This window comes from Neobacillus notoginsengisoli, assembly GCF_003515685.1.
Lineage (GTDB): Bacteria > Bacillota > Bacilli > Bacillales > Cytobacillaceae > Bacillus_D > Bacillus_D notoginsengisoli.
The window spans coordinates 284655-342325 of the sequence record NZ_QWEG01000001.1; the positions used below are offsets into that span (position 1 = coordinate 284655).

Sequence of the window (57671 nt, forward strand, 5' to 3'; positions counted from 1 at the left end):
ATTCTGATAATTATATATCAAGGTATTATAACTTTTTTAATCAACAAGATTGTACACCATCCCATTTATCTTTATTTGAACCTCCGACAAGGGATCTTGAGAGCTTTATTTTAGAGAAAGACATTGTTTATGTTGGTGGAGGAAACACAAAAAACCTTTTAGCTTTGTGGAAAGAATGGGGGGTAGACGGTATTTTAAGAAAAGCGTGGAATCAAGGCGTTATTTTAGCTGGGTTAAGTGCGGGTTCCATTTGTTGGTTTGAAGAAGGGGTTACTGATTCGTATGGGGATGGACTTGAACCAATAAAATGTTTGGGTTTTTTAAAGGGGAGCAATTGTCCGCATTACGATGGAGAAATAGAAAGAAGACCTGCATATCACAAACTTATTGACTCAAAAAAAATACAATCAGGGGTTGCGACAGATAATGGGGTTGCTATTCATTACAAGGAACAAGGAATTAGTAAAATAGTTAGCTCAAGGCCTAACGCTAAGGCGTATAGTGTTTCCTTCGAAAAGAAGGTTATAGAGACAGAACTTCAAACAGAGTTTTTAGGTTCTTATTAAACTAACGGTTGCGTTGATCCAAGCAGGATTTAACGCCTTTTTTATTGAATTCCTTATTGTACAAACGGAGCAGTTTAGTTGAATAAGATATCCCGATTTGTAGGTGCAAAACAACCTCTTTACTTTATATCGCAAAATACGATACAATCGTAATTAGCGATATAAAGGAGTGATATTTTTGAACCGTAAAGTTTCCCTATTAAATCAATATTGGACAGATATTTATTTCCATTTACATTATCTCCATAAAGAAAAAATCTCACATCAAGTGGTCCGTATTCTTCAACTTGTTGATAAACAGGATGAGATAGGAGTAAATGAAATTGCATCATACATACAGGTTTCTCATAATACCGCCTCAGAACACGTTAAAAGATTGATTGAAAAGAACTATTTAATAAAGAGGAGAGATCCTCTTGATGAAAGAAAAGTGATTCTTTGTCTAACGGGTTTTGGCAAAGAAGTTTTACATAGAAATACTAGTTTAGATGAAGAAAAATTAGAACAAGTGTTGAATCAACTTGATGACAATGAAAAGAATTTAGTAGAACAAGCCCTAAAAATTTTAAGTGATCGTGCAAAACAATGTATGTGATAACGAAAATTATTGCTTCAGCAATCGTTATCGGTGTGGTGACAGAGATTTCAAGAAGATTTCCTTCATACGGAGGAATAATAGCTGCACTTCCTTTAGTAAGTTTACTAAGCATTATATGGCTGTATGTCCAAGGGGAGCAAACAGCAACGTTAAGCAAGTTTGCATTAGGGGTACTTTGGGGATTTCCTGCAACTGCTGTTTTGTTAGTAATCGTTTATATAGCCTTACAAAACTCCATTCATTTATTTATATCTATTGGTTTAGGAGTATGTGGCTGGTTGATATTTTTATTGATTCAAGATCTTGCTTTAAAATACATTAGAGTTCTGTTCTTTAACTAAAGGGTGCGTTAATTCAAGAAGGAATGATGAAATTATTGTACTACCGGGGCAGTTTATTTCAAGAATTCCTCAAGTGCATTATTGACAAAATATTTCGGTTATTCTGGAAACTTATGGTATAATATATTTGCCAATTAAAATAAAAAACAATTTGCAATCTTTAGTTGTAGTAATATTTACAATAAATACTAATAATTATGGATTAGGAGATGCTTTTATAAGTTTTAAAAAACAGCGAATAACCAACCAATATAAGGAGGGGGAAGGATTGGCTGAAAAGGAAGATAAGAAACAACCAAATGTAATGAAAGATGCGGCTAAAGGATTCTTAGAAGGACTTAGGTTTGGTTCTGTTGCAGATCCAGATATGACCGAAGAAAAAGTAAAAGAAACAAAGCAATTTACTACAACAGAGGTCTTTAATCATTTATCAGGAAAAGAGAAACTTTCAGATGAGGAAGTTGAACACTTAAAGCGGATGGCTAAGCATAATAGAAACTTATGATTTTAACCTCTCTATATGGGAGGTTTTTTATTTAAAGTCTTAATTTTTTTGAAATCTATACTGGAACGGCTTTTCAATGCAAAATAAAAGGGGAGAGTTCTTTGAAAAACTTAATCCTATATTGGAGGATATTTGTGATAGTGGCGTTAGTTGTCCTTTTCTTGACGAAGGTTATTAGTCAATTTATCTTCTTATCATTTATATCTGGAATAATTATTTTTGTGGGTATTCCTTGGTTATATACCAGAGTGACGAAAAAACAGCATTTTAAATTGTGAGGATTGTACTTATCCGAACGGATGCTTTCTTCAATTAAGAAATAAACGGCCAGACTTTGGATTGTCTGACCGTTTTTCTGCACTGTAACTTATGTTATTTTGTGAATTCAGTCCCTAATTCCAATTCTTCACTTCAAAACCGAGCTTATCGAATAGCTTTCAACGCACCGCTCCATGATACAACTTCATCAAGCATGGAATTGACGTTTGTCAGGTGAAGTTCTTGAGGTTTGAACTCTGATCCGTTTTCGAAATCAGTGAACAGGGACAGGGTTGGATGTGTGCGGACGTCGGCAATTTTCAGCTCGCCGCAAATGCCGCGCAAATGCTCCGCTGCGCGTGCGCCGCCGGTTGATCCGTAGCTCACAATGCCGGCTGCCTTGTTGTACCATACTTCACGGGCAAAATCGAGGGCATTTTTTAATGCGCCTGTAATGCTGTGGTTGTATTCTTGGACGATGAATACGAATCCGTCCAAGTTTGCGAGCTTTTCATTCCATGCCGCAATCCCAGGCTCTGTTCCGTCAGTTGTTCCTAGGAACGGGAGGTTGAATTCAGCAATATCCACGATTTCATAGTTTGCATCCCCGCGCTTATCAGCGATTGACTTGACCCATTCACCGACTTGCGGGCTTAGCCGGCCTTGACGTGTACTTCCCAAAATAATTCCGATGTTTAATTTTTCAGCTGCCATTGTAGCTTCCTCCTTTGATGTACCAAACAATTTATTGAAAAAACCCATTTTCTGCACCGCCTTAAGATGTCTAGTTTGCAACTTTTTGTATACTTTCCTTGCTTGTTTCCCTGCGGACAATTGGAGCGACCTGTGTTGCTAACAGCTCGATGCCTTCCGCAACTTTTTTGAACGGCTGGCCGCCGATATCAATCTGCGCCATGAAGCGTGTGTGGCCAAACAATTCATGCTGATAAAGAATCTTTTCGACAATCTGCTGCGGACTGCCGACAAACAACGCAGTATCCGGTGCAGCCATCTGGTCGAAGTGAGCACGTGAGATCGTGCCGCCCATCCCGCGCTGGCGATTGACATATGACCAGTAATTTGAGTAATAAGGATAATATTCATCCTTTGCCTGCTGGGTCGTTTTTGCAATGTAGCCATGGCCAGTAATGCCGACCTTCAACTGCTCGGCAGGGTGGCCGGCTTCCATTCCCGCTCGGCGGTATAAATCGACGAGCGGTTTAAATCGTTCTGGTTGTCCGCCGAGCATCGCAATCGCCATACCGACTCCTAATCTGCCGGCGCGGGCAGCACTTTCAGACGAGCCACCGACGCCAACCCAGATTGGCAGTTCTTCCTGAAGGGGACGCGGCGCAATTTCGGCATTCCGCAATGGAGGCCGGAATTGACCGTTCCATGTCACACGTTTATGCTTATTCAATTTTAAAAACAACTCAATATGTTCAGTGAACAAAGCATCATAATCATTTGTGTCATATCCAAACAGAGGGAAAGACTCTATAAACGCTCCCCGGCCGGAAATGATTTCGGCACGGCCATCGGAAATAAGATCCAAAGTGGCGAAATCCTCGAACAGACGGACAGGGTCGACCGTGCTTAAAACGGTTGTGGCGCTTGTTAGCTTGATTCGGCTCGTCACCTGGGCAATCGCCGCAAGCACAACTGGAATCGAGGAAACCGCATAGTCCAGCCGGTGGTGCTCCCCAACCCCGAAGAGATCAAGTCCCGCTTCCTCCGCGAGTTTTGCTGCTTCGATAATTTCCCTTATTCTTTGATGAGCGCTTATGGTTTTACCGCTGAAGGGCTCAGGGCCAATGTCTCCCAATGTATAAAGTCCGATTTCCATCATTGCTTTTCCCTCCTTCCGCTTCCAATTTTACAAAATTAAACCTCTAGGACAATTCGGTTCCCGGAAGGATCCTCGGTGACAAATAATCCATTTTCTTCTGTGACGCTTGCACCGATCGACTTCAGATTCGCCATAACGGCAGTTCTTGATTCCTCATCAGGAAGGACAAGCGTGTAGGACTCAAGGCCGGGGCTATTTTTGCTTGGCCTTGGTGCTCCAACGCCATTCCACGTATTCAATCCAATATGGTGATGATATTTCGCTGTCGAAAGAAACAGCGCCTGGCTGCCGAAACGGTTCACAACCTCAAATCCGAGTCCTTTTGTATAAAATTCCTCAACTTTTTCCAGCTCGGAAACATGCAAATGGATATGGCCCATCACCGTATGAGCAGGGAGGCCTTCCCACTTTGGAATGCCACTTGAAAGCAGGTCATTGAAATCCAATGGGTCGACAGTCATGTGGACTTCAGGGCCGGACCAGGTCCACTCCGAAGGGGCGCGATCGATATAAATCTCAATGCCATTCCCATCCGGGTCGGATAAATAAAGAGCTTCACTGACAAAATGATCCGATGAAGCAATTCTCTGGCCAATGTTCATAAAATGTCCCACGATGCTGGCCAGGTCGGAGCGTTTCGGCAGTAACAGGGCGAAGTGATAAAGTCCTGTGGTCCCAGCCTGTCTCGGTCCGATATCTTCCGGCTGTTCGATTGTCAAAAGAACGGTCTTCCCATCCGCAGTCAAGTTTGCTTTTCGTTCCGTCTGGTTAAATACGGTAAAGCCGATCACATCTTTATAAAAAGAAATCGACCGATTTAAATCTTGCACTTTTACATTTACCTGCCCAACAAATGTTGCAGGCTCACGATGGAAGTTCATGTATGTCACCTCTCTGATTTGTTTTATTAGTAAGTTACTTTATGTAAGTAATTATATTTTAGTAAATAAATTACGTCAAGTAGGTAAAATAATAAAAAGTAATTTAATATTTTTTTTAAATGGTTATAATGGAGTTAAAAGGAGCTGATCAAGTTGGATAAATCAATATGCCCTAGATTCGAAAAAGCCATGGGCTTGCTGAGCCAGAGATGGACTGGACTGATTATTTACCAGCTCCTATCGGGTCCACAGCGTTTCTGTACCATCGAATCTTCCATTGGCGTTAGCGGAAGGGTGCTCTCCGAGAGGCTAAAGGATTTGGAGAGTGAAGGAATCATCACACGCAAAGTCTATCCCGAAACCCCCGTCCGAATCGAGTACTCACTCACCGACAAAGGCAAAGCATTAGAACCGTTAATGAAAGACATAGAAAAATGGTCCCAAACCTGGCTGGAAGCAGAATCACAATAAATGGATTACTTAAAGAAATAAGTTGATTGAAACGAAGGGCACCGACTCCTGTGGGATGTAGCGGCAAGGTGGAGACCCCACAGGCGCTTTAGCGCCGAGGAGGCTCCACTGACGCCCCGCGCGGCGCTGAGTGCCCGGAGCGGAAATCAACAACCAATAAAAAAGGATACAATGGGTCGTTATTTGTCCCAGTTTGTATCCTTTTTTTATTCAAGTTTTTTACAATAAATTTTAAAAATTCAAAGGAATATCTTTATAAAGAACAGAATATAATAATAAAGCGAATTTTTGAAAAAATATAAAAAAGCTTGGTTGGGGGAAGAGGATTGAAGTTTACAAGAGGGGTTTCAGTATTGTTAATTTGCAGTTTCATAGGCTTGGCGGGTTGTTCAGGACAGGTGGACGATGGCAAAAAAGCAGACCAGAAAACAGTAAAAGCGGCAGATAGGCCAGCTGAATCGAAGCCGGAAAAGCCTGCAGAGGAAACCGTTGAAAAACCTTCCGTCGCAGTCGTCTATATAAAAGATCCGGCTAAAAGCAATGCCATCCATGCCTTCATTCCGAAAGACATGGAATATGGAACGAACAATGAGCAATATCAAAAGGAAATCGAAAAATGGGCGAGTGAATTGGCTAGAGGAAATGACGGCCAGCCTGGATACGACCAACGCGGCTCGCTCGACCGGATTGATGCGAAGGGCAACATCATCAAAGGGAAACCGCGGATCATCCTTGAAGAAGCCGAATTGGTGGCCAGTGTGATGAACGCTTCAGCAGAAGGCGGCGATGTGGTTTTGCCGGTTTATACAACAGAGAGTAATTATGAGGCTGAGGATGCAGCACATTTAGGTGAAGTGCTGGTTGCTTCTTATACGACCCATTTTGACGGCGGAGTTGCCGGCAGGTCGAAAAACATTGAGCTGTCAGCGAATGCAATCAACAATGTAATTGTCGGAGTCGGAGATATTTTCTCATTTAATACGACGGTCGGCCCGAGTGACGAGGCCCATGGCTATCAGCCTGCCAAGGAAATCGTCAACAAACAACTCGTCATGGGAATCGGCGGCGGCATCTGCCAGACATCTTCCACTCTGTTTAACGCAGTCGACCAGCTTGGAGTGGAGTATGTCGAGTGGCACCATCACTCCTTAAATATTGGCTACGTGCCGAAAGGAAGAGATGCAACCGTTTCTTACGGAGGAAAGGACTTTCAGTTTAAAAACACAAGCGGGGCGCCGGTTCTCGTCAAAACTGTTTACAAAAGGGGTTCATTGACCGTAGAAATCAGGACTGCGAGCAAGTATAAAGGTTCTATTAAGAAACGGGTGTAGGCCAATTCAGGATCCGCTCTCCTAAAGAGGAAAGCGGATCGTTGTTCTTTTTGACCAAAAACAAAACAACCGCAAGCCCCTGTATTCATGCATGGGGTTAGGTTGTTATTTTCTTTTTTCGAACAAACGTTCTCAAAATAATTGTATTCGATTTATCCATTTGTTATTATAGAAGTATGAAAAGTCTAATAATTATAAACGCAATTATAACGTAGTATACTCTTGAAAATCAAAAAGGAGTGTAAGGCCATGGCTTCACCAAAAGATCGGACTCCCTCTTTTATTGCCACGATCCGGCTAAAAACGGATACGAAAGCAGAAAAACAGCTTTTTGTGTTGTCAGAATGCGCCCGGCAACTTTACAATGCCTGTCTCGGGGAAAGTTTGAAGAGGCTGAAAGCGATCCAATATACTGAATTGTATAAAGAGACGGTTCAATTATTCAAAACCGTGGAGGAAGAGATTGAAAAACGCCGGGCAAACTTTAAACATCTTAATGAAACATTTGGTTTTACGGATTATTCGATTCAGTCCTTCGGTACAAAAACGAAAAATGATTCAAAGTTTATTGCCGCACATTTAGGGCCGCACATTTGCCAAAAAATCTCGACTAGAGCCTTCAAAGCGGTACAAAAATTGGCCTTTAAGAAAGCGAAAAAGGTACGGTTTAAACGAAAAGGAGAGTTTGTCTCTTTAGAGGGCAAAAACAACAAAACCTTCCTTACGTACTCCAATGGTTATCTCTTCGTCGGTAAGAACCTTTCATTCAAGTGCTTAATCGACCCCAAAGACCAATGGATGCAGCACGCCTTAAAGCAAAGGGTAAAATATTGTCGACTGATTAAAAAGGAAGTAAAGGGGAAAAATCGGTTTTATGTCCAAATAATCCTTGAAGGCCATCCTTACAAGAAATATTCATTAGGACAAGAAAAAGTCGGGCTGGATATCGGTCCATCCACAATCGCGATTGTCGGGGAATCCAAAGCCGAATTAAAAGAATTTTGCGAGGAAGTGGTTTACCTTGATAAAGAAAAAAGAAAACTACACCGTAAGTTGGATCGCCAACGTCGGGCAAACAACCCAAAAAATTACCAAAGCAATGGCGTTGTGAAAAAAGGAAAAAAGAAATGGACCAACTCCCATCGTTACATCAGGACCCGTTCAGCATACAGGGAATTGGAACGCAAGATAAAAGAAGTGAGAAAACAGCTCCATGGACGGGATACGAATCAAATCCTTCAACTAGCCTCCTCCATCCACACAGAAAGACTCTCTTATAAAGCATTTCAGAAGATGTTCGGCAAAAGTATTGGCAAGAAAGCACCAAGTATGTTTTTGAAAATATTAAAGAGAAAAGTGGATTCGCAAGGTGGGATATTCAGGGAATTCCCTACCTACTCCACAAAGTTGTCTCAGTCCTGCCATTGCGGTGCGGTTAAGAAAAGAGGACTAAAAGAGCGTTGGCATATTTGTGAATGCGGTGTTGAAGCACAACGCGATTTGTACAGTGCGTTTCTAGCCAGGTATGTTACCACAACCAATCGTCTAGGAACCAAACAGGCGAAAAGGGAATGGGTTCGATTCTCCATCGTTTTGAATGAATGTATAACAAAAATGAAAATAATGAAGCCAGAAAAGAAGTTCGTTTCTACATTTGGATTATAACCTTTGAGAACAGGTTCATTCTCTCGGTGCAGACGTACCCCGAAACAGTCAATAAGTTGTGAGCGGCAAGGGAATCCGAGCCCATGTAAATAGTCCTGTTTCGATTATTTGCATTAGAACGATTTTGGCTGTCGAAGCCTTTTAGACCAAAGCGAAGTCTTTCTACTAGGAGTTTCAAGGAGAGGGAAGAGCTGAGGTTGTTTAAAGGTGGAACCCCCTCCATTTATGGGTGGGAGAGCGTCAGAGAATTAATGGGCACGTATGAGAAATATTTATCCATCGATTATGATTTGCGAAGGGACGGCGTTTCCTACCGTGTCGCCAGAATGCATCTGACTGACGAAGAGTTCATGGAATTAGCCCGAAAAATGGGCAGCCTGATTGGCGAGGCGATGAAGAATGAATCATCCAGTGAACGGAAGCCACGGAATCTTGCAACAATCATCATTCCGGAAAATCAATAATAGAACAGGTAAATGGGGGGATTGGGATGGAAAAAGAAGTGAAGTTTGGGGAGAAGGATCCGATTTATGGAAGATTGGCATTGCCGGCGGGTGAAGGGGGACACCCAGCCATTCTACTGATTGCCGGCTCAGGGCCGCTGGACCGGGATGGGAACACTCCGAAAGGGAAAATTGAAACAAATCTCTATAAGGAGATGGCCGGTTTCTTTACAAGTATCGGATTTGTGACACTTCGCTATGATAAGCGGGGAACCGGAAAGCGGGACGGTGACTGGCTGGCAGCCGGTATGTGGGACCTCGTGGAAGACGCCCGCTCGGCGGTGGAATATCTTCAATCCCATCCTAGTGTGGATAGGGAAAGAGTCATTGTGGCAGCACATAGTGAAGGAACGATCATTGCAACTGCTTTGGGCGCGTCGACCAAGCTTGGCGGAGTGATTTTCCTATCAGGCGGAGTCGATAACTTGTCCGAAGCGTTAGGGAAGCAACGGAAGCTTGGGAGTAAAGAATTACTTGAAAAGCCTGTCCTCGGGAAGCTCCTTAAATTACTGAATGTAGAAGAAAAAAGCGAGAAGTCGGCAGCCAAGATGATGGAGAAATTCAAACAGTCAAAGGAAGACATCGTGAAAATTCAACTGTTCTTTAAACAAAATGCAAAATGGTACAGGGAACATGACGCATTCAATACACGAGAAGCATTAAAATCAATGAACTGTCCCGTCCTCGCCTTGATCGGAGACAAAGATGTTCTAGCTGATAAGGAAGTCCTATCAGAACTGCCATCCCTTGTCCAAGGAAAAGCCGAGATTGCCATCATCAACGACATGGAACACGGCTTACGGATTCAGTTAGAGGAACTCAGCCTTTTAAAGTCAGGCAAGAGATTTAAAGAAATCTTGAAACGCCCGCTTCATCCAGAGGCGTTGGCTACACTTGAAGCCTGGCTGAGCGAAAATTTTCTCGGTCAAACGACCAAGGAGAAGTCACAGATTGAGCCGATTATAAGTTGACTTTATAAATACAAGGAGCGGAAAATTGCGGAAGAATTTATTCTCTCGCTTTTTTTTGCGTTCAAATCTCTGAACGAATGGGTCAAAATCACTTAAGCCTCTTTTATTAAAAAACAGGCGGAATTATCTGTAAAATTTTATTGACTTTATGTATAGTTTATTTTACATTTAGTATACAAAACTTTACTCTATGTAAACTAAATCATACAGGCGGTGGTAGCATGACGTATCAAGAAAAGAAAAGTATTGTATCGTTGCTTAGTACCATTCTCATTTTCACCGTTTATTGCTTGTACATGTACCCGCGGCATCCGGGAGGCAGGCTTGAGTCGGTGGAAACCTTTCACTATTGGGGTTCCTTCGTCCTCATCCTCACTTTGTTTTCGATCGCCGCACAAATCATCATCGGCATTCTGTTTAACATCGTTTTTAGGATGACGACCAGAGAAAAGGAACCAACGTTTGAAGACGAACTGGATAAGTTAATCGGCTTGAAAGCATTTCGAAATTCATTTTTTGTGTTTGTCATCGGTTTTCTTTTTGCAATGGGATCGCTCGTCTTTTTTCAGCCGTCACAGATGATGTTCATGATTCTAATCGCTTCAGGATTCCTTGCCGATGTCACCGGTTCGATGACAAAGCTTCATCACTATCGGAGAGGGGTGTAACCGTGAGTAAAAATCTTGTCGGCAATCATATCCGCAAATTACGATTCAACCATGATGAAATGACTCAGCAGCAGCTCGCTGACAAGGTCGGCGTTACCCGTCAGACGATCGTCGCACTCGAAAAGGGAAATTACTCCCCATCCTTGGAACTCGCTTTCCGCATCGCTCGCGCCTTTCACTTGCCGCTGGAAGAAGTATTTTTTTATGGGGACAATCCAAAGCAATAAAAACGCCAATGCTATTCAATCTATTGAAAGAAGGGGATCAATATGAATGCAAACAAGAAGGCGGCAAAAATTGTCGGGGTCCTGTTTATAGTTGCAGCCGTTACTGCGGTAATCGGCCTGAAACTATACGACCCAATCCTGATCGGGCCCGATTATCTTACAAAAGGTTCTGAACAAGCCAACCAGGTGGTGCTCGGTGCTGTCATGGAGTTAATGCTTGTCGTTTCAGTGGTTGGTACGGCTACTGCGCTGTTTCCGATTTTACGAAAGTATAACGAGACAATCGCGCTTTGGCATGTTTGCTTCAGGTTCCTTGAAGCAGTTGTTATCACGGTCGGTATAATCAGTGTGCTTTCCCTATTGACCTTAAGCCAAGAATTCGCAGCAACAGGAGCCTCCTCCAATCACGCTACTTTTCAAGCCTCAGCTACAGTATTAAAAGCTATCCATGACTGGACGTTTATGATGGGTCCACTTTTTATGCTCGGCCTCAACACAATCATGTACAGTTATATCTTCTATAAAACACGGCTCGTACCAAGGTTTATTTCAACCCTGGGCATCATAGGCGCAATATCAGTTTTCATTTGTGCCTTGTTGGTCATGTTCGGCGTCATAGAACAAATATCTGTTTGGGGTGGCATTATGGCGGTGCCCATAGCAGCGAATGAAATGATTTTAGCCGTGTGGCTCATTGCAAAAGGGTTCAATGAAACAGCGCTATCTTCGCTTTCGGCACTTAAACAAAGCTCGGAGAATGCAGCACACGCTTAGTAGGTGTCTGGTACTTCTCGAAATCCGCTTTCCGCTCAAGGAGAGTGGATTTTTTTGTGAAGATCATCAAACAAAATATGTGAAACATATATGCTCTTAATTCTTATAATGTTAAAATTAGGTAAAATAAAAGCTTTTTAGATAGGTTCTCTTTTAGCATGGTAGCCTTGTCCATTAACCTCTTCATCTCTTAATGGGTTCAGAAGTTTATCTCCCTGGCGTGGACATCCATAACCAAGGGCAGAAGGAAGGGAGAAACTAAATAGTTTTATTCGATCTACGGAGGTGCAAAGGTGAATTTCGTTATTTTTTTATTATCTTTATTCGTTTCAACACTTGGGTCTGCTATGGTCTTAAAAAAGAGAAAGAGTAAATTGCTTAGCAGGTTTATAGCATTTTTGCTAAATACAGTGATTATAATAACAGCTGCGGGAGTTTTATTTAGTATGGATGAGGAGCAAAGGATATTTGGGGTTAGTCAGATTAATTATTTAGCTTATCTATTTATGATACCTGTTCTGACTTATATAAATTTTTTCGTTCTGCATTTTGCAAAAAAGGAGCGAGGAGACGTTTAGTAACGGGATTGGGTATTGAGGGGAAAAAAATGAGTCGTGATGCTCTTAAATTTACAGGGTAATTAAATACGATTATGAGAGGAGGAATTTGATGATTAGAAGTAAAGTGGCACTCATTAGTTCAGTTGTTATTTTAGGGATATGTATGTATTTATATTTCCCGTTTCCTAATAATGTAATGTTAGAAGCCCGTTCTACATTCATGTCGTTTCCAATCAGAGATCAAGATGGGTTTGTTTTGCTCGGTATCATCGGATCCGTCCTGTTTATTATCGCAATGATTTTGCTTGTCAAAGGAATAAAAAAGTATCGCTTTCGAACAGTGGTAATAGTATTAATCGTATATGCAGTCCTACCAAACCTTCTCATCAAAGTGTACCAAGAAACGTTAGCGAGCGGTATTATGGCCATTTCATACGATAACAATGGCGAGTGTAATTTTGAATCTGTGGAAGAGGACTTATTGGATGGGGAATGCAAATTCGAGTTATACAATCGAAGCAATGAAGCAGTCTCATTTGAATTGGTATTTTTAGATTCGTTTTTCATGGAAGATGAAGTACGAATGGAAACGCTTATGAATTTAGCTGGCCCTCACACGATTACAATCGAGGCAAATCGCAAAAAAACGATTCATTTGAAGGAATTACTTAAAGTAAAAGGTGTTCCAAACCATATCACAGGAGGGACATTAAATGGGGGTCTTCACTTCAAATTGATTGACGGGAAAACCACACGCATTTTTTAGAAGAAGTTTTATTTGACGTAGTCATTTCCTCGAAAAATAGTATAACAATTAAATTAATCTATGAAAAAGCCTCGATTTTCCCAAAAAAATGAGGCTTTTTTACGTTTAACCGCTTCGGTCGTTCGAGGCCGGGGTCTTTCTTGGGAATCTGCATGGGCATTCGTCCGATTGGAGGGGGATTCGACCGGATTGGGAGAGTATTCGTCGCAATCGAGGAATGATTCGTCCGGATAAGGAGGGCATTCGTCCGAATTAGAGGCACATTCGTCCTGAGCAGGGGGCCCTCGGAAACTTTTTCGCAAAACGAAATTTTGCTATTCAGAACATTCTTATAAAATGGTATAGTTCTATAATAAGGGAGTGATTACTTTGGAATTTAACTATGTTATAAACGGACACAGATCAATACGGGAATATGAGGACAGGGAGGTAAGCCAGGAACTGCTCGACTATATTTTAGATGCGGGCATCCGCGCCTCTTCAAGCGGCAATATGCAATCCTATTCGATTGTCGTCACAAAAGATAAAGAACTTAGGCAAAAATTATACTCCGCCCATATGGAGCAATCGATGGTTGTCGATGCACCTGTTTTATTAACCTTTTGCGCCGATTTTAATCGAATGAGAAAATGGCTTGCGCTTAATGATGCGCCTGTCCATTTTGATAATTATATGAGCTTTATGATCGGTGCCATTGATGCGACTTTGGCCGCGCAAAACTGTGCGTTAGCTGCGGAGAATGCGGGGCTCGGCATTTGCTATATGGGCTCAACGCTTGCCAATTGCGACCAAATTGGCGAACTGCTAAACCTGCCACCAAACGTCGTGCCGGTTGTAGGGTATTCATTAGGGTATCCGGCGGAAAACCCTGCACCACGCGACCGATTGCCAAGACATGGGCTCGTTCACTATGAAACTTATAAAGATTATTCTAATGAAGACATTCAAGAAATCTATAAAGACAGAAATGAAAAGGGATGGAACCGCTACATGAGCGTCCCGAGGCTGAAGGAAATGACCGAACGGCTGGGATTGAAGAATCTCGCTCAAGTCTATACCATCGCCAAGTATACAAAGGAATCCCACCTTGAGTTTTCACAGACTGTGCTGGACTACTTAGAGAAGCAGAATTTTATGGAGAATGAGTGAGGGGTGCTGGACTAGGACAATGGAAAGAGTGTGATTAAGTAAACTAAATCCCTATACATATGCATGGTGAACCGGATCATTAGGAGATGGACTTTTGAATGAGGTTTACTTCATAACAAAACAAAGAAATAGACTACCTGTCTTTTGGGACAGGTAGTCTATTTAATTCAAAAGCAAATCAACCTATTTATTAACAACAGTAACTGTAACTTCCGAAGTATTACCTGCTTTATCAGTAGCGGTTACAAATAAGTCAGTATTATTACTAATTACTTCCCTAAGATCAAAACTGAAACTGCCTTTTTCATCGACTGTATTGTTTCCAACTTCCTTGCCCTTTGAACCATTGTTATTTTTTAAGAATACTTTAATGGCTGCACCTGGCTCAGCAAATCCACCAGAAACGGTCGTTGTTTTGTCCTTTTGAATGGTTACAGCTGTCACATTTGTTAGCTTAGGTGCTGTTTTATCAATTGTAAAAGTAACTGTTGTTTCGTTTCCGGCTACATCTCTAACAACAAGTGTATACGTCCCTGCGGCAGAGATCGGGGTGCCAGAAAGGAATGTGTTGCCATTCAATGTCCCTGTTCCTTCGTTGAAAGTAGGAGTAACGTCTACCTTGTAAGTTTGATTGTTTGCTACGCCGCTTATGACTGGAGCTGTTTTATCAATTGTAAAGGTAACGGTTGTCTGGTTTCCTGCTGCATCAGTAACCACTAATGTATAGTTGCCTTCAGCAGAAACAGTTGTACCGGAAGTGAAGTCACCTCCATTTAATGTAGCCGTTCCTTCATCAAAAGCAGGTGCAACATTGGTATTATAAGCAAATCCATTGATTACATTGCTTACGGCTGGCGGTGTCTTATCAATATTAGTAATCTTTACAGTTACTGTTGTAACGTTACCTGCATCATCAGTTGCAACAAAGTCAAATTTGCCATTCTGTTCGAAAGTATGAGAAGCCGCGTTTAGAGTACCTTCATTCGTTTTAACCGTTACTACAACATCTTTATTTGTTGGATCTGTGTTGTAAGGATCGATAGTAATGACTGGCACTGTTTTGTCAATATTGGTGATGATAACCCGCTCAACGGTTTCATTACCTGCCGCATCGGTCGCAATGAAATCAAAATATCCATTTTCCGTAAATGTATGGCTTGTCGCATTTAGAGTACCTTCATTTGTTTCAGCTGTTACAACGACATCCTGGTTTGTAGGGGAAGTGTTGTAGCTAAATACTGTAATGACTGGTGCAACCTTATCGATGTTTGTTATAACAATTTTCTTCTTTGTTTCATTGCCTGCCCGATCAGTTGCAATAAATTCAAATTCTCCATTTTCCTTAAAAGTATAGCTTTCCTGATTAAGTGTACCATCTTCGTTCATGCTTACTTTCACGGTTATGTCTTTATTAGTTGGAGAAGTAATATAATCTTCAACGATAATCTCTGGAGCTACTTTATCAATATTGGAAATCGTAACTGGAAGTTCGGTTACATTCCCAGCACGGTCCTTTGCAACAAAAATAAATGTGCCGTTTTCGGTAAAGGTATGGCTTGTTGCATTTAATGTGCCTTCTTCATTCATGCTGACTTCCACAGTAATGTCCTGATTTGTCCAGTCTGTGTTATAAGGCTTGACTGTAATTTCAGGAGCGATCTTGTCAATGTTGGTAATTACGACGGTAAGTCTAGTAACATTCCCGGCAAGGTCTGTCGCCACAAACTCGAAGCTGCCATTTTCCTTAAATGTATAGCTCTCTTCATTTAGTGTTCCTTCTTCATCCATGCTGGCAGTTACTGTAATATCCTGATTTGTCCAATCCGTTGTATACTCGCTTATCGTGATGACAGGAGGGACCTTGTCGATGTTTTCTACCTTAACTTGGGCACTGCCGGTATTTCCAGCCCTATCAACAAAGAGGAACTCAAACTCGCCGTTTTCAGTAAAGGTGATACTAGGAGATCCCTCGTTGTTCAGAATCGTTACCTCTTCACTTGGTTCAATAGTAACAACGACATCTTGATTGGTCGGATCGGTCATTGAATAAGACACTTCAGCCGTAGGAGCAACTTTATCAATGTTCGATACATTTACTTCTACCTCGCCGGTATTGCCAGCCTCATCTTTAAATTTTAAAGTTATATTTTCATTTTTTGAGAAAGTAAGATTGTATGTTACATCATCTACTTTTTCGAATTTAACAGTTTTAGGAAGGGCTTCATCATTTGTAAACTCAACGGGTTCAGTCATTTCCACTGTTACGGTTACATTTTTATTCGTCCAATCAGTAGTCGAATAAGTAAGTGAACCGACTGGGGCATCTTTATCAATATTGTCAACCACTACAAGTACGGATCCGGGATTTCCAGCTCTGTCCACAAATTTCAATTCAAAACTGCCATTCTTAGCAAAGGTAAGCGTTTTGACTCTCGCATCAAAAAGAATTGTTTCTGGTAAATCATCAACATTTGTATACGTTACCTCTTCACTTGCCACAATTGTTGCTACAACGTCAGTATTGATAGGAGAAGTGGTCGAATACTCGACTTCCGCTTCTGGAGCAACTTTGTCAATATTATCTATCGTCACTGTTTCCTGGGACGTATTACCGGCTAAATCAGTAGCAACAAAGGTAAAGCTGCCATTCTCATCGAAGGTATGACTCTTAGCATTAAGTTTCCCTTCTTCATTGATACTGGCATGCACAGTAATGCTTTGGTTTGTCCAATCTCTCGTGTAATCATTAAAGGAAATAGCTGGTGGAGTTAAATCGACCGTTTTGCTAATTACTGGTGCACCTGTATGAAAAGCACCTGCATTTTTCCCATTCTCGTAAACCGTATAGGCCTCAACAGTGAGTTGCTCATCCTTCTTTTCCAAAAGATTTGTTGCGTTTAATTGGTGCTGATATTCAAACGTCCAAAGCTTATCGGAGACCTTTTTCGTTTTTGCTTGCACAACATCCCCATTTACTTTTAACTCCAGCTTTGGTCCATCAATTACAACAGTGCCGCTTAGTAGGATGGTATTATCAACGCGGGCAGGAAGCGGGTTTAAAGTTGTAACACCAGTAACTTTGTTCAATTCTGTCCTTCCAGTTCCAGTACTAGTCGTAGGTTCTTTTGCAGGGCTGGGTGCTGCTTGGATGGATGGGGCAATCGGACTAAAGACAATCGAGCTGGCTAGAGCCACAATACCTAATTTACTGATCTGTTTTTTGCTCATTTCTACTACTCCCCTTTAGTAAATTTACTAATATACTAAGGGGGGCCGGTTACACTACTAGCTCCATATAGCCCAAGTGTCCATATTAAGGCTATATTTCAATGCTTCCCCACTAAAAACCAAAGATTGTGTCAATATTCCAGAGAAAAAAGCAGTTAATTTCAACACTTTTTTGTCGATGTTAGATACATGTTGTGGCCACTTCAATATATCGAACACTGCCCACCAAGAATTATAAATTAAACAAACGTTAAGTTATACATTTTCTGGTCGACAATCAGCAATTAATTTACGACAAAAACTTACTCTTTTTACCAAAAACATCTCGATTCTACTTCGATTTTTAACAGAAGGTGTTAAAAAATTCATAGAATAAAAGTAGAAGAGTTCGCTGCTTTTTAAGCTACCATTGGTGTAGTGTACTTGTAATTATTTGTTGTGAAAAATGGACTAGAGTAAAAAAAAAGAAAAAATTTGCGGTTAAAAAGGACTATGTTATTGAGGTTTAGTAGGGTTTACAAGTCTAAAATTATCCTTCATTTTTTATCGATTTGTTGTTTAGTAAAATCACTTACTCTCTACTTTTAACGGCCTTTTTTTAGCAAAAGTTTGTAATCCGGGCGGGGCATGGTATAACCATAAAGAGTGCTAAATTAAAGGAGATTACAAAATGCTGAAAACGAATATGGAGAAACTTTTGAAAAGAAACGAACCTTTATTTGCGGAAGAGATTGAATATGCCGAAAAGCAGGGACTGATTGAAGAGGGAGCCATGACCAAAAGGAACTCTGCGGAACGCTTTAAGGATGCCTATATCGAACTGAGTGACAAGGAAACCGAGCAAACAGTTTCAAAAGGTGGAGCGGATCTAGTCCAGCAGCCGGTTTCTTATTTGAAGAAAAATCTGAACGAATTTCTTTATGTGGAATCGCAATGGTTCGAGCTGGTTGATGCGGATGCGGTGGTCCTTGAAGTCGACGATGTTTTCCGGAACTACCAGGCCTTGCTCGGAATAAAAATCCAGAAGAAATACGGAGAAAGACTGAATCAACTTTTGCAGGAGAAGTTTGGTTTTGCAAAAAAAGACTACAGCCTCATGTTTGACGGGGGAGAAGGCATCTGGAACTTCAACTTTTCACTCGAAGCGTTGAAAGATTTCAATGAAGAACGCACAATAAGCGAAACGCTGAATCTTGTGTACAGATTTTTATTTGACCTGGCACAAGAAGTGGAACGCTGAGTGCAATACAGTTGTTTCGGAGGCCAAATAACGAGGCTGTTAACGCATTAGTTGCCCAGTCAAAAGAATTAATTTATTGTAAATAACAAAAAGAGCTTGTGACCCAAGCTCTTTACTCTTTCCATTTGCTTTCGTTGCTATATGTCTCATAATCAAATTTTGGTACACACTCATATTCTTCGTCATTTTTCATTTCGAATGCTTCACTAGCAATATAAAGGAGTGCTTCAAATTCCATGTCCTCTGGCATGGATTTAGGATCATTTAAAACTTCATCGTAAAATTCTCTACCATTCGCCACCACTACACATCTCGAATATAAAAATTCATCCGGAGAAAAATAAGTATTCTCGTTTACATATGCACCTTCACCTATATGTTTTGCATATTCTTTCCCATCTAAATCATATAGCAATTTTGATAAAATATCCTCGAACCTAAAGATATCTTCATCAGCCTTTTTTGATAAATATTTTAAAGCCTTCTTTATTACCTTTTCATCATCACCTGCATGATTCCAATTAAACATATCTATTATTCTCCAGAACTCTTTTTCATCCATCCCAATGTTTTTAGATTTATTGAACATAAACTCACTCCTCGCTTATGAATATCTATAGACTTCTGAGCATCTGCTTTATATATATTATATTTTATTATTCTCATTTAGGATATAATCTAGTAAAATTAGGAAAACCAACACTCAGAACAAAGAAAGGGCAACAGCGATCTATGTGAATACGAAAGACGCGATAGGAGCCATAAGCGCAACGACTACGGTTAAGGTTTATTAGCGGCTTTATGTCAAATGAGTTTTTTGCAAAATTAGGACAGCACCTTAGTGGATAGGTGCTGTTCTTTTTATTAAGGATGGATAAAAAATGGGGGTGTCGTCATGAGTAATGAAAATGAAACACCTGAAAGAAGAAGAGAAAGATTAAGGCAGGAAGAATTAAAAAGAAATCCAACTGGAGCTCTGAACGATGCGTTTCATAGGGCCGATACCGGAGGCCTTGCTGATTTAGTAGGCAGTTTAGGTTGGAAAGGGACTGGGGTACTGATTCTTGTTATCATTATAGGTTTTATCATTGCATCAATAGTCTTAAGGTAAGCGGGCCTCTTTTTTAACGGATTCAATTACTTATCGCAAACAGTATAAATTTAAATCAAAATGAGTGCCATCATTGGGCAAATTAGTTTAATAAATAGTCACAAATAATCTAAGATTGTATGTTAAAGTATGGCTATTATTTACAATAGGACAGTAAAGTGATTATTTTTAGAAGGGGGAGTGAGAACGAAAAATGGAGTTAGTTTTACTGTCGATATTTATGATATTAGCAGGTATTTTCCCTATATGGATGTCTATTTTCGGTAAAAAAGAGGATGTTAAACAATTCGGTCCTAGCATACCAACGGATTGTGGAGAATTCTTTATGATGATTATTTATAAGATTTTCCCCTCTATTATAAGAAGGATTTTCTTATTTTTATTAGGAATAGGTCTAATTGTTGGTGCTATTTTTATAATGTTAAATAAATGATTTTTCTGCTAAGTGCTATTGGTTAAGTTTGAGAAGAAATCGTACTTAAAATAAAGGGCGTTGAACCAAGAAGTATTAGCCGCCCTTTTGACACCTACTAGATAAGCATGGAATAGATATTGAGAGGTGTTAATGATGGGGACGCTATACTTGGTTGCAGGTGTTATTTGTATCGTGATCTCAATAGTATCTTTTATACCAAATTTTAAAAAAGCCAAATCTGTTAAGGAAAAATGGGCAATATTTTTTGATTTTGTTATAGACCCTTTCGTTGGATTGGCATCTTTGTTTTATTTAGGTCTTTTACTGATATTAGTTGGCTTATTGAAAGTATCAAATTTACTTTGAGTTTTTCCCAATTGGCTGTTTAGGTTAACCATTCAATTATTAACAAGTAGGAATCTGTCTTTACTAAGCAACAGTTGGCCTCAGGTGGATTCACCGACACGTTCCTAACTGGGAAATTGTTGTTTTTCGCCGTGAAATTGGAGACCTGTCCGCATTGTTGGATAGGTCTTTTTTGCAAAAAAATCTCTTGGGAAAATAAATGGAAAATTTATGCTAGAATTGTAATATAGAGGAGGCTTGAAATTGCAAAAGAAACAAAAATTTTTAATGCTATTGTTCACTGTAACCTTATTCGTATTGGCTGCTTGCGGAAACTCGACTGACAAGTCAAGTGCGAAACCCAACAAACAATCGTCGATTCAAACTGCAGACGACTCCAAAGGTGATTCATTGGAAAAAAGCGCTTCTGTAGGTGTTGACACCACCAACCAAAATGACCAGGAAAATGCTTCTAATAATCCGTCTACAAATTCAAATGATCGAGGTTCACAGAAGGCCACTAATCTTGGGGGGAAAACCTCTGAAAGTATGAAGGATGACTACCTCAAGAAATTGAATGAAATGGAGGAGTCGGACAAAAATGTAGAAGCGAAAACAATCATGGCAGAAATGGAAGAACAAGAGGCAGAAAGATATAAAGCTTGGGATGAAGAATTGAACAAAATCTACAGTGTATTAAGAGAGCAGCTTAGCACAGAACAGATGGAACAGGTAAGAATAGAACAACAGAACTGGATCGAATACAGGGATGAAAGTGCGAAAAAAGCATCGTTAAAATATAAAGGCGGTTCTACGGAATCACTGGAATATGTAGCGACGCAGGCAAGTCTGACAAGAGAAAGATGCTATGAATTAGTTGCAAAATATATGAAATGATTCTTTTGAAAAAATTAATCAACTTTACATAGGGCATAAGCTTGGCGGGGTACCGGGGCTCATGCCTTTTAATTTTGCCTATCTCATCCTTTGCCGATAATATACCAGCCTATCCTCCATCTCTCCATATTCGTAGCGGGGAGTTTAGTTAAAGAAAAGATATTTTATACCTGTTTATTTCCATAAATGATACAATGTTATTGTAATAAAAAGTAAATTTATTGTATTAAGAAAGGGGATAAAGTGATGGTAAAAAGGATTGTGTTAGTCCTTCTATTTTTAATGAATCTCTTAGTTTTACTGTCCCCATTTGCAACTAAAAGCCCTGCAAACAATAATGAAGACCTTAAAAATACAGTATTTGGTTTGCCGTTCCCTTTTCTTATTCAGGACCAATCGAGCTATGTCCCTCCATTCCCTTATGAAATGTCTATGTCTTCTCCCTGGGAAAATCCCACAACAATAAAGCCGGTATCTTTAATTATTTCTTTGTTTGTAGTTAACGTACCAATTTATTTACTTTATTATTTAATTGGTTTACGCAGGAAATAAAAACTCATTAATTTAACGAGTTTTGAACTAGTGCCTTACAGTATCCTAGATGAGAATGGGGAGTTTATAAGTGGATAAATTACTTTTATTATTGATTGTCTCTTTAGGAATAGTAATAACAGGGTGTAGTGATGATAACAAAGTGTGGGAACCGCATAGTCCTTTAAACACCTCTTCCTTAATGCTCCAATACGCAGAACAAAACAATTACAAACAGTTTAATACGTTACTACTAGAAGGATCCGATGAAGCGAGTATAAAAAAGATGTTCGAAACTGTGAAGCAAGTGGGAACCAATAGTAAAGAAATAAAAACTTTTACTTTAGTTACCTTTGATAATGGTAAAACATTGCTTGTCCATTTAACGTCTGAAACAGAAGATGGAAAAGTATTAATTCAAGATGTTATTGAAATTCCAACTGAAATAGCATCGGATATTGAGAAAGAGCTAAATAAAAGATTTGAAAAGTAAATTTTTATATTCTTATTCAACTAGCGGGGGCAGGTTAGTGAAAGAAGAAATATCTATTACGTATCTCATTTTGCATGTTAAAATATGGATAAAAATGCAGGGGGTTGTAATGATTTGGAAAGTATCAGAGCTTACTTGAAAAAAGAAAATAATTGGTTTTTTATTCCTTTAGCCCTCATTTCCATCTTAGTTTTAACTTTGAATAGAACGGGTCCTTTAGAAGGTCACTTAAGACCCGTAGGCTTTATTTTGTTCATAATTTTATGTATTAGCTTAATTGTAATCTGTCGACATTCTAAATGGAAAATAGCGGTAATATTGCTCTATTTCATTTTTTTCGGGCTGATTCCTTTCTTGGATTAAACTTAAGTTAACAGTGAACGGTTGACTCGCTTTTTTGAAGTCCTTTTTGAACTAACGGGCAGAGTTAGTAGAAGGTGGAATTTCTAGAAACAAAAAGAATATATATACTGCCAACGCTATTATTTTTGGGGAACTGAAATGGAAACCTGGGAATGGATACTTGTTAGTTTAGTTATGGTTGGACTTTTAGACTAATACCTATCCAATAAAGTACACAAAGGGAAAATGATAAAATTTGGAGTATGGGGATATGCAACGACAGCAATTATATACCTTTGGTTTGTTAATAGTTAGGTATAGGGGAAAGGTGAGTTAATCCAATGAAGGTTAAGGCACTTTTTGTTGAACAAAATGCACTTAAAATTTGGAATCCTATATATTCACTTATAGATTAAGTCTAATAGTAGTTGGTGGAGGTGATAGTTTGTTCTCAGGTGTAGGAGCTTCATTTTTATTTCTAATTATCTTTTGGATTGCGGGTTTATTTATTTTGTACATGATCATTTCAACAGCAGTAAAGGTTGGCATTAACAAGTCTGTAATTGGTCGATTTATTGAAAGTAAGTATGGAGAGATTCAGACAAAAAAAACATTTCTTGATAGTGATTTAGATAATGAAAAGTAACGTAGTGCGTTATTCCAAAGAGGATTAACGCTTTTTTAGAAGTCCTTCTTGAACAAACGGGGCAGAAGAGTTCAAGAAGCAATGTGGTCTTTATTATAAATTATAAGGGGAAATGTTATGGTTGGTAAAACTATATCAAATAGTAATTCTGTAATTTCTTTAACTATGGGAATTCTATCAATTCTTATACCTCTTATTGGTCTAGTTCTAGGTATTATCGGAGTCCGGCATCAAGAAAATCTGTAAAAGAGATAGAAAAAACAAGTGAGAATGGTAGAAGATTAGCAACTTCAGGTTTAATTTGTAGCTCAGTTGGGATTGTTATTCAACTATTCTGAGTGTTAGGGCTTATTGCTTATTACTCTGTATCGAATGTTACCGTAGGATAAAGAAATTTTATTAGGGTGCGTTGATCCATGAAGGATTAACCATTAACCGCCTTTTTTGTTGAATATCTTATTGAACAAACGGAGCAGGTTAGTTGAACAAGAAAAAGCTATTCAAAGGCAAAACCAGAGTTTTAGAAAATGATATTTAGCACGGAAACATAACGGGGGTATGTTAAATGGGAAGATATTTAAAAAATACCCAAAAACTTATTTCTTATGGATTCATTCTGTTATTGTTTTTTGTTGCCATTGGCATAATGGATAGAAATGAGGATACTCAGGACCAGTTAAGCAACAGAATTGAAACTTCCAAAGAAAGACTGTTTCTAAAACCAATATTTAGACCTGTAAACACCGCATACAACGAAGTGGTGACAAACCCTACTAAAGAAAATAAAGAAGCCTTTGTTGCATCCTTGGAATATTGTGACACTATCATTCAAACCTACATTCTCTTGAATGTTGATGAAGAGACACTCAAAAAGACATATAACCTTAGTAATTTGGCTGAAGTAGAGTTTGCTGATAAGAAGTTAATTAATCTTGATTTCAGTCAAACTCAAGATAGGTTAGTTGGTAAAAGTGTATTAGATATTGCAGCTCAATTCCAAACGGAAATTTATGCAGATTTAGATAAGCCAGAATCATTAGTTCGAAGGTATATTGACTCTGCCAATGAGATAAAAAGGTTAATCGAAAAGACCAAATAGATGAGAAGGTTTGAAATTGTGACAGTATGTACTAAAACATACGGGTGCGGAGATCCAGAAAAGATTAGCCACCTTTTTTGTTGAATTCCTTATTGAACAAACGGGGCAGGTTAGTGGAATAAGGAAGATAAAATAATAAAATACTTTTATTTGAAAATTTGGTTATTTCAGGTTATAATATATAGAAATATTCTGAAATTAATTAATACAAAAGTAATGACAGGAATCAGTAGTGACTTATCTCCCTGTTTTAGAGAGCTGATGTATGGTGGAAATCAGCACAAAGATAAGAGCGAATTACCTCCTTGAACTTTCTTTATGAACTTTTAGTAGTAAAGAACGGACCGAACCGTTATTCGTATGAGTGGAAGAGCAATCTTCAATAAGGGTGGTACCACGTTAACCACGTCCCTTTTTAGGGGCGTGGTTTTTTATTTTTATGGAAACTGGAGGAGAGACTTAATGGGAAATTATTTAGACCAGCTAACAAGAGAAAAACTAATTGAACTAAACAGGCAGTTCGACATTTACAGTAATGGAGCAGCGGAGATCATTCCTGAGAGTGAACTAAAGAACAAAATTGCCAAGTCATTGTTAAAAAACCAGCCATTAAAGGTTAAGTTAGGTTTAGACCCATCTGCTCCAGACGTTCATTTAGGACATACAGTTGTCTTAAACAAACTTAAGCAATTTCAGGAGAATGGACATATAATCCAATTAATTATTGGAGATTTTACTGGCAAAATAGGTGATCCGACTGGCAAATCAGTAGTGAGAAAACAACTTACAGATAAAGAGGTAAAGGAAAATGCGAGAACTTACTTTGAACAATTCAGTAAAGTGTTAGATATGGAACGAGTCGAGCTATTTTATAACTCAAAGTGGCTAAGCACCCTTAATCTGGAGAATGTTATTAAGTTATCTTCCAGTATCACGGTAGCACGATTATTAGAGAGGAATGACTTTTCAGAAAGATATTCCACAGGAAAACCAATATCTTTACACGAGTTTTTCTACCCCTTAATGCAAGGTTATGATTCCGTTGAACTAGAAAGTGATGTAGAACTAGGTGGTACAGACCAACACTTTAATGTATTAATGGGCAGACATTTACAAGAGCATTATGGTAAAGAGAAACAAATAGTCGTTTTACTGCCATTAATTGAAGGTCTTGATGGTGTAGAGAAAATGTCAAAATCGAAAAATAATTATATCGGTGTGGATGACAAACCAAGTGATATGTACGGAAAAACGATGTCTATACCAGATGAATTGATTTTGAAGTATTTTGACCTCTTAACAGACTTACCTTTGGTGCAAAGGAATGAAATTAAAGAAGAGTTAATAACAGGAAAGCTGCATCCTAAAGATGCAAAGATGCATTTAGCTAAAACGATTGTAAGGATGTACCATAGTGCTGAAGTTGCTGAGAAGGCCGAGGAAACCTTTAAGGCAGTTTTTCAAAGAGGGACATTACCTGACGATATTCCTGTTGTTGAATGGGAAGGTGAAAAAGAAATTCCACTGATAGATCTATTAGTGGAATTGAAATTACAAAGTTCCAAAACTGAAGCTCGGAAAATGATTCAAAATGGCGGGATTAAAATAAACGAGGTTAAAGTAAATGATATTCACTTACAAATAAACACCTCATTGGAGCCGATTATCCAAGTAGGTAAACGTAAATTTATACAATTGAAATCTTAGTAACCCCAACAATTGTCATTTTATTCACTTAAGGAGAGCTAGTATAGAGCTCTCCCTTTATATGCTTTTAATGATATACAGTATGTGAAGGATATAGGAGCGTTGATCCAGGAAAGATTGAGGTACCTTCTTGTTGAATCCTTTATTGATCTAAAGGGGTAGTTTAGTCAAAATGTAATATAGGAGATGATCTAAATTGTTAAGTTCAAAAAGACTTCAGTTTCGAAAAATGGTAGTAAGTGACATCGAAAAGTATCATTCTTGGAGAAATGATTTAGATGTTATGAAAACAACAAGCCCATCATTAGATTTATATTCACTTGATGAAACGAGACATTTTGTTGAGAATATTATTCTTAATTCAACGTCTTCTAAGAGCTATATCATTGAGGATAGGGAAGGGAATACGGCAATTGGTGTAACGTCTCTAATAAATATCGATACAAAAAATAGAAATGCTGAATGTATTATCGATATTGGTGAAAAAGAATTTTGGGGTAAGGGATATGGTACAGAAGCTCTAAAATTGTTACTTGAATATGCTTTTTTGGAATTAAATTTACATCGTGTTTCACTTCGTGTATTCTCTCTCAACGAGAGGGCTATACATATTTATAATAAACTTGGTTTTACTAAAGAGGGAGTAATGCGAGAAAATTTATATAGAAATGGAAAATGGCATGACATAATTATCATGGGGGTTTTAAAGAAAGAGTTTATGAGTAAGCAGTAAAAGATGTGACATTTTTCATTTATACTAACAGGTCTTTACTTATTGATTGTTGAGCTACTCGAGGGTTCATTTCTTATTGAATTAAAGGGGCAGGTTAGAGGAAAAAGGGAAAAGGAATACTGTGAGGAATATTTGATTAGAAAAACAGAAACGGGGAGATTAGTAATGGAAATTGACTTGACTATAAACTCTAAAAGACGATATGAAAACTTTCTTAAAAGGGTGTCAGAAAGTAAGATGGTTTGGGGATTAAAGAGCGAAGATGGATGGTGTGTATGTGAATCAAATGAATATGAAGATGCGGTTGTTATGCTTTTTTGGTCGGATGAAGCATATGCACGGCAATGTGCCGTGGAAGAATGGTCGAACTATAAACCAACCTCCATACCACTAGATGAATTTATGAATAGTTGGCTTTACGGAATGAATCAAGATGGTTTGTTAGTTGGTGTTAACTGGAATGCGAAGCTAATTGGGTTAGAGGTTGAACCTTATGATTTGATTAAAGAATTAGAAGATACATTAGAAAGATAGGTGTATGCTCTCTCGACTAATGGCTGCGTTTCTGAAATAACCAGGACGCTATTGGACTAACGGAGCAGTTTAGTAGAAGAAGGATCTTCGAAAAAAAATATATGTATCTTGAATACCTTATAAAACTGGGTTTATCATCTGTTTTAAAAAAGTGGAAATTTCTTGATGCTCGCTTAGGTATAGTGTAAAATTACACAAAAGATAACAATAAGGTCAACATAAAAGGGGGAGATTTTATCAGAACGTTATGGTTGGTACTTTCGGTAATTCCAATGCCATTTTTGTTTCACTACTTTGAAACTCAGCCATTTCCGAATGTATCAGTTTTAGCGTTTGGAAGTTCTTTCTTATTTGTCCTTTTCGTCAGTCTATTATCGACCAAAACGGAAGTTCGTTTTATTCTTTTTACAAACATCTTTTCTATCATAGTATCGGTTTTGTTGGGGACAACGTTTATTACCCCTCCAAATGAGTCCTGGTTTAATCCTTTTGGAATGAATTTCGCCATTATATTTACTGGTATTGCCATTTTAATTGGGCAATTAATAATACGATTTATTTCAAAATCCTTATTATTGGGATTAAAAAACGAATAAAATCTCAGTGCATTAACGGGGCTCAGTTTATACTGGGCTTTTTTATTTTTAATGGACAAAATGTACTGCATAGAGCAGTGCATTTTTGATTACATTTTAAAGTTTTGCGATAGGAAACGGAACCCGTTATAAATATCCCTAATCCTCTTGGGGTGGTTGGTGACATAGCAATTGAAAATATATTAAAAGATATTGCAAGCAATCAATTGTAACTGAACAAATTTGAAGTATTGGGCTTTAACTATAGGGTGCGTTGATTCAAGCAGGATTAGCCGCCTTGTTTGTTGAATTCCTTATTAAACAAACGGGGCAGTAGAGTTTAATACGCAATGATATACTTTTTAAAAGGGGGAGATTAGTTGATCTTAGAAGCAGTTATGCTACAAGTTAAACAAGGTATGGAAGAGGAATATGAGGAAGTATTTCAAGAAGCATCAAAAATCATATCATCAATGCCAGGTTATATAACTCTCGAATTACAACGATGTATGGAAGTTAAGGGGAAATATTTATTGTTGGTGAAGTGGGAAACATTAGATGACCATACAATTGGATTTCGGCAATCGAAAGAGTATCAAGAATGGAAAAAACAACTACATTATTTCTATGATCCATTTCCAACTGTGGAACACTTTGAAAATGTTCCACTTTAATACATTATTCAACTTTAGGTGCGGGTTCAGGAAGGATTCACCGCCTTTTTTGTTGAATGCCTTATTGAACAAACGGGGCAGTTTACTAAAAGAAGGTATTTCTAAAATTTATAGAAGTACATATATCATTGGAAAGGGTGATTAGTATGAATATAGATTTTTTATCAAACCAACCAGAAAAAATAAATGAAGTTTCTGAAATGATTTTTAAGGAATTTATAATAAAAACGGGGAGTGGTATGAAGTTTGAAGATGTTGTTAAGCACTTTTCAAATACAAAGGATAATAGATTTCCAATAACTCTCGTTGCTTTAGAGAACGGAGAATGTTTAGGAACCGTATCAATCTTTGAGAACGATTTAAAGATAAGGGATATGTATAAACCTTGGCTTGCATCATTATATACTAAACCAGAGTATCGTGGTAGAGGCGTGGGGGAAAAGCTAATAGCCAAAACCATAGATGTGGTCAAGGAATTAGGATTTAATGAACTTTATTTAAGAACGGAAGATGCATCTGACTATTATAGAACAAGAGGTTGGACTTATCTTGAAACTGTTTCTGATGAAAAACACGAAAAAATTGATGTGTTTAAAGTAAAGTGTATTTGAGTTAATGAATCAAATTCTTTGTGAAGAATTGTACTTAAACTAACGGGTGCATTAGTTGAATAAGAAATTTGAAGGGCCTGTATCAATGATTACTTGGTAATCTACGATACAGGCCTTATTTATCGGTAACTAAATGTCCCCATATATACTTAACAAAAATCCTAAGCCCTTTATACGATGCTCTGCATTTGACCCGTCCGATCCTCCAGCATCCCCATATAAAACTCAATCTTACGCTCCAGGATTCATAAAGTACATCGACCATGTTTCCCGCTTTCACTCCGAATGAATTTCCACTATCAGCGCCAGGCACATCACAGGCAAATTGAAATAGACCATATTCCGCCCCTTCACCAACACGCTAAACAATTTCCGGAAAAACGAAATTACCATCAAAATATAAGAGACAAAGGTAAAAAACCTTGATTTGCAAGATAACGCAAAAGCGTCACTATGAACAGTGAGGCACTGGAACCGTCCCCTGCCTCACGTTTATGTCCACTCGCAGGTGGAATAGTCCAAGGAGGACTGAAAATTTTGATTTTTATAGGGGTGGTTGTGTGAATGCTGCGCAGTTGTTGATTCGGTGTTTGGAGCATGAGGGGGTTGAGTATATTTTTGGGGTTCCTGGTGAGGAGAACCTGGATATTATGGATGCTCTTCTCGATTCGAGTATTGAGTTTATTGTGACGAGGCATGAGACGAATGCGGCGTTTATGGCCGGGACGTACGGGAGGCTGACCGGAAAGCCGGGTGTGTGCCTGTCGACGCTTGGGCCTGGGGCGACGAATTTATTGACGGGCGTCGCCACTGCGAATATGGACCATTGCCCAATTATCGCGATCACCGGCCAGGCAGGTTTGGACCGGCAGCACAAAATCTCCCATCAATACTATGACCTCGTGTCCGTCTACCAGCCCGTGACGAAATTTAGCACACAAGTGAAAAAGGCCGAAATCATCCCGGAAGTGATCCGGAAGGCGGTTGAGGTGGCGACGAGCGAAAAGCCGGGCGCCGTGCATATCGATTTTCCGGAAGACATAGCGGCCGAGAAGGTCGAGGGGCGTCCGCTTGAAATCATGGCGCCTACCACTATGGAGGCGGGCGAACGGACCATTTCGAAGGCTGCGAAGCTGATTGAAGAGGCGAACCGGCCGCTCATTCTCGCTGGGATGGGCATCACCCGCCAATATGCAACAGAAAGCCTGCGCAATTTTGCAGAAAAGGCGGATATTCCGGTTGTTCATACCTTTATGGGAAAAGGCGCTTTTTCTTTCAAAAATAAGCTGAGCCTGCTGACGGCAGGAATGAGCGGCAACGATTATATTTCCTGCGGGTTCAAGGAATCGGACCTGATTATTGCGATTGGCTTCGATATCTCTGAATACCCTCCAAAAAATTGGAACAAGGGCGGAAAAACGCCGATTCTGCACATTGATACGGAGGCAGCCGAAACGGACGCCGACTATCCTGTTTTGCACAGCGTCATTGGAAATCTGGATGAGAATCTGAAGCAGCTCGAAAAAGCCGTTTCTCCTGCGAAACGGGATAACAAGTGGGCGGCACATGTCAGGGAAGAGAATATCAATGAATTGAATTCTTTTGCCGAGGATGGCGGCTTCCCAGTCAAGCCGCAAAAAATTATCGCGGATCTCCGGTCTGTTTTGGAAGAAAAAGATATTGTGATTTCCGATGTTGGCGCCCACAAAATGTGGATGGCGAGAATGTATCACACGTTTGAACCGAATACGTGCCTCATTTCAAACGGCCTTGCTTCCATGGGCGTTTCCGTGCCGGGTGCGATTGCCGCCAAAATGGTTCATCCGGAACGGAATGTCGTAGCTGTCTGCGGTGACGGCGCGTTTCAAATGGTGAGCGCCGAAATGGAAACGGCCATCAGGCTCAATTTGCCAATCATCATTTTGTTATGGAGGGACGGCGGCTACGGGCTGATTGAATGGAAGCAACTGAATGAATTTCACCGAACGTCACACATAAAGTTCGGCAACCCTGATTTCATCCAGTTGGCAAAATCATATGGATTCGAAGCGTTTGGAATCGAAAAGGCCGGTGAATTGAAGGAAACACTCCAAAAAGCGATTGAACTGAAAAAACCTGTCCTGATTGATTGTCCGGTTGATTATCGGGAGAATGTGAAGCTTACCGAAAAGCTTGGCAACATATTTTGCTAAACAAGGAGGCACTTAGATGATGAGAATCGGGTCGATAATCGGTGGAGAGGAACGGAATGACCGCAATCGGGAAACGCTTGCTGTGAAAAATCCTTATAACGGTGAGGTTGTCGCAGAGATTGTCCTCGCGGGCGAAGAAGAGTTAGACGACGCTGTCAAGAGCAGCCTGTCTGTTTTCAAAAATACGATGAAAATGATGCCAGCCTATGAACGGGCGCGCATTTTGGCCAAGGCGGCGGAATTGCTTGAAGAACAGAAAGAGGATTTTGCAGAGATCATTGTCCAAGAAGCCGGCAAGCCAATTAAGCATAGCTGGGCTGAGATTATGCGCTCCATCCAGATTCTCCGTTATGCTAGCGAGCTTTCCAAGCATTTGACTGGTGAAGTTTTGCAAATGGAGGCCGACGTGCGCGGTTCGGACCGGCTTGGCTTTGTGAAGCGGGTCCCTGTCGGCGTCGTCGCTGCGATTACTCCATTCAATTTTCCTTTAAACCTGTCCCTTCATAAAATTGCTCCGGCTATCGCGGCGGGGAATACAGTTGTTTTCAAACCTGCTGAAAAAACGCCGGTTTCTGCCTATAAGCTTGTGAACCTTTTTGAGGAAGCGGGGCTCCCTGATGGGGTGATCAACCTTGTGCTCGGTACAGGAGAAACGGTGGGGCGGGCGCTCGTCACCCATAAAGACGTTCATAAAATCACATTTACCGGCAGCCTCGCTGTCGGCAAAATGATTCGGGAAACGGCTGGCTTCAAAAAAGTCACGATGGAACTCGGATCGAACTCACCGAATCTTATCTTTGAGGATGCAGACCTCGACCAAGCTGTAGAAAGCCTGCTCACCGCCGCTTTCGCGTTTTCGGGACAAGTCTGTGTGTCCGCCCAGCGGATTTATGTGCATGAAGATGTGTATGACAAATTCCTTGGGAAGTTTGTGGAAGCTGCGAGAAAGCTAAAGATCGGTGACCCGCGGGATGAGGAAACGGATATTGGCCCGATGATTGAGGCCGCCGCTGCTAAACGGGCGAAGGAATGGATTGAGGAAGCGAGGAGTCAAGGGGCAGTCATCGAAACTGGCGGTGAGCTTGATGGAAACACACTTTCTCCGACGATAATCACTGAAGTGGAAAAGGGTATGAAAGTGGTGACCGATGAGGCATTTGCCCCGCTTGTTTCCGTTATGCCGTTCAAGACGGAAGAAGAGGCAGTGAATAGGACGAATGACTCGATCTACGGTCTCCAGGCGGGCGTTTTTACAAAGGACATCGACCGGGCGTTTCGGGTCGCGGAAAGCCTGGAAATGGGCGGCGTTTGGATCAATGAATCGTCCGCCTACCGACAGGACAACTATCCTTATGGTGGGGTCAAGCAAAGCGGCCTCGGCCGGGAAGGCGTTAAATACGCCATGGACGAAATGACGGAGATTAAATTTATTGGGGTGAAGCTGGCAAAATAATGGCCTTGTTCATTTGTACAGGAAGCTTGGATATGCGACAGAGATTTAAGAAACCTGGGTTTTGTTGTCACGCAAAGTATGGATGCGTGACAACAATCAAGGGAAATCCGTTTTAGTTGTCACTCAAAGTATGGATGCGTGACAACAAACAGTGAAAATCCGTTTTGGTTGTCACTCAAAGGATGTATGAGTGACAACAATCAAGGAAAATCCGCTTTTGTTGTCACTCAAATCCCGGATGCGTGACAACAATCAGTGGAAATCCGTTTTGGTTGTCACGCAAAGTATGGATGAGTGACAACAATCAAGGAAAAACCGCTTTTGTTGTCACTCAAAGTATGGATGCGTGACAACAATCAAGGAAAATCCGTTTTAGTTGTCACGCAAAGCACGGATGCGTGACAACAATCAAGGAAAATCCGGTTTAGTTGTCACTCAAAGTTTGGATGCGTGACAACAATCAAGGAAAATCCAGTTTGGTTGTCACGCAAAGTATGGATGTGTGACAACAATCAAGGAAAATCCGGTTTAGTTGTCACTCAAAGTTTGGATGCGTGACAACTATCAAGGAAAATCCAGTTTGGTTGTCACGCAAAGCAGGTATGAGTGACAACATTCAGTGAAAACCCAATTTGGTTGTCACGCAAAGCCCGAATGTGGACAACAATTAAGAAAAATCCGGTCTGGTTGTCACGCAAAGCCCGGATGCGTGATAACAATCAGGAAAAAATCCGGTTTGATTGTCACTACGCCCGAAAAAGTCGAGGCCATTCGGAATAAGGAAAGAGGGGCGAATGAATAAAGAAGAACATCAGAAAAGGCAGCGGAATCGTCTGCCTATTATTGATTTCTTTATTATCCTAATATAGTTAAAAAGTGGTAATCATATACTTGAGTGGGACTTAAGTAGGAACTAGGCAAAAACAGAATGCTTACAATCTGAATAATAAAAGAGCAAAAATAGGGAACGATATTACTATAAGAAAAATCATTTTTCTTTAGTGAATGCTTGTTAATTAAAGGTTTTGCAGGAATTGCCCTTTTTACTAATTATCAGTTTTGATTAGATACTGACTGTATTGGAACATTTTTTATAAATTTCCAATATATAAACTTTATTTATGTTTAAAAAAAGGTTAAAAAAAGTGTGAAATCCATGATATAATTATTTTGCGATAATAAAAATGATGAAAGCGTTAACTCGATGGCCATCGATATATAGGTTAGCAGCTTTACTAGATGGGAGTTCAAACTAATGTCTATCTTAATCGGAATTCTTGGGATTCTTGCACTCATAGGTATAGCTTGGCTTATGTCAAACGATAAGAAAAATATTAATTTCCGTGCAGTCGGGATCATGCTGGCTGTTCAGCTGTTTATAGCCTGGTTCATGCTTAATACGTCAGTAGGGCAAAAAGTCCTGCATCACATTGTAAATGTCTTTAATAAAGTTCTCTCTTTCGGAAACGAAGGAATCGCCTTCGTATTCGGTGACCTAGCCGGAAAGAACTTTTTCTTTGTTAACGTATTAATGATGATTATTTTCGTCTCTGCTTTGCTGTCAATTTTAACTTATTTAAGAATTTTGCCGTTGGCCATTAAATACATTGGCGGTGCAGTGGCCAAAATAACAGGCCTACCGAAAATTGAATCGTTTGTTGCCGTTAACTCAATGATTTTCGGTGATACAACTGCAATTCTGTCAGTGAAATCGCAGCTTCACAAGCTTACACCAAACCGTCTCTTTATCGTCGTCACCTCCTCTCTTGTAGCTGTATCGTGTTCTATCTTAGGGGCTTACATGCAGATGATTCCTGCGGAGTATGTTTTGGTCGCATTACCGATTAACGTCTTTTCCGGATTGATTCTTTCTTCAATGGTTTGCCCGGTATCGAAAGAAGAAGATGAAGAAATCGATATTAAAGAAATGATTCCTGAGAAATCACTGTTTGAGGCAATCGGGAACGGTGCACTAATCGGAGGAAAAACTGCTTTAATCGTCGGCGCATTGCTCATTACGTACATTGGCTTGCTGGCGATGATCAACTTTGGTTTAGAAAACTTAGTGGGCATGACATTCCAGGAAATTATCGGTTACATTTTTGCTCCAATCGCCTATATCATGGGGATTCCGGCGTCTGAGATTCTCAGGTCAGGCTCCATCATGGGAACAAAGGTAGCAGCTAATGAATTCGTGGCCATGCTTGATTTCATGAAAATCATCCCTGATATGTCTCCGAAAACGGTCGGGATTGTCTCAGCATTCTTAGTTTCTTTCGCCAACTTCTCTTCAGTCGGAATTGTCCTTGGAACAGTCCAAGCAATCAATGAAGAACAGGCAGGCCGACTAGCCAAGGTATTTCTAAAGGTATTGTTAGTCGCAACACTGGGGTCTGTCCTAACTGGTACAATTGTAGGATTGTTCCTGTAATAGTGATAAGAAGTAAAGCCCTCTTCAGCAAGTGTTTATTGCACATGCTGAAGGGGGCTTTTAGTTATGAATGGTTTCGGAATCTCCAATGATTGTCAAAATGACTTTATTAGCTTCAGTTGATTTCACACTGTCAGAGTTCTTGTATTCCTCATAGGTAATTAAAGCCTTCCATAAAGCCCATCCTCTTGCCCGGTTCCATGTTTCTTCATCCATTTTTAAAACATTCTTGAAAACTCTTCTACTCTCATGGTCAAAGAGGTCCATGCCATTGCCGCGTCACAGGAAGGATCTCCGACTCCAAGTATTCCGAAGTCAATGACGGCACTAAGCTTCCCATTCTGCACTAATATATTTCCTGGCGCGACATCTCCGTGAATCCAAACAGGTTCATATTCCCATTTGGATTCTAAAGCTAAATCCCACAACCTTGTCAAAATCGTTTCATCAAAAACATCACGGTTACTTCTGATGGCATCTCTAGTTTCCTGGTCATACACAGAAAGATGGGCGCCTCGGTAAAAATTATGAGCGCCAGCCAATGGTCCTTCACTCGCATCAATGGACTGCAATTCAAGCAAAAATCCAGCTAAATCGGATGCGAATTGATTTAGATTTAGTACGTTTTCTCTAGTTGCAGTTTCTCCTTCAAGCCACTTGTAAATAGACCATGGGAATGGGAAATCTTGACTCGGTGCTCCTTTTGCAACTGGTGTCGGAATAGGCAAGGAAAGCTTTTTTGCTAAAAAGGGCAACCATTTTTGTTCTTTTTCTACTTGTGGTACATACCCGGGGGCACTTGGCAGACGTACACTCATGCCATTTCCCAAGTGAAAAGTCCGGTTATCATTCCCGCTCATTTTAACCGATTTAATTTCTAAATGAGCCCACTCAGGAAATTGCTCTTTTATCAGCTTTGTTACTAAAGCGGAATCAATTTTTATCTGAACTCATCCCTTTCCCGGTATATTTCCAATTTAATTATAAGCTTTTCTTTCAATGGGGTGCGTGCAACATTACGCATTTTATCAATTCACATTTGAAAAATATAATGGGCCTAAGGGGGATGACTATGGTAGGAGTATGATGCTGAGGAGTTTTAGTAATAAAAAGAGGCTAATCCAAAAGAGACATCATTAAGATGTTCTTTTGGGGCAGCCTCCATAAGAGTGAGATTATTTTAGTCCAATCACAACTTTATGCGTTGTTCCGTCATCAAGTGTGATTGTAATTTGATAAGTACCACCAGTTAAACCCTTTGTACTGAAGTTGAAGATATATTGTTTTGAAGAAGCGTCATATCTAAAGAGGTTTCCGGATGTAGCGGCGCTAGTTGAAACGGCTTCAACACTATCTCCGAAAACTTGGTTACTACTTTTTGCGTAGCGAAGTGTTGCATTGGCAGTTGAAATAAACGCGCCTTTGGAGTCAGTTAATTGGAATTTAACCGGTACGGTGCTTCCGGCTTTAAAGACACTTGAACCGTCCTTGTTAATAGGCTGAAGAACTTCGCCAAAATTGTATTCGACATTATAACTAATTGTTACATCTCTTGTATTTCCGGCATTATCAGTAGCAGTTATTGTTTGCGTTTGCGGCCCAACCTTGGTCGTATCAATAGTTCCAGTTGCAGCCGTTGCAAGTCCTGACAATTCATCTGACGCAGACCAAGTGACAGTTTGATTCAGTTTGTAAGTTCCGCCATCTTCAACATTAATTACCGGCTTTGTTTTATCAATATTAATGCCCAAAACTTCTGTTGAACTTGAGTTCCCAGCGTTATCGACCGCAGTACCGCGTGCCGATTGATCTTTACCTTCTTCAGTCAGGGGAACTGACCGAGTATAATCCGCTACGCCTGATAAGTTATCTTCTGCCTCAAAGGTAACAGTGACATCCTTGTTGTACCAGCCATGTTCATTTGCCTCACGGTCAGCAGATCCAGAAATAGTTGGAGCGGTTTTATCAAGTTTAATCGTAATGCTTCCAGAACCTTCATTACCAGCCTTATCTTTAGCTGTACCAGTAACAGTATGAATTCCGTCTTCAGAAACTGGCGCAGGTGCACTAACCGATTCTGGCACCAGACCGGAACCACCTTCCTCATCAACAGCAGAGAAACTGACGGTGACATCCTGGTTATACCAGCCATTCGCGTTCGGGGCTCGATCAGGAGTAGCGGTGACAACTGGAGCTGTCGTATCTGATACTAGTTTTTTAGTAACAACAAAGGTAATGCTGTCAGGTTTCTTATTTTCTAGCTTGGCTTCCTTTTGGTTATTATTTGTGAAGGTTACATTTTGATCAGTAATGAAGTTAAACGTATATTTCCCAGCCTGTAAGTTAGGATCTACCTTAATTACTGCACTTACCTTCTTCTCCATATCTTTATCATTAAGTTTTACCGTAGTAGAGTCGCTGGAGGTAAATGTTCCGTTTGCACTAATAGCAAACTTTGTAGGGACAGTGACATCCGCATCCGTTACATTCCCATCTGATTTTACGTTGAAATTAAAACTTTTTGTTTCTCCTTGTTCAACATATACATCCATAGATGATGCAACTAATTCTGCATTAATTTCAAGTTCCCCAGCAATGGCAAAGCCTGCTGGTACTAGCCCGGAAATAGCCAACGCAGTTACGGCACTGAGAGCTTTTCTGTGTAACATTTTTCTTAACCCGGTTTTTTTCATCAATCTTCTCTCCCCTTAAAATATTTTAAGAGGGCCGGTTACACTAGTAGCTCCATACAGCCCAAGTGTCCAAATAAAGGCTATACTTCAAAGCTTCCCAAAATAAGGTCGGTTGAGTGGTTTACCAATTAGGCTAAATCGGACATTTTCACTCTCACAAACCTTGGTTGTAATGATGGGATAATACTTTGATACTACTTCAATATAGGTATATCGCATCATTAAGTTATATTATAAATTAAACGATTGTTTATCGGTTCATTTTCCCTTCGACAAACTTCAAATAAATTCCAACAAAAATCGCCAATTTTACCCAAAAGAATATGGTGTGTTAAGAAAAAAAAGTACCAACTAGTGTTAGTACCTACAATAAAACAAAGTAATTTTACGGTACCCCATTAGACTACTTTGCAGCCTTAATTACAGAGGAAGAAACAAGGCTGCTTTCCAACGTGGAAATCATGCTTTGGCAGGCAATCAATGAAAAAGTGCGCAATGAAATCTATTATAAAAATGGCAAAACCTTAAAAAGTATCTTTTCAAAACTATTCCAGTAGATTAAGTTGGATACATTACTAAAGTAGAGGACCTTACTAATGATTAGCCTTTCTATCAAGGGTGTTCAGGAAGGGGAGGTTTGTTGGTTACAGCGATAGTGGTTTTGGGGTGAATGAACACCCCAATATTTCATTATCTTCATATTTTTTATTAGGAGTTAATAAAACTCCATATGCCCCTTATCCTCACGATAATATGCCAGCCGATCCTTGAGCGTCCCCGTATGAAACTCAAATTTATGCCCATCCGGATCCACGAAGTACACCGACCGCCGGTCCCGCTCATCCCGCTCCCGTCCAGGCAGAATTTCTACATCCAGCCGTTTAAGCCGCTCAACCATCCCATCAAACTCCGCCTCATCCACCGAAAACGCCACATGCGTATACGACTTCCGAATCTCATTCCGCGGAATATCCTGTTCCACATTCAGCGCCAGCCACATACCAGCCAAATCGAAATACGCCGTACTCCGCCCCTTCACCAACAGCCTCGCACCAAACACATCCCGATAAAATGCAACCGACCGCTCCAAATCACTCACCGAAAACAGAAAATGATTCAACCCCTTAACAGCCAAACCCTTCAACCCCCTCTTTTGGCAAAAGCCAGCCGGCAGGGCGGCTGGCGTCCACGCTCAAAGTCTGCATATATTAATTAGACGGACAACGCACACAGCTCGTTACCTTCCAGAAAAACCTGCGAATAACTCAAAACTTATGTAAGAATAAATAGCAGGCCACAACCCATGGTGACGGCTCAATAGGCATTCAAGTCAGCAAACCGATTGGAAACCTGACGGTCGAAGAAAATGTAACAACTTATGGCTCGGTGGGGAATTCCTTAGTGAAGGGCGTCATTACCGAAATGGCAGCCAATGCAATCAGTATTAAAACAGGTGGCAAAATTGAAAGTCTGGCCATTCATGGTGATATTGTTACTCACGGTGACAACGTTACGAATTATGCATTGGAAGGCGGCGAATTGCTGAATTTTACCCTTGGCGGTGAAATGATTGTGAATGGGCAGGATCGGCATACGTAAAATTACATTTGGGGAGAAGCTTAGCTAAAAATGGTAAAATATAAACAAAGGGGGAGCACAAAAATGGTTATACAAGCGAATATGTCACCTGATGGAATAGTCAATGTTTGGGAAGGTACGGCAGACATTTTTAATAAATATAACTTACCTATAACAAAACAGAGTTTAGAGGCATTAGTTAAAGGGGAAGACCTTCATTCACTTCTTAAAGAATTAAATGATGCTGTTGGGAGTTCTACATTAACCTGTGTAGAAGGCGGCTGACAAATGCCAACACCAAGGAGTAGTTTACTCCTAATATGAAATTAGCCTGGCTGCCAGCTAGGCTTCTTTTTTTGCAAAAATAAGACAATTGTTAAATTTTTGTATCACTTCCATTTCGTGGTGCAAAAGTCATAGGCACAAGGTATAATTTTCCCATGCTGGAAGAAAAATAAATTGGGGGATGTTTATGACATGGTTCACAAAATGGGCATTGCGGAATAGGGCTGCGGTTGTTTTTTCCGTCATTGTCTCGATACTTTTCGGTGTTTTCAGCTACACCACGATTCCGATGGAGCTTATGCCGTCAGCAGATCAGCCTTACATAACGGTATCGGCAGTAGGTAACGGCATGGATGCCGTCACGATGGATGAACAGGTAACAAAGCCTATTGAAAAAGCACTGACAGGCATCAAAGGGAAACGCAATGTAATCGCAGAAACGGGTAATAACTTCACCCAGATGATGATCACGTTTGAATCCGACACGGATTTAAGAGAAGCGAAGCAACAAATTCAAGAGAACCTCTCAATGGTCAACTTGCCAAACGGAGTCATGAAGCCATATGTGGTGCTGCTGAATACATCCCAAATCCCGGTTGTTTATCTTGGGCTAACCTTTGATAAGGAAATCGGGAACAAAGAAGTAAATCTCGTAGAAAACGAGATTCTTCCTCAGTTCAAGAGCATCAAGGGCGTAGGGAATGTCATGAGTTACGGAGGAAAAAACCAGCAGGTCATGATTAAGGTCGATCCTGCAAAACTTGCCGATGCCCAAATCCCTCTGGAAAAGATGTATATGCTCCTTCAAGGGAAAAACGCTACCGTCGCTGTAGGGGAGCAAACCTTAAACAACGAGGCTACAAGCATCATTGTAACAGGAAAAATAGAGAAGCTTGAAGATGTGAAAAACCTCAAGCTGAACGCGGCCACCCAATTGAAAGATGTGGCTGAAGTAACGATGGAGAAGGATACGAAAAGCATTACGCATATGAATGGAAAGAATTTCATTCAACTCATTGTGCAGAAAGATTCAACGAGTAATGCGGTCACGATGGGCAAGCAGGTAGAAGAAGTAGCAAAGAAGATCGATGAGGACTATAAAGGAACGTTGGAGGCTAGCGTATTCATTAATTTGGCAGATACCGTCCTTAATTCGATCAATGCGATGACAAGGGAAGTACTGACAGGTGCCTTATTTGCTGCCTTGATTATCTGGCTGTTCCTGAAAAGCTTTCGCATGACTCTTATCACAATTGTCAGCATTCCCCTTTCGCTATGCATAACGATGATTTTACTTTCCTTCTTTGGAGTAACGCTAAACATTCTCACTTTAGGCGGCATTGCGGTATCTGTCGGACGGCTTGTCGATGACAGCATCGTCGTTGTTGAAAACATTTACCGAAGAAAAAAGGAAAAGACACTTACTCCCGCCTCTATTGTGGCCTCAGTAAAAGAAGTTTCGGCTGCGATTACGTCATCCACGCTCACGACGGTAGCAGTGTTTCTTCCAATGTTGCTTGCTTCCGGCGGTTTAAGAGATTTAATCGGGCCGTTTGCAATTACCATTACGTGTTCGCTGCTTGCATCATTGCTCGTATCCCTGACAGTCGTGCCGATGCTCAGCCAGCGAATGATGAAGAAAGTGAAGGAGCAAAAGCACAAAAAAGGTACGTTTTATCCTAAAGTACTGCGCTGGTCCCTGAATCATAAATGGCTTCCAATCCTCATATCCGTTCTGGTGATCGCCGGCTCGATTGGATTGTTCGCAACGATGCCAAAAGGTTCAGTCGACCAAAAGGACAGCGCCTATCTTTCCATTTGGCTGCGCTATCAAAGTGGAACGCAATTCAAGGATATTGAAAACGGGATAAAAAGGATGGAAAACCTTCTTTCCGAACAGAAAGACGTTGTAAACCACATTGTTCAAGTGGGGAATAATGCCGAAGCAGCGCAGTTTGGGGAGCTTCAGGACCCGAACCAAGTACAGTTCATGGCCTTTTTGAAAGAAGGAGCGGATTCTGTTAAGGTCGTTCAAAAACTGAGGAACGAAAAAGAGCAATTCCCCGGGGCGGAATTAACCGCCAATACATCCGGACTAATGGGAGAGAATAAAACAACTGTATCTGTAGATGTTATTGGCAACAATGAGAAGGACATTCAACAGGCAGCGGATAAAATCAAGAATACGTTCGAAGGCATTGATGGCGTCCAAAAAGTAGAAACAAATGAAGAAAATCAAAAACCGACCGTGACAGTAACGGTAGACTCAACCGTGGCCAGTGCCCAGGAAATATCTCAGTCGATCCAAGCTATGATTAAGCCGGCAGTTATAGGCAGTGTTGAAATCGATGGCCGCAGCACTCTGGTGCAGCTTGGCGCCCTGCAAGAAATTAACACTGCAGACGATTTGAGGAAACTTCAATTGATGACACCTGAAGGACCGACTGTCTTAGGAAGCATTGCAACAATCAAGGAGTCCGACGAACTGGGAACAATCTATTCTAAAGACGGTCACCATTACCTTCAGGTCAACGCTGTTGTCAATGCGAAGAAAATGGTCGATGTGGCCGGAGAGATTAATAAACAATTAGCGGTTTGGAAACAAGACAAAACATTCGGAGAAGGAACGAGCGCAGAGATCACTGGCTCTGCCATGCAGTCTTCCGATGAATTAATGGAACTCGGGAAACTCGCTCTATTCTCAATCGGAATTGTGTTCATGATCCTTCTCGTCACATTAAAATCATTCCGGGCGAGCATTGCGATTTTATTGACCCTGCCCCTAGCGGCGATTGGATCCCTTTTAGGGCTGGTCATATCCAAGTCCAGCATTGATATTTCATCTGGAATCGGAATGCTGATGCTTGTCGGAATCGTCGTAACGAATGCGATTGTTCTTGTCGACCGGATTCGTCATAACGAAGAGACCATGTCCATCAGGGAAGCAATCATGGAAGCAGGTACCGTAAGACTGCGGCCAATCTTGATGACCGCGTTTGCGACCGTTTTTGCGATGGTTCCGCTCCTATTTGCGCACGAATCCGCGATGAGCTTTAATCTTGTGGGCAAGGGGCTTGCTGTCGTCGTTATTTTCGGCCTGCTTGTGTCTACTTTCCTGACACTGATTGTCATCCCAACATTCTACGAATTGTTCCACTTCCGAAAGGCAAAAAAACAAAGACAACACAGAAGCGCTGTATCCGTTGAAATGAACGTGACGTAAAAAACTAACTCAAAAAAAGCAACAGCACCCTTCAATTTAATGGAGAGGTGCTGTTTTGTTATTTCTAATTAGAATTAGGCTCTTACATCAGTAACAGCGGCCTAAACAGAATCATACTTTGATTAAGAGAGGACACGAATCATCTGATGGATGTATATGCCCAAACTGATCATTCATTCATTTAACTCTCGCGTCAGGTGTCAGCCTAACCTGATAAATAATATACAAAGGAGAGGGAATAATGCATAATTTTCCAAACCAATTACAAAGCTTGGAAATGGCACCATACCAAGTTGGTGAGGTAATGCCTCTGGATCCTTATAGTGAGGATCTACGGTTTGGCCGTTGCGGAGGCTTTGGTCGTTGCGGAGGTTTTGGTCGTTGCGGCGGCTTTGGTCGTTGCGGAGGTTGCTTTGGCCGTTGCGGGGGCTGCTTTGGTCGTTGCGGAGGCTGCTTTGGTTTTGGCGGTTGTTTTGGTTTTGGCATTGGTTTTAGTTGCTTTGGTTTTAGTTGCTTTTTCATTTAAAAAGTTTAGTTTTTCACCCAAAAAAGTGTCCCTGCGAGCTTATGGCAGGGACACTGCTTTTATGGCTATACATAAAGGACAAATAAAACGACATAGAATGATAGTGCATCGTTGTAATAATTAGAAATAAGGAGGAGCGGAATGTCAAAACTGAACTCGTCCACACGTCTGAAGGTAAAAAGAGATACATTTTATCTGCCTGATCCGGAAGGCGGTGTGTATTTTAGAAATAACGAAAGCTCATTCCGTATGAAAGGGAGTACCATCTATCAGTGGATTGAGACACTGATACCCATGTTCAACGGGGAGCAAACATTGGGAGAATTGACAGAAGGACTGACGGCCCCGTATCAGAAGAGAGTCTTTGAGATTGGGGAAACGCTGGTCCAGAATGGCTTTGTGCGGGATATAAGTCAAGACCGGCCACATCAATTAAATCGGACGGTTCTTGAAAAATATTCGTCGCAAATTGAATTTATCGAGAATTTTGTTGATTCAGCCGCGTACCAATTTCAGGAATTCCGTCAGGCAAAAGTTCTGGCTGTCGGAGCTGGTCCGATTCTTGTTTCATTGGTGGGGGCATTAATTGAATCCGGACTTCCTAAATTCGATTTCCTCGTAACAGATTCAATACCAACAAATCGTCGGAGAATTGATGAACTAGTGCGGAATGCGCGTGAAGCCGACTCTGAGGTGGAGGTTAAGGAGCACCCATTTGAAGAAGGAGAACAGAAGAGTTTTTGGAAACAAGCAGTACAGCCCTATGATTGGGTTCTATTTGTCTCGCAGGATGGGAATGTAAATGAACTAAGGAATCTTAATGCTGTTTGCAAAGAGGAAAGAAAGGGTTTTCTGCCTGCCATTTGTTTAGAGCAAGTAGGCCTGGCTGGTCCAGTCGTTCATCCAGAATCAGATGGGTGCTGGGAGTCTGCATGGCGCCGCCTTCACCGGTCAGCCGTGCAAACAGATCAGAAAACTGACAGCTTCTCTTCAACAACTGGTTCCATTTTGGCAAATGTCCTTGTATTTGAATTATTCAAGAAGGCTGCAGGGATTTCAAGTCCAACCAATGGCAATCAAATTTACCTGCTTGATTTAGACACATTGGAAGGCAACTGGTTATCATTCATTGCCCACCCGTTGGTAACGTCTTCCAGTAAGGCTCCGAGGCTAGTAGAAGACCTTGATTTCAAGATTGAACAAGAACCGAACAGAAATTCTCCGCCTAGTAAACTATTGGACTATTTTAGCGGGCTGACTTCCGAAGAGATTGGGATTTTCCACTCTTGGGAGGAACGGGATTTAATACAGCTTCCTCTCCCACGGTGTTATGTTCAAGCAGTTCATCCAGTTTCCGATGGGCCGGCAGACCTTCTTCCAGAGGTGCTTTGCGCTGGTTTTACACATGAGGATGCCAAAAGGAATGCCGGACTGACCGGCATTGAAATGTATGTTTCAAAATGGATTGATTCACTTGTTAATGGGTTTCAAAATGATCATGGTAATCGGAGCATCCCAGAGGGTTTTATGGGGTTTGGTGCGGGAGAAACAATTGAAGAAGCCGTTTGTCGAGGGTTGCAAAGATATTTAGATGAAGAATTAAAAGAAAGAAAGGAAGATCAACAGGGCACGATTTTGGCTGTACATGAAGGATTAATAGAAGATCAGCAATGCAAATATTATTTTAAGTCACTGACCACCTTAAATGGCCCACCGCTTATCGAGTTGAGAGAGGAAATTCTGGGCTTCCCTGTCATCCGGGTAAGCTCGGATGGCCGATGCTATACGAAAGCAGGTTTGAATATAACGTTGGCATTACGGAATGCATTGCAACTGGCCTTATTAAATACTCAAAACCAGGATCATTCAATGGCAAGGCAGATAAAAGAGCCAGCTGATTTTTTTGACAAAAAGAAATCCAATCTCACCATTCCTTCTTGTGATGAAATGATTCAATTAGAGCTGTTACAGTCATCTATTCAGGTCTTAAATGAAAATAGGAAACGCTTATTTGTTTATGATCTTTCGTTTGAACCTTTTTTGAAAGAGGAACTGGCAGGAGTATTTGGTGTACAGGTTCGGGAGGAGGGATCCTAGTGGCCGCCCAAATAGTAATGGATGGAAAGGGGTTATTAGCGGATTTTGTCTTTGATCAATTATCCCAAACCTTTACAATAACGCGTCAAAATTTCGAAGAAGACGTTCCGGTTGAAACAGAACTGGCTCTCGTGCTCCGCGATTCCTGGCATTCTTTGGTTCATCAAAAAGCCGAAAAAAGATTTAGGGATGCAGGTATCCCATGGCTTCGAGGTTTCGTTTCGTTTGGGGAAGGAATCATTGGACCGTTCGTACGCCCGGATACACCGGGATGTTCTTGCTGTGCTGATATCCGGCTTATTACTGCAGGGCCGGACCGACATGAAATGTTGGAGATTCAAGGGAAAATGGCAGCAAAAGAAGGGGAACTGCGAGATTCCTGGGTATCACGGATTGGATTATCTCATATGGCAGATTTGATCAGTCATGAAGTGAGGAAGATTCTTCAAGGAGAATCCTGCAACTTAGAAGAAAGGATGTACATCACAAACCTAAAAATGCTATCGACCTCACGCCACTTATTCTTGCCTGACCCATCGTGCCCGCTGTGCAGTTCATTACCCAATGATACTCCAGAATTGGCTCGAATCCGGTTACAATCCAGTCCTAAAATCAACAGGGACAGTTATCGCAGCCGTTCGATGGATGAATTAAAAACAGTACTAGTCAAAGATTATCTTGATTTTCGTACTGGACTCATGAATGGGAAAATGCAGGATGTCAGGCTGCCATTTGCTGATGTGTTAGTGATCATGCCTCTGTTTGGAGGAGATGAGGGAGTAGCGGGCCGGACGAATTCTTATGAAATCAGTGAACTGACTGCGATTTTGGAAGGTTTGGAGCGATATTGCGGAATCGGGCCCCGGGGAAAAAGGACAGTCGTTCGTGATTGTTATCGCCATTTAGAACATAACGCATTAAATCCTGAAAGTGTAGGTGTTCATGAATCCGAACAATATGAAAAGCCTCATTTTCCTTATAAAAAGTTCAATCCTGATGCCCAGATGAATTGGGTCTGGGGGTACTCATTTTTACAAGAACGGCTGATTCTCGTTCCAGAGTTGCTTGCCTATTACAGCTTAAGCTGTGGGGAGGGCTTTGTATATGAAACATCAAACGGATGCGCGTTAGGCGGAAGTTTAGAAGAAGCCATTTTCCATGCCATCATGGAGGTTGTCGAGCGGGATTCGTTTTTGTTAACCTGGTTTGCGAGGCTCCGCCTCCCACGGCTTGATCTCCGTTCTGCAAGCGATTCAGAATTACAGCTGATGGTGGACCGTATTCAAGATGTGGCCGGATATGATCTTTACTTTTACAATTCAACGATGGAACATGGCATTCCAAGTGTGTGGGCCATTGCAAAAAATAAAAGATCCAATGGTGTAAACATCATATGTGCTGCAGGTGCGAATCCTGATCCAATTAAGGCTGTCAAAAGCACGATTTTCGAGCTTGCCGGAATGATGTTCAGGGATGACGAAAAATTGGAGACGAACAGACAGAAATATGAAAAGATGCTGCATAACCCGTTCGCAGTTCGGACGATGGAGGACCATGGAATGCTGTACGGTCTGAAAGAAGCAGAGGAACGGTTTGCTTTTTTATTGGATGATCAACGGCCTTTACGCACATTTGCCGAGGAATTCAAGGAGCCTCCGACCAATGCGGATTTAAAGGATGACCTCGAGGATATTCTAAAGAAGTTTCGCCGCTTGAACCTGGATGTGATTGTCGTTGACCAAACTTCGCCGGTTATCAAGCGGAATGGGTTATTTTGCGTAAAAGTCATCATTCCCGGTATGCTGCCAATGACATTCGGGCATCACCTCACTCGTGTGAAAGGTTTGGAAAGAGTGCTCAAGGTCCCGGTTCAGCTTGGATTTGAGACGGAACCATTAACGTATGAACAGCTTAACCCATTTCCCCATCCGTTCCCATAATGGAAGAGTAGGAGGACAAACATTTGGAGCTGGAAACATTTCTACACCTGCTGCATTTTGACACGGAAAAAGTCTTTCCGCCAGATTGGGAGGTAGACTGGGAAGACGCGCCACTTCCGTATAAATTGTACCGTCGCTTGCCAGAGATTCCTTTATCTGCAGAAGTGCCCTTAACTCTCCAGAAGAGGGAAGATGATCGAAACCCAAGTCTGGATGAACTTGGCCATTTCTTATGGTATGTATACGGTCTAACGCAATTCGCTCAATCTCCCATAATTGATGAAACTGGAAAGAATGTGAGCTTTACACCGTCATTACGAAGATTTGTTCCTTCCGGAGGGGCATTGTATCCGAATGAAGTATATGTGTATGTAAAGCTGGATGATGTTCCAGAAGGAATTTACCATTACGATGTAGCGCACCACCAGCTTATTTTGCTGCGGGAAGGGAATTATGATCACTACTTGTCCAGAAGTCTTGATAACGGCGTTCCTCTTTCCGACTGTTTTTGCACCGTTTTTGTCTCGACGCTTTTTTGGAAAAACTTTTATAAATACAATAATTTTTCCTATAGGCTCCAAGGGCTGGACGCAGGGGTGATCATTGGGCAAACCCTGGGAGTGGCCAATCAAATGGGGTTGTCTACAAAGGTATGCTACCAATTTCTTGATCGGTCACTCAACCACTTGCTTGGGTTATCCGAGCAGGAGGAAAGTGTATATGCGGTGATCCCGTTAAGTACGAAACCGTCAATGATTTGTGTGGACAATGGGAAAAAAAGAGACCAAACTATGTCAGCCACTGAACTGTGCCGGGAAGTTCCAGTGTTGAATCATACTGTCTATAATCGTTCAAAAAGAGTCATTGATTATCCGATGCTGAAAAAACTGAATGAAGCATCGATGTTCGAAACAACGAAGTCTTTTGCAAAATTAACGAATAAGAATGCTGAAACTCCATTAGGTCCCGAGATGGTCTTCCTGCCAGTTACGGAGAGCTTCTCATGTGATTTCGCAGCAGCGTGCAGAAAGCGGTATTCTCCGGGTATTGATTTCACGTTAGGAAATGTGAGCCAAACACAAATATCTACGTTATTAAAAGAGACATCTTCTTTTCTGTATCAAAATGATCTTGACGATACAGAGGGACAAATTGAAAGCCGTGTTTCACTATATGGAAGTTTTTACCGTGTAGAGGGAATTCTTGATGGCGCTTACGCATATGACAATCGGACGCATGCACTGCGGAGAATAACGAAGGGGGATCACCGGGAGTTTTTGCAAGATGGATTAACAATGCCTTTTGTCAATATGGCTCAAGTTCCGCTCTGCATAAATGTAGTTGGAGACAGGGATCACCTCAAGGAGAGATTGGGGGTTAGAGGATACCGTATTCAACAAATGGAAGCGGGCATTCTCGTGCAACGGCTGCTCTTGGTGGCGAGTGCTTTAGGAATGAACGGGCATGCATTATTGGGATTCGATGCGAACCAAAGTGATGAGCTATTCAGGAGTGAATCGAAAGGAAAAACGGGCTTGATCCAAATTCCCGTCGGACCACACCATCCACGCGCTTGGATAAAAGGGGGTTTGCATAGTTAGGGAAGGGAAAAGTAACCTTTTGATAACCCCGTCGTAATTTAGTAATGGGCTTACTTCAGAGGTGTAAACATTGTTAAACACATGGAAAACGCACTTCATCACAGTGCGTTTTTTTTATTGATTTATCCACATTTTGGCGCGAAGTTCTGTTGCTCATTTGGTCCTAATTCACATGGTGAATCACAGGTATGAAAAAATTATGGGAGGGTGTGTGTTTTTTTGATTTAGTGAGTGAATGATGTTGCAATTATGACGGTTATAGGATATCTATGGCAAAATAATATTATGGATATTGGAAAGTTTGTGAAAAAATGAACTTACGCTAACGGGGCAGATAGTTGAACAAGGAAAACAACTTTAAATGTATATTTGACCAAAAAAGCGACGTAAGAGGAATTAATTTATTTATTGTATTCTTTTTAGAAAGGCTGACTACCTTAGTAGTCAGCCTCAACTAGGAATACCTAATTTAAATTAGTAACCATGATGGACAAAGGAAACTCCAACGATGATTAAAAGAATAAATAGCACTACGATAAGTGCAAAATTCATACGATGTCCATATCCGCCATATCCTCCGCTCATAGCTTACACCTCCATTTTTTGAAGTTAGTACAGTATATGTAACTGGATTTAACATGCTTGGACAACTGACTTAATTATGAATTAAAGGACACCCATTATAATGAGTGTCCAGTAGAAGGTAAAAAAACTGTGGTGGTAGATGGCGGCTAATTTAGTTTATGCGTAAAATTACCAATATGAAATGGACAAGAGTGGATTTAATAGTTCGTAATTCGGTGATTTTGTGAAATGTAGGATTACTTGTTAAACGAACGGCTGAGTTGGTCCAGCAGGATTAACCGCCTTTTTTGTTGAATTTCTTATTGAACAAACGGGGCAGGATAGTTGAAAAAGCTTGAATATTAAATTAAGCAAAAATGAAACTTGGCAACGAATTGCAACGTAACTAATGTAAGGAGGGGGTTATGGTATGTTAGGGTTTTTGTTTTTTCTTATTTCTCCACTAATTTTATTGGTAGGTTGTCAGAGGGAATGATGATATTTCAACAACTACTCCAAAAGAAGCTTTGGAACGGTTACATTTAAACGAAAATTATGCAGAAGTAAAGGAAATTTATGAAACGGTCAACATTGATGAAGGAAGAGTTATTAGTGTTTATAAAGGAATTTTAGACAATGATGAAGATATATTTGCAGCAAATATTGAAAAAGAGGATGGTAAGTGGTTGGTAACAGATGCCGCAAACATTGGTATGCCTTCGGCTATTAAGCTGAACCAAAGTTCCTCTACTGAAAAATTCGAAGCAGGTTATACAAATGAAAAATCAATATCTAAAGAAAATGTTAAATTAATTGAAATAGATAACAATGAATATACGGTTTGGATTGAGGTTTTTTAGTATTCGAAGTAAAATCATCTTCAACAAAAAGGTGCTTTGTTCCTAGGAGGATTAAGGCACCTTTTTGTTGAATTACTTATTGTGCTAAACCAGCTAATAGTTTGTCAACATTTTTCATTTAAAAGGTTTTTTGTTGTGTGGTATGCTAAAAATAAGCATGCCAAATAACCTTCCGTGATAGGTCTTTTGGAAGGTTTTGAGCTATTTAGCTAGCTTTTCATTTTAGGCTATATCTTGGAAAGTTGAATTGCTTTTTAAGAGTGCATAAATCCAATGCAAAAGCTTATTGGCACAAGCGATTATGGCTACCTTGTATGGCTTTCCTTCTCCACGTTTCTTATCATAAAACTCCCGAAGTTTCTTATTGCGTGCGATGATTTCAGGTGTGGTCTTCTTTTTGCGTGCATCACGAATCGCACACCGGACAGCCATATATAACGCATGTCTCAGCCTGCTTGAGCCTCTTTTTGTTATCCGGTTGACTGTCCCTTTGAATCTGCCGGATTCAAAGATACTGGGATCTAACCCGGCAAAGGCCACAAGTTTTTTTGGGTGGTTAAACCGTTCAATCTCCCCGATTTCAGAAATGATCGTTGCCGCGATCTTTTCTCCGATACCCGGGATGGATTGGATGAGTTGATATTCTTCCATTTCTTTTGCCAAGGCATCTATCTCTGCTTCCAACTTCGATAGATGCCTTTGGTATTCCAGAAGAATCTTTATATTCAGTTCAAGACTTGTAATATGGCTTTGATACAATATTTCCCTGAAAGGATTCCTGGAGGCTGCCTCGATAAGCTTCTTTGCCTGAGTGCGTGCCCACTTACTTGAACGGCTTTTACAAAGCTCATCAATCCGCTTGGCCAGGCTATCTTCTTCAACTTCCAATACTTCCTTGGATGTAGGGAAGTCCAATAAGGTTAATAGTGAGACAACTGAATATAAATCTCCAAAAACACCTTCGTATTCAGGGAATACCTGATCAAGCACTGACTGGAATTGGAGCTTTGTTTGTACATACATACCTGTCATACTTTCGTGCTGCCTTGTAAGGTTGCGAAGGTTCAGAAGCTGAATTCCACGTTTTTTATAAGGCTCCAGCTCCTCTTTGTAATAGAGCTCACACAAATGCCTGGCATCGATGATGTCCGTTTTTACCTTCCGCAAGGAAGAGCTTTTTGCCCGATATGATACTAGTGGGTTAACAATAATAAGCAAGTAGCCCCTTTCCTCAAAATACTGGACGACAGGCGTATGATAATGGCCTGTGGTTTATAAGGTTTTTTCTTATCTAGGAAAGCCTGTACCTGGCTTTCGCCTTTGGCCACATCCAGTCCAAAAACAGGATTCATTCTTTTATCTCCTCCAATAATTTATAAATTTACCGGCAGCCCCTAGTCCTTCTTGCAGTTTCATAGCTTCGCTTGTTATACGAGATCATTGTCCCAACCAGCAAAATCATGTTTAAGCAAGTAGGGGGTGAACTGTTTAGTTGACGGGATCCTCCTCCCACGGGCAGGTACGTTCTACCCCGGCTACCGTAATAATAAAACCATATAAAAAATGGTCAACCAGAAATATCTGGCTAACCTTATAATACGAACGGGGCAGGTTAGTTGAACAAAACTCGGTAAAGGATAATTACGATTAAACTAGAATTTATAACTCAATGATATATTTTAGGAGGAACCAAATGAAAGCGTTGATTGACGAGTACAGTCGAGGCTATGAGATGTTAAGGGAATCCATTAAAGAATTGTCTGAGGAAGAGATTAGGTTCAAACCAGGAAAGGATAAATGGAGTATACATCAGATAATTATACATATAACAGATTCTGAGCTAGTGTCTACTCATAGACTTAAAAAAGTTTTGTCAGAACCTGAACCACTTTTAACATCGACTGACCAGGATGCTTGGGCAATTTCATTGGAATATGAACAATTAGACCGTGAGGAATACTTTCTGCTGTTTAAATTACTTCGCACAAGTATGCTACCTATTCTCCGTAATTTGAGAACCGAACAATTCGAAAGAGGTGGAGTGTATGCGGATGCTGGACGGTTCACATTCAAAGAATTATTGGAATACCGTGTCCAACATATTCGAGGACATCTCGACCAAATTGAAAGAATAAAAAAGTCTTTAGGGAAAGCCAGCTAAAAAACATAACAGGTTCTTTGATTCAAGCAGGAATAAGGCACTTTTTTGTTGAATTCTTTATTGAACAAACGGGGCAGGTTTGTTTAACAAAGTAATTTCAAAAAAATATATGGTTTCATAAAAATGTAATTAGGGTAGGTATAAATGATTACAAAAGATTTGCCGCTGACATATAGCTCTTTAGGAGGCTACACTATGGCTTATTTGTTGGGAAATCTAAAAACATCTTTAGAGCAAACCAAGGAACGTTTAACCCTTCTCAACGAACGTGGTGTCGAAGCATTAAACATTCTTTACCCTGGACTGAACTATGGTGGAATGCTTTATTATCAGCTTTTAGAGTCATTACCCAAAGAAATCGAACAATTAGAGAAGAAAATTAAGGACTTAGAGCATAAACAGAAACTGAAAACTAATCAGCTCTCCGACATCATTTAAATTGATTTCTATTACTGAACAGGTGCATTAATCCAGCAGGATTAATGCCTTTTTTGTTTAAATACTTATTATACAAACGTGGCAGTAATGTTTAACAATTGGTCGGCAAAATAAAGGAGGAAGGATTAACGTACCTTTTTTATTACATATTGAAAATTATTTTTTTGTGTCTTCATAGCCGTTTGACAATATTAAATTCATCTGTTATGTTACCTGATAGTAACACATTACTGAACGGTAACACTAAGGAGTGAGATATATGAACATTGAGCGATTCACTGATATCAAAGCCAGTGTATCGGAAGTATGGTGGTTAATCTCAACTCAGGAAGGAATGAGGCAATGGTTTGGTTCAGATATTCAAATTGATATGCGAGTTGGAGGTAAATACCGACTGAAAAATCCAGAACAAACCCAGGTGATTAGCGGCGAGATACTGGAAATTATATTTCCCACATTAATGAAACTCTCCTGGTATGAAGAGGACTCTGATTGGGTTAATCCTACACAAGTAACTTTTCGCCTCGAAGAAAAATCCGATAGCGTACGGGTTCATGTCACTCATTCAGGTTTTGAAACGATTGGGAAACGAGGCTGGAAAAATACTTATGAAGAATACCAGAAAGGCTGGACCCGTCATCACTTGCTCGAGAACTTGAAAAAGCGAGCTGAGGATTAGATGGATTCATGTGATAAAACCAGCGAGGCGAATGAAAAAGACTTTTTTCAAGCACTCGGGGACAATACTCGTCGCACTATCTTGGATTTGTTAGCAGAGCATAATGAAATGACGGTTACACAATTAAGTGAGCACTTTCCTAATTTGGTTCGTTCTGGCATTTCAAAACATTTAATGCAGTTACGAAAATTAAATCTTGTGTATTCTATTAAACGCGGCAGAGAACAAATTTATCAGATAAATCCAGAAGTTGTAAGGAACGTTTTAATGCCGTGGGTTAAGAAGTATGAAAAATATTGGGATGAAACCCTTGTCCGCCTTAAACAAGCAGCAGAGAATTCCAAACGAGATTTGAAAAAGTGATTCGCACTTTAAAATTAGGAGGAGATTTTTATGTATTTATCTGCTTTCCCAGCTCTTTACACGTCAGATATTAATCGTTCCTTGACATTCTACAAAGATCTACTTGAATTTGAAGAGACCTTTCGTTTTCCTGTTAAAGGGGAGCCCGAACATGTTGAACTTCGCCTTGGTGACTCCATGATTGCTCTGACAACTTATGACGCTGCGAAGGAAGGAAGTGTATCTGCACCTACGCCTGGACATCCTTTTGAACTTTCTATTTGGGCGGAGAATGCGGTTCAGGCTATTAACCGTCTACGTGAGGCCGAAGTAACGGTAGTACTTGAGCCGAGAGTTCATAAGGCTAGACTTACCCGTGCGTATGTGTCGGATCCAGATGGCAATTGGATTGCTATCGTTTCCCATAATGAATGACTTAATTAGGGGCTTCACTTAAAATTATGGGGTTATTTGATGGTGGGAGAATGGAACTTTTTAATGTTAAAAACCTTTAATGGGAGGAAAAGTATGAAATTTAAAAACCCTCATATCATTTACTACGTTGAAAATTTAGACGAATCGAGAAATTTTTATAAAAGACTTGGATTTAAAGTGAGTTTTACAGCCAATGTTCGCGGGAAAGCAGTTCATCATGAATTATTATTAGATGGGTTTAACTTGGGAATAGCAACAAAAGAAACTGCAAAAGAGGAACATGGTTTAACTCCTGGAAGAAACGCTGGTTGTGAACTAGTTTTATGGGTAGATGACACTGATTTAGCCATTGAATATGTAATAGAAAATGGTGCAACCTTATTATCTCCTCCTCATAATTTTTTAGATAATAAATTAAGATCTGGATGGGTACAAGATCTAGATGGTAATCCAATTCAATTAGTTAGTAAAAACAGCAATTAATCCATTTTTTTTAAGTTAATATATAAATTAAAGGGTACGTTGTCCAAGAAGGATAAACGGCCATTTTTGTTGAATTCCTTATGGAACAAACGGGGCAGTTTTGTTCAAAAAGACGAGGTTAAAATAGCAGTTAAAAAGGTGATGCGAAAATGCCAATATTCCCAGATGAAATTGACCTTTTATCATTATTTGAAACTGAACCAATATTATTAGATTCTACGTCAAAGGATTTGCCATTTTATTATAACGAAGCAACCTATCGTTTCTCCAATGGAAAGGAGAACTTTATGGTTAAGCTGTCCCCTTCTTATGGTGAAGTTAAAATACAAGTGAATGAGTCGAGTTCCAACAGATTGTTGTCCCTATTGGACCTGAAGCGGGTAGCGAAATTTGAAATTACCGCAGATGGGGAGGAATGTAAAAGTTTGTTGCTTACAGTTGATAATGAGGATGCTAAGCTAACCATTGAATTCGTATTCAAACCGCATTTTAAACAATTATTTAAGGAGCATTTTACTCGCTAAGGCTAGAGGACTGGTCGGCACCTCTGTTTAGGTGTTGTTTAACTAACGGGGCAGTTTAGTTGAAGAAGGAGCGGTAATAGAATATCTATATTAAGTGTTTTTTGGGGGTGAAGAAAATGTGGAATGATTATTTCAGTGACGATAAATTCATCTCAATGATATACTCCAATGTTCCTCCTTTGAAAAACCTACGGATTGAAAAAATTGAAATTTCCCGTGAAGGAGACAGGATAACAATAGGTTTTGATCTTCCTATGTTCCCTGATAAACCACCAAAAAAGTGGCTTGAAAAAGGCTATTCAACTGCTTTTATTGAAATAGACTTCTTCGATATAAAAGAGGTCAATATACAATCTAATGAAAGTTCATATAGAGGCGATATTGAAATCAATAAAGATAATGAAGCCGATATTTTTACCGTCAGAATAATCGGTACTGTTAAAACATCAATTAAAGCAGGTGTTGGAATTATTCAATCTGTTAAAGGATATTAGATGATTCCTGGTGAACTATTGGGTGCGTGGATCTTAGAAGAATTGGGGCACCTTTTTGAGATTTTCTCATTGAACAAACGGGGCAGGATAGTTCAATAAGATTTTGCATCTTAATCACAATATATAGGGGGATGTAAATTGGATTGGTTATGGGGTTGGATAGCTCTTGGATTGGCTGCTGGAGCGTTTTATGAGTCAACTAAACTAAAAAAAGCTAATATAATGCTAAGGGATAGAATTGAAAAACTGGAAAAAGAGGTATATAAATAATTCAATATTCTTGTTATAAAAGGGGCGTTGATCCAGGAAGGATAAGGCACCTTTTTTGTTTAATTCCTTATTGAGCAAACGGGGCAGTTTAGTTCAAGAAGAATATAATTAAAACATTTGGATATAATATTTTCAAAAAGTTTTCAGAGGTATTCGATGAAGAGAATGATAATTCTATCCTTATGTTTCTTTTTTATGACAACTGCTATATCAAATGCAGATTATCAAACTAAAGCAACAAGGGAGAATCTTTTAGAAGATGCAGTAATAGACCTTTTACAGCCACAAATGTATGAAGCAGTTCAAAAGCATTATGGAACTACTTATCAAATAGCTTTTCAATGCCTAAGAGTAAAAAACATAAAAAAACTTGACCACCCTGGTTCTTGGCTATTTGAAGCCCCCCTTGAAGGAATGACTTATACAGGAGCCCATAATGCACTTGATATATTTACAATAACCGTAAAGAAAGATTGGGGAGACCTAAACTGGGTACTAAAGGATTATAAGGTTAGAAAATACAATCCAAAAGAAAAATTTGAATGTAGAAGTCCAGCGTAAATTTTTAATGGTGTGTTAATCCCAGAAGGATTAACCACCTTTTTTGTTGAATTCCTTATTGAACATACGGGGCAGTTTAATTAGAAGGGTGTAGCAAATGTACGATGCGGTATATGGAGGGATGAACAACAATGGATAATGGGTTTATTAAAATTAGGAAAGCAGTTTTAAGCGACACGAAAGGCATTGCCAATGTACACGTTGAAAGTTGGAAAACCACATATGCCAATATTGTTTCAGACCAATATTTAAATAATTTAACGTATAAAAGTCGGGAACAAATATGGAAAAACAACTTTCCTAATAGCGGATTATATGTAGCAGAAAATAATAAAGGCGAAATAGTTGGTTTTTCTTCAGGGGGTAAAGAACGAAGTGGTAAATATAATGGCTTTGATGGGGAATTACATGCAATTTATATTTTAAAAGAATATCAAGGACAAGGTATTGGGAAAGCACTTCTTAAACCAATCATAGACGAAATTAAAGGGATGGGATTAAACTCAATGCTTGTTCTTGTTTTGAAAGATAATGTTTCTCGTTTGTTTTATGAAGCACTTGGTGGCAAGAAAATAGA

Annotated in this window: 59 protein-coding genes, 3 pseudogenes, 2 riboswitches and 1 other annotated feature (2 of these 65 cut by a window edge); of the genes and pseudogenes, 51 read left to right on the forward strand and 11 right to left on the reverse strand. The window is 40.2% G+C overall.

All coding sequences use genetic code 11. The annotated features are described in order from the left end of the window. The 4 genes and pseudogenes from D1B31_RS01545 to D1B31_RS24700 all read left to right on the forward strand — a co-directional run. Nucleotides 1–566 (forward strand): annotated as a pseudogene (locus D1B31_RS01545) (Type 1 glutamine amidotransferase-like domain-containing protein); it begins 131 nt to the left of the window's first position. A 178-nt stretch (nucleotides 567–744) separates the two neighbouring features. Next, nucleotides 745–1161, forward strand: coding sequence for a MarR family winged helix-turn-helix transcriptional regulator (locus D1B31_RS01550; RefSeq protein ID WP_118918983.1), 417 nt, complete (start codon nucleotides 745–747; stop codon nucleotides 1159–1161). Next, nucleotides 1152–1505 carry a DUF3147 family protein gene (locus tag D1B31_RS01555; protein WP_118918984.1) on the forward strand — a complete coding sequence of 118 codons (354 nt, stop codon included), beginning with the start codon at nucleotides 1152–1154 and terminating at the stop codon, nucleotides 1503–1505. The genes D1B31_RS01550 and D1B31_RS01555 overlap by 10 nt, the downstream gene beginning before the upstream one ends. A 268-nt stretch (nucleotides 1506–1773) precedes the next feature. Continuing rightward, nucleotides 1774–2010 (forward strand): hypothetical protein, encoded by a 237-nt coding sequence (locus D1B31_RS24700; RefSeq protein WP_118918985.1) that lies wholly within the window; start codon nucleotides 1774–1776, stop codon nucleotides 2008–2010. Nucleotides 2011–2433: 423 nt separating this feature from the next. On the opposite strand, the gene D1B31_RS01565 is transcribed toward D1B31_RS24700, so the two are convergent. The 3 genes from D1B31_RS01565 to D1B31_RS01575 are packed head-to-tail and all read right to left on the reverse strand — an operon-like array spanning nucleotide 2434 to nucleotide 4998. After that, nucleotides 2434–3030 carry an NADPH-dependent FMN reductase gene (locus D1B31_RS01565; RefSeq protein ID WP_118918986.1) on the reverse strand — a complete coding sequence of 199 codons (597 nt, stop codon included), beginning with the start codon at nucleotides 3028–3030 and terminating at the stop codon, nucleotides 2434–2436. Nucleotides 3031–3052: 22 nt separating this feature from the next. After that, nucleotides 3053–4117 (reverse strand): LLM class flavin-dependent oxidoreductase, encoded by a 1065-nt coding sequence (locus D1B31_RS01570; protein WP_118918987.1) that lies wholly within the window; start codon nucleotides 4115–4117, stop codon nucleotides 3053–3055. Between the two features lie 35 nt (nucleotides 4118–4152). Then, nucleotides 4153–4998 (reverse strand): VOC family protein, encoded by an 846-nt coding sequence (locus D1B31_RS01575; RefSeq protein ID WP_118918988.1) that lies wholly within the window; start codon nucleotides 4996–4998, stop codon nucleotides 4153–4155. A gap of 153 nt (nucleotides 4999–5151) precedes the next feature. Between D1B31_RS01575 and D1B31_RS01580 the strand changes: the two genes are divergently transcribed. The 11 genes from D1B31_RS01580 to D1B31_RS01630 all read left to right on the forward strand — a co-directional run bounded on the left by D1B31_RS01580 (nucleotide 5152) and on the right by D1B31_RS01630 (nucleotide 14083). Beyond that, nucleotides 5152–5469, forward strand: a complete 318-nt coding sequence (locus D1B31_RS01580; protein WP_118918989.1) for a winged helix-turn-helix transcriptional regulator — start codon at nucleotides 5152–5154, stop codon at nucleotides 5467–5469. Between the two features lie 326 nt (nucleotides 5470–5795). Beyond that, entirely contained in the window at nucleotides 5796–6800 is a 1005-nt protein-coding gene (locus tag D1B31_RS01585) for a VanW family protein (RefSeq protein WP_240035114.1), read from the forward strand. A 249-nt stretch (nucleotides 6801–7049) separates the two neighbouring features. After that, the gene (locus D1B31_RS01590) at nucleotides 7050–8465 is read left to right on the forward strand and encodes a transposase (protein ID WP_118918990.1); all 1416 of its coding nucleotides are present in this window, start codon (nucleotides 7050–7052) and stop codon (nucleotides 8463–8465) included. Between the two features lie 197 nt (nucleotides 8466–8662). Further along, the gene (locus tag D1B31_RS01595) at nucleotides 8663–8929 is read left to right on the forward strand and encodes a helix-turn-helix domain-containing protein (RefSeq protein WP_118918991.1); all 267 of its coding nucleotides are present in this window, start codon (nucleotides 8663–8665) and stop codon (nucleotides 8927–8929) included. 26 nt (nucleotides 8930–8955) lie between these two features. Further along, the gene (locus D1B31_RS01600; RefSeq protein WP_118918992.1) at nucleotides 8956–9939 is read left to right on the forward strand and encodes an alpha/beta hydrolase; all 984 of its coding nucleotides are present in this window, start codon (nucleotides 8956–8958) and stop codon (nucleotides 9937–9939) included. Between the two features lie 221 nt (nucleotides 9940–10160). After that, nucleotides 10161–10607: a hypothetical protein gene (locus D1B31_RS01605; protein ID WP_118918993.1), complete on the forward strand. Its 447-nt coding sequence runs from the start codon at nucleotides 10161–10163 to the stop codon at nucleotides 10605–10607. A gap of 2 nt (nucleotides 10608–10609) precedes the next feature. Continuing rightward, nucleotides 10610–10834, forward strand: coding sequence for a helix-turn-helix transcriptional regulator (locus D1B31_RS01610; protein ID WP_118918994.1), 225 nt, complete (start codon nucleotides 10610–10612; stop codon nucleotides 10832–10834). 42 nt (nucleotides 10835–10876) lie between these two features. Next, nucleotides 10877–11608: a DUF4386 domain-containing protein gene (locus tag D1B31_RS01615; RefSeq protein WP_118918995.1), complete on the forward strand. Its 732-nt coding sequence runs from the start codon at nucleotides 10877–10879 to the stop codon at nucleotides 11606–11608. 293 nt (nucleotides 11609–11901) lie between these two features. Next, nucleotides 11902–12186, forward strand: a complete 285-nt coding sequence (locus D1B31_RS01620; protein ID WP_118918996.1) for a hypothetical protein — start codon at nucleotides 11902–11904, stop codon at nucleotides 12184–12186. Nucleotides 12187–12277: 91 nt separating this feature from the next. After that, the gene (locus D1B31_RS01625; RefSeq protein ID WP_118918997.1) at nucleotides 12278–12934 is read left to right on the forward strand and encodes a hypothetical protein; all 657 of its coding nucleotides are present in this window, start codon (nucleotides 12278–12280) and stop codon (nucleotides 12932–12934) included. A 360-nt stretch (nucleotides 12935–13294) separates the two neighbouring features. After that, nucleotides 13295–14083, forward strand: coding sequence for a nitroreductase family protein (locus D1B31_RS01630; protein WP_240035115.1), 789 nt, complete (start codon nucleotides 13295–13297; stop codon nucleotides 14081–14083). Between the two features lie 183 nt (nucleotides 14084–14266). Here D1B31_RS01630 and D1B31_RS01635 read toward each other — a convergent pair whose 3' ends face one another. Beyond that, complete coding sequence (locus D1B31_RS01635) at nucleotides 14267–17311, reverse strand: Ig-like domain repeat protein (RefSeq protein ID WP_158587402.1); 3045 nt, start codon at nucleotides 17309–17311, stop codon at nucleotides 14267–14269. Nucleotides 17312–17345: 34 nt separating this feature from the next. Further along, nucleotides 17346–17429, reverse strand: a riboswitch (cyclic di-GMP riboswitch). A 552-nt stretch (nucleotides 17430–17981) separates the two neighbouring features. On the opposite strand from D1B31_RS01635, the gene D1B31_RS01645 reads away from it, so the two are divergent. Next, nucleotides 17982–18551, forward strand: a complete 570-nt coding sequence (locus D1B31_RS01645; RefSeq protein ID WP_118919000.1) for a branched-chain amino acid aminotransferase — start codon at nucleotides 17982–17984, stop codon at nucleotides 18549–18551. 112 nt (nucleotides 18552–18663) lie between these two features. Here the strand turns inward: D1B31_RS01645 and D1B31_RS01650 are convergent, their stop codons facing one another. After that, on the reverse strand, nucleotides 18664–19140 hold the full coding sequence (locus D1B31_RS01650; protein WP_118919001.1) for a DUF4240 domain-containing protein: 477 nt from the start codon (nucleotides 19138–19140) through the stop codon (nucleotides 18664–18666). A 306-nt stretch (nucleotides 19141–19446) separates the two neighbouring features. Here D1B31_RS01650 and D1B31_RS01655 point away from each other — a divergent pair, with 306 nt between their 5' ends. From D1B31_RS01655 to D1B31_RS01710, 11 genes are all read left to right on the forward strand, one after another. Further along, the gene (locus D1B31_RS01655) at nucleotides 19447–19662 is read left to right on the forward strand and encodes a DUF6366 family protein (protein WP_118919002.1); all 216 of its coding nucleotides are present in this window, start codon (nucleotides 19447–19449) and stop codon (nucleotides 19660–19662) included. A gap of 193 nt (nucleotides 19663–19855) precedes the next feature. Further along, nucleotides 19856–20095 carry a hypothetical protein gene (locus D1B31_RS01660; RefSeq protein WP_118919003.1) on the forward strand — a complete coding sequence of 80 codons (240 nt, stop codon included), beginning with the start codon at nucleotides 19856–19858 and terminating at the stop codon, nucleotides 20093–20095. A 150-nt stretch (nucleotides 20096–20245) separates the two neighbouring features. Continuing rightward, nucleotides 20246–20443, forward strand: a complete 198-nt coding sequence (locus D1B31_RS01665; protein WP_158587403.1) for a hypothetical protein — start codon at nucleotides 20246–20248, stop codon at nucleotides 20441–20443. A gap of 243 nt (nucleotides 20444–20686) precedes the next feature. Further along, the gene (locus tag D1B31_RS01670; protein WP_118919005.1) at nucleotides 20687–21319 is read left to right on the forward strand and encodes a lysozyme inhibitor LprI family protein; all 633 of its coding nucleotides are present in this window, start codon (nucleotides 20687–20689) and stop codon (nucleotides 21317–21319) included. A gap of 246 nt (nucleotides 21320–21565) precedes the next feature. Beyond that, a complete protein-coding gene (locus D1B31_RS01675) occupies nucleotides 21566–21871 on the forward strand; it encodes a hypothetical protein (RefSeq protein ID WP_118919006.1) in 306 nt (101 codons plus the stop codon). Between the two features lie 70 nt (nucleotides 21872–21941). Then, a complete protein-coding gene (locus D1B31_RS01680; protein WP_118919007.1) occupies nucleotides 21942–22343 on the forward strand; it encodes a hypothetical protein in 402 nt (133 codons plus the stop codon). A 787-nt stretch (nucleotides 22344–23130) separates the two neighbouring features. Then, nucleotides 23131–23331 (forward strand): hypothetical protein, encoded by a 201-nt coding sequence (locus tag D1B31_RS01685; protein ID WP_118919008.1) that lies wholly within the window; start codon nucleotides 23131–23133, stop codon nucleotides 23329–23331. Between the two features lie 565 nt (nucleotides 23332–23896). Next, entirely contained in the window at nucleotides 23897–24430 is a 534-nt protein-coding gene (locus D1B31_RS01695) for a hypothetical protein (RefSeq protein ID WP_118919009.1), read from the forward strand. Nucleotides 24431–24637: 207 nt separating this feature from the next. After that, nucleotides 24638–24846: a binding site (T-box leader), on the forward strand. Nucleotides 24847–24892: 46 nt separating this feature from the next. Then, complete coding sequence (gene tyrS / locus D1B31_RS01700; protein WP_118919010.1) at nucleotides 24893–26137, forward strand: tyrosine--tRNA ligase; 1245 nt, start codon at nucleotides 24893–24895, stop codon at nucleotides 26135–26137. A gap of 196 nt (nucleotides 26138–26333) precedes the next feature. Then, nucleotides 26334–26870, forward strand: a complete 537-nt coding sequence (locus tag D1B31_RS01705) for a GNAT family N-acetyltransferase (RefSeq protein ID WP_118919011.1) — start codon at nucleotides 26334–26336, stop codon at nucleotides 26868–26870. A 42-nt stretch (nucleotides 26871–26912) separates the two neighbouring features. After that, nucleotides 26913–27404 (forward strand): DUF2750 domain-containing protein, encoded by a 492-nt coding sequence (locus tag D1B31_RS01710; RefSeq protein ID WP_240035116.1) that lies wholly within the window; start codon nucleotides 26913–26915, stop codon nucleotides 27402–27404. 301 nt (nucleotides 27405–27705) lie between these two features. Here D1B31_RS01710 and D1B31_RS24705 read toward each other — a convergent pair whose 3' ends face one another. Further along, on the reverse strand, nucleotides 27706–28059 hold the full coding sequence (locus D1B31_RS24705) for a hypothetical protein (RefSeq protein WP_118919012.1): 354 nt from the start codon (nucleotides 28057–28059) through the stop codon (nucleotides 27706–27708). A 300-nt stretch (nucleotides 28060–28359) separates the two neighbouring features. Between D1B31_RS24705 and D1B31_RS01720 the strand changes: the two genes are divergently transcribed. The 5 genes from D1B31_RS01720 (at nucleotide 28360) to D1B31_RS01740 (ending at nucleotide 35340) form a co-directional block, all read left to right on the forward strand. Next, complete coding sequence (locus D1B31_RS01720) at nucleotides 28360–28653, forward strand: antibiotic biosynthesis monooxygenase family protein (protein WP_118919013.1); 294 nt, start codon at nucleotides 28360–28362, stop codon at nucleotides 28651–28653. Between the two features lie 146 nt (nucleotides 28654–28799). Beyond that, complete coding sequence (locus D1B31_RS01725; protein WP_118919014.1) at nucleotides 28800–29264, forward strand: GNAT family N-acetyltransferase; 465 nt, start codon at nucleotides 28800–28802, stop codon at nucleotides 29262–29264. A 560-nt stretch (nucleotides 29265–29824) separates the two neighbouring features. Further along, nucleotides 29825–31456, forward strand: coding sequence for an acetolactate synthase large subunit (locus tag D1B31_RS01730; protein ID WP_204562975.1), 1632 nt, complete (start codon nucleotides 29825–29827; stop codon nucleotides 31454–31456). Nucleotides 31457–31472: 16 nt separating this feature from the next. Then, nucleotides 31473–32909 (forward strand): aldehyde dehydrogenase family protein, encoded by a 1437-nt coding sequence (locus D1B31_RS01735; protein WP_118919016.1) that lies wholly within the window; start codon nucleotides 31473–31475, stop codon nucleotides 32907–32909. 1255 nt (nucleotides 32910–34164) lie between these two features. Then, nucleotides 34165–35340: a NupC/NupG family nucleoside CNT transporter gene (locus D1B31_RS01740; protein ID WP_118919017.1), complete on the forward strand. Its 1176-nt coding sequence runs from the start codon at nucleotides 34165–34167 to the stop codon at nucleotides 35338–35340. A gap of 60 nt (nucleotides 35341–35400) precedes the next feature. Here D1B31_RS01740 and D1B31_RS01745 read toward each other — a convergent pair. The 3 genes and pseudogenes from D1B31_RS01745 to fosB all read right to left on the reverse strand — a co-directional run bounded on the left by D1B31_RS01745 (nucleotide 35401) and on the right by fosB (nucleotide 39168). Beyond that, a pseudogene (locus D1B31_RS01745) lies at nucleotides 35401–36284 on the reverse strand (aminoglycoside phosphotransferase family protein). Nucleotides 36285–36515: 231 nt separating this feature from the next. Further along, entirely contained in the window at nucleotides 36516–38033 is a 1518-nt protein-coding gene (locus tag D1B31_RS01750; protein ID WP_118919018.1) for a PxKF domain-containing protein, read from the reverse strand. Between the two features lie 23 nt (nucleotides 38034–38056). Further along, a riboswitch (cyclic di-GMP riboswitch) is annotated at nucleotides 38057–38140 on the reverse strand. 608 nt (nucleotides 38141–38748) lie between these two features. Further along, nucleotides 38749–39168, reverse strand: a complete 420-nt coding sequence (gene fosB / locus D1B31_RS01755; RefSeq protein WP_118919019.1) for a metallothiol transferase FosB — start codon at nucleotides 39166–39168, stop codon at nucleotides 38749–38751. A gap of 266 nt (nucleotides 39169–39434) precedes the next feature. On the opposite strand from fosB, the gene D1B31_RS01760 reads away from it, so the two are divergent. The 7 genes from D1B31_RS01760 to D1B31_RS01790 all read left to right on the forward strand — a co-directional run bounded on the left by D1B31_RS01760 (nucleotide 39435) and on the right by D1B31_RS01790 (nucleotide 49283). Beyond that, nucleotides 39435–39632: a hypothetical protein gene (locus D1B31_RS01760; protein WP_118919020.1), complete on the forward strand. Its 198-nt coding sequence runs from the start codon at nucleotides 39435–39437 to the stop codon at nucleotides 39630–39632. Nucleotides 39633–39695: 63 nt separating this feature from the next. Beyond that, nucleotides 39696–39896 carry a hypothetical protein gene (locus D1B31_RS01765; protein ID WP_118919021.1) on the forward strand — a complete coding sequence of 67 codons (201 nt, stop codon included), beginning with the start codon at nucleotides 39696–39698 and terminating at the stop codon, nucleotides 39894–39896. Nucleotides 39897–40083: 187 nt separating this feature from the next. Then, nucleotides 40084–43119: an efflux RND transporter permease subunit gene (locus D1B31_RS01770; RefSeq protein ID WP_158587405.1), complete on the forward strand. Its 3036-nt coding sequence runs from the start codon at nucleotides 40084–40086 to the stop codon at nucleotides 43117–43119. A gap of 277 nt (nucleotides 43120–43396) precedes the next feature. After that, nucleotides 43397–43645 carry a hypothetical protein gene (locus tag D1B31_RS25160; RefSeq protein WP_420846055.1) on the forward strand — a complete coding sequence of 83 codons (249 nt, stop codon included), beginning with the start codon at nucleotides 43397–43399 and terminating at the stop codon, nucleotides 43643–43645. Nucleotides 43646–43786: 141 nt separating this feature from the next. Beyond that, nucleotides 43787–45742 carry a putative thiazole-containing bacteriocin maturation protein gene (locus D1B31_RS01780; protein ID WP_118919024.1) on the forward strand — a complete coding sequence of 652 codons (1956 nt, stop codon included), beginning with the start codon at nucleotides 43787–43789 and terminating at the stop codon, nucleotides 45740–45742. After that, nucleotides 45742–47682, forward strand: a complete 1941-nt coding sequence (locus D1B31_RS01785) for a TOMM precursor leader peptide-binding protein (protein ID WP_118919025.1) — start codon at nucleotides 45742–45744, stop codon at nucleotides 47680–47682. Before D1B31_RS01780 ends, D1B31_RS01785 begins: the two co-directional genes overlap by 1 nt. A 23-nt stretch (nucleotides 47683–47705) precedes the next feature. Further along, nucleotides 47706–49283, forward strand: coding sequence for a SagB family peptide dehydrogenase (locus D1B31_RS01790; protein ID WP_118919026.1), 1578 nt, complete (start codon nucleotides 47706–47708; stop codon nucleotides 49281–49283). Between the two features lie 474 nt (nucleotides 49284–49757). Here the strand turns inward: D1B31_RS01790 and D1B31_RS01795 are convergent, their stop codons facing one another. Further along, nucleotides 49758–49868 carry a YjcZ family sporulation protein gene (locus tag D1B31_RS01795; RefSeq protein ID WP_118919027.1) on the reverse strand — a complete coding sequence of 37 codons (111 nt, stop codon included), beginning with the start codon at nucleotides 49866–49868 and terminating at the stop codon, nucleotides 49758–49760. Between the two features lie 506 nt (nucleotides 49869–50374). On the opposite strand from D1B31_RS01795, the gene D1B31_RS01800 reads away from it, so the two are divergent. Continuing rightward, nucleotides 50375–50707 carry a hypothetical protein gene (locus tag D1B31_RS01800; RefSeq protein WP_118919028.1) on the forward strand — a complete coding sequence of 111 codons (333 nt, stop codon included), beginning with the start codon at nucleotides 50375–50377 and terminating at the stop codon, nucleotides 50705–50707. Between the two features lie 222 nt (nucleotides 50708–50929). Here the strand turns inward: D1B31_RS01800 and D1B31_RS01805 are convergent. After that, nucleotides 50930–52059: pseudogene (locus D1B31_RS01805) on the reverse strand (IS110 family RNA-guided transposase). 341 nt (nucleotides 52060–52400) lie between these two features. Here D1B31_RS01805 and D1B31_RS01810 point away from each other — a divergent pair. The 11 genes from D1B31_RS01810 to D1B31_RS01855 all read left to right on the forward strand — a co-directional run. Continuing rightward, a complete protein-coding gene (locus D1B31_RS01810) occupies nucleotides 52401–52868 on the forward strand; it encodes a DinB family protein (RefSeq protein ID WP_118919029.1) in 468 nt (155 codons plus the stop codon). Nucleotides 52869–53012: 144 nt separating this feature from the next. Next, nucleotides 53013–53306, forward strand: coding sequence for a hypothetical protein (locus D1B31_RS01815; protein ID WP_142922551.1), 294 nt, complete (start codon nucleotides 53013–53015; stop codon nucleotides 53304–53306). Nucleotides 53307–53565: 259 nt separating this feature from the next. Continuing rightward, nucleotides 53566–53985, forward strand: a complete 420-nt coding sequence (locus D1B31_RS01820; RefSeq protein ID WP_118919031.1) for an SRPBCC family protein — start codon at nucleotides 53566–53568, stop codon at nucleotides 53983–53985. After that, nucleotides 53986–54348 carry an ArsR/SmtB family transcription factor gene (locus tag D1B31_RS01825; RefSeq protein WP_118919032.1) on the forward strand — a complete coding sequence of 121 codons (363 nt, stop codon included), beginning with the start codon at nucleotides 53986–53988 and terminating at the stop codon, nucleotides 54346–54348. It abuts the gene before it with no gap. A 30-nt stretch (nucleotides 54349–54378) separates the two neighbouring features. Continuing rightward, the gene (locus D1B31_RS01830; RefSeq protein WP_118919033.1) at nucleotides 54379–54762 is read left to right on the forward strand and encodes a VOC family protein; all 384 of its coding nucleotides are present in this window, start codon (nucleotides 54379–54381) and stop codon (nucleotides 54760–54762) included. Between the two features lie 93 nt (nucleotides 54763–54855). Then, nucleotides 54856–55245: a VOC family protein gene (locus tag D1B31_RS01835; RefSeq protein ID WP_158587406.1), complete on the forward strand. Its 390-nt coding sequence runs from the start codon at nucleotides 54856–54858 to the stop codon at nucleotides 55243–55245. A gap of 149 nt (nucleotides 55246–55394) precedes the next feature. Beyond that, nucleotides 55395–55769 (forward strand): hypothetical protein, encoded by a 375-nt coding sequence (locus D1B31_RS01840; RefSeq protein WP_118919035.1) that lies wholly within the window; start codon nucleotides 55395–55397, stop codon nucleotides 55767–55769. Between the two features lie 116 nt (nucleotides 55770–55885). Next, a complete protein-coding gene (locus D1B31_RS01845) occupies nucleotides 55886–56263 on the forward strand; it encodes an Imm50 family immunity protein (protein ID WP_118919036.1) in 378 nt (125 codons plus the stop codon). Nucleotides 56264–56401: 138 nt separating this feature from the next. After that, entirely contained in the window at nucleotides 56402–56533 is a 132-nt protein-coding gene (locus D1B31_RS24980; protein ID WP_275670683.1) for a hypothetical protein, read from the forward strand. Nucleotides 56534–56650: 117 nt separating this feature from the next. Next, the gene (locus D1B31_RS01850) at nucleotides 56651–57094 is read left to right on the forward strand and encodes a DUF3888 domain-containing protein (protein ID WP_204562977.1); all 444 of its coding nucleotides are present in this window, start codon (nucleotides 56651–56653) and stop codon (nucleotides 57092–57094) included. A gap of 131 nt (nucleotides 57095–57225) precedes the next feature. Next, nucleotides 57226–57671, forward strand: partial view of a GNAT family N-acetyltransferase gene (locus tag D1B31_RS01855; RefSeq protein ID WP_118919038.1) — the 5' portion only. Its footprint extends 79 nt past the window's final position; the window shows 446 of its 525 coding nt (coding positions 1–446); it begins with the start codon at nucleotides 57226–57228; its stop codon lies beyond the right edge, outside the window.

What these genes read in the sequence shown, in the direction of transcription:
- D1B31_RS01555 (WP_118918984.1), top strand. Translation starts at nt 1,152, where the DNA reads ATGTATGTGATAACGAAAATTATTGCTTCAGCAATCGTTATCGGTGTG.
- D1B31_RS01565 (WP_118918986.1), bottom strand. Translation starts at nt 3,030, where the DNA reads ATGGGTTTTTTCAATAAATTGTTTGGTACATCAAAGGAGGAAGCTACA.
- D1B31_RS01570 (WP_118918987.1), bottom strand. Translation starts at nt 4,117, where the DNA reads ATGATGGAAATCGGACTTTATACATTGGGAGACATTGGCCCTGAGCCC.
- D1B31_RS01575 (WP_118918988.1), bottom strand. Translation starts at nt 4,998, where the DNA reads ATGAACTTCCATCGTGAGCCTGCAACATTTGTTGGGCAGGTAAATGTA.
- D1B31_RS01590 (WP_118918990.1), top strand. Translation starts at nt 7,050, where the DNA reads ATGGCTTCACCAAAAGATCGGACTCCCTCTTTTATTGCCACGATCCGG.
- D1B31_RS01600 (WP_118918992.1), top strand. Translation starts at nt 8,956, where the DNA reads ATGGAAAAAGAAGTGAAGTTTGGGGAGAAGGATCCGATTTATGGAAGA.
- D1B31_RS01605 (WP_118918993.1), top strand. Translation starts at nt 10,161, where the DNA reads ATGACGTATCAAGAAAAGAAAAGTATTGTATCGTTGCTTAGTACCATT.
- D1B31_RS01615 (WP_118918995.1), top strand. Translation starts at nt 10,877, where the DNA reads ATGAATGCAAACAAGAAGGCGGCAAAAATTGTCGGGGTCCTGTTTATA.
- D1B31_RS01625 (WP_118918997.1), top strand. Translation starts at nt 12,278, where the DNA reads ATGATTAGAAGTAAAGTGGCACTCATTAGTTCAGTTGTTATTTTAGGG.
- D1B31_RS01635 (WP_158587402.1), bottom strand. Translation starts at nt 17,311, where the DNA reads ATGAGCAAAAAACAGATCAGTAAATTAGGTATTGTGGCTCTAGCCAGC.
- D1B31_RS01645 (WP_118919000.1), top strand. Translation starts at nt 17,982, where the DNA reads ATGCTGAAAACGAATATGGAGAAACTTTTGAAAAGAAACGAACCTTTA.
- D1B31_RS01650 (WP_118919001.1), bottom strand. Translation starts at nt 19,140, where the DNA reads ATGTTCAATAAATCTAAAAACATTGGGATGGATGAAAAAGAGTTCTGG.
- D1B31_RS01655 (WP_118919002.1), top strand. Translation starts at nt 19,447, where the DNA reads ATGAGTAATGAAAATGAAACACCTGAAAGAAGAAGAGAAAGATTAAGG.
- D1B31_RS01660 (WP_118919003.1), top strand. Translation starts at nt 19,856, where the DNA reads ATGGAGTTAGTTTTACTGTCGATATTTATGATATTAGCAGGTATTTTC.
- D1B31_RS01675 (WP_118919006.1), top strand. Translation starts at nt 21,566, where the DNA reads ATGGTAAAAAGGATTGTGTTAGTCCTTCTATTTTTAATGAATCTCTTA.
- D1B31_RS01695 (WP_118919009.1), top strand. Translation starts at nt 23,897, where the DNA reads ATGGGAAGATATTTAAAAAATACCCAAAAACTTATTTCTTATGGATTC.
- tyrS (WP_118919010.1), top strand. Translation starts at nt 24,893, where the DNA reads ATGGGAAATTATTTAGACCAGCTAACAAGAGAAAAACTAATTGAACTA.
- D1B31_RS01725 (WP_118919014.1), top strand. Translation starts at nt 28,800, where the DNA reads ATGAATATAGATTTTTTATCAAACCAACCAGAAAAAATAAATGAAGTT.
- D1B31_RS01735 (WP_118919016.1), top strand. Translation starts at nt 31,473, where the DNA reads ATGATGAGAATCGGGTCGATAATCGGTGGAGAGGAACGGAATGACCGC.
- D1B31_RS01740 (WP_118919017.1), top strand. Translation starts at nt 34,165, where the DNA reads ATGTCTATCTTAATCGGAATTCTTGGGATTCTTGCACTCATAGGTATA.
- D1B31_RS01750 (WP_118919018.1), bottom strand. Translation starts at nt 38,033, where the DNA reads ATGAAAAAAACCGGGTTAAGAAAAATGTTACACAGAAAAGCTCTCAGT.
- D1B31_RS01765 (WP_118919021.1), top strand. Translation starts at nt 39,696, where the DNA reads ATGGTTATACAAGCGAATATGTCACCTGATGGAATAGTCAATGTTTGG.
- D1B31_RS01770 (WP_158587405.1), top strand. Translation starts at nt 40,084, where the DNA reads ATGACATGGTTCACAAAATGGGCATTGCGGAATAGGGCTGCGGTTGTT.
- D1B31_RS25160 (WP_420846055.1), top strand. Translation starts at nt 43,397, where the DNA reads ATGGCACCATACCAAGTTGGTGAGGTAATGCCTCTGGATCCTTATAGT.
- D1B31_RS01780 (WP_118919024.1), top strand. Translation starts at nt 43,787, where the DNA reads ATGTCAAAACTGAACTCGTCCACACGTCTGAAGGTAAAAAGAGATACA.
- D1B31_RS01795 (WP_118919027.1), bottom strand. Translation starts at nt 49,868, where the DNA reads ATGAGCGGAGGATATGGCGGATATGGACATCGTATGAATTTTGCACTT.
- D1B31_RS01810 (WP_118919029.1), top strand. Translation starts at nt 52,401, where the DNA reads ATGAAAGCGTTGATTGACGAGTACAGTCGAGGCTATGAGATGTTAAGG.
- D1B31_RS01815 (WP_142922551.1), top strand. Translation starts at nt 53,013, where the DNA reads ATGATTACAAAAGATTTGCCGCTGACATATAGCTCTTTAGGAGGCTAC.
- D1B31_RS01820 (WP_118919031.1), top strand. Translation starts at nt 53,566, where the DNA reads ATGAACATTGAGCGATTCACTGATATCAAAGCCAGTGTATCGGAAGTA.
- D1B31_RS01825 (WP_118919032.1), top strand. Translation starts at nt 53,986, where the DNA reads ATGGATTCATGTGATAAAACCAGCGAGGCGAATGAAAAAGACTTTTTT.
- D1B31_RS01830 (WP_118919033.1), top strand. Translation starts at nt 54,379, where the DNA reads ATGTATTTATCTGCTTTCCCAGCTCTTTACACGTCAGATATTAATCGT.
- D1B31_RS01835 (WP_158587406.1), top strand. Translation starts at nt 54,856, where the DNA reads ATGAAATTTAAAAACCCTCATATCATTTACTACGTTGAAAATTTAGAC.
- D1B31_RS01840 (WP_118919035.1), top strand. Translation starts at nt 55,395, where the DNA reads ATGCCAATATTCCCAGATGAAATTGACCTTTTATCATTATTTGAAACT.
- D1B31_RS01845 (WP_118919036.1), top strand. Translation starts at nt 55,886, where the DNA reads ATGTGGAATGATTATTTCAGTGACGATAAATTCATCTCAATGATATAC.